The 57,671-nt window shown below is 46.0% G+C and carries 46 protein-coding genes, 5 tRNA genes, 3 rRNA genes, 1 pseudogene and 2 riboswitches (1 of these 57 running past the window's edge); of the genes and pseudogenes, 20 read left to right on the top strand and 35 right to left on the bottom strand.

Annotated features, from left to right (window positions below; translation table 11 throughout):
• Positions 1 to 190: 190 nt before the first annotated feature.
• The 6 genes from fre to trxA form a co-directional block, all read right to left on the bottom strand.
• Positions 191 to 904, bottom strand: coding sequence for an NAD(P)H-flavin reductase (gene fre, locus DUN60_RS13945; protein ID WP_017095446.1), 714 nt, complete (start codon positions 902 to 904; stop codon positions 191 to 193).
• A gap of 20 nt (positions 905 to 924) precedes the next feature.
• Complete coding sequence (locus tag DUN60_RS13950; protein ID WP_017093291.1) at positions 925 to 1,194, bottom strand: 2Fe-2S iron-sulfur cluster-binding protein; 270 nt, start codon at positions 1,192 to 1,194, stop codon at positions 925 to 927.
• A complete protein-coding gene (ubiD, locus tag DUN60_RS13955; protein WP_114634120.1) occupies positions 1,191 to 3,032 on the bottom strand; it encodes a 4-hydroxy-3-polyprenylbenzoate decarboxylase in 1,842 nt (613 codons plus the stop codon). Before ubiD ends, DUN60_RS13950 begins: the two co-directional genes overlap by 4 nt.
• 98 nt (positions 3,033 to 3,130) lie before the next feature.
• Positions 3,131 to 4,126, bottom strand: coding sequence for a hypothetical protein (locus DUN60_RS13960; protein ID WP_004736631.1), 996 nt, complete (start codon positions 4,124 to 4,126; stop codon positions 3,131 to 3,133).
• A gap of 110 nt (positions 4,127 to 4,236) precedes the next feature.
• Positions 4,237 to 5,496, bottom strand: a complete 1,260-nt coding sequence (rho, locus tag DUN60_RS13965) for a transcription termination factor Rho (protein ID WP_029222011.1) — start codon at positions 5,494 to 5,496, stop codon at positions 4,237 to 4,239.
• Between the two features lie 200 nt (positions 5,497 to 5,696).
• The gene (trxA, locus tag DUN60_RS13970; protein WP_004736635.1) at positions 5,697 to 6,023 is read right to left on the bottom strand and encodes a thioredoxin TrxA; all 327 of its coding nucleotides are present in this window, start codon (positions 6,021 to 6,023) and stop codon (positions 5,697 to 5,699) included.
• 111 nt (positions 6,024 to 6,134) lie between these two features.
• On the opposite strand from trxA, the gene rhlB reads away from it, so the two are divergent.
• Both rhlB and gppA read left to right on the top strand, forming a co-directional pair.
• Positions 6,135 to 7,445, top strand: a complete 1,311-nt coding sequence (gene rhlB / locus DUN60_RS13975; RefSeq protein ID WP_004736636.1) for an ATP-dependent RNA helicase RhlB — start codon at positions 6,135 to 6,137, stop codon at positions 7,443 to 7,445.
• Between the two features lie 6 nt (positions 7,446 to 7,451).
• Positions 7,452 to 8,945 (top strand): guanosine-5'-triphosphate,3'-diphosphate diphosphatase, encoded by a 1,494-nt coding sequence (gppA, locus tag DUN60_RS13980; protein ID WP_017095448.1) that lies wholly within the window; start codon positions 7,452 to 7,454, stop codon positions 8,943 to 8,945.
• A 101-nt stretch (positions 8,946 to 9,046) separates the two neighbouring features.
• Here the strand turns inward: gppA and DUN60_RS13985 are convergent, their stop codons facing one another.
• From DUN60_RS13985 to recQ, 3 genes are all read right to left on the bottom strand, one after another.
• A complete protein-coding gene (locus DUN60_RS13985) occupies positions 9,047 to 9,718 on the bottom strand; it encodes a 7-cyano-7-deazaguanine/7-aminomethyl-7-deazaguanine transporter (protein ID WP_004736638.1) in 672 nt (223 codons plus the stop codon).
• 249 nt (positions 9,719 to 9,967) lie between these two features.
• Complete coding sequence (locus tag DUN60_RS13990) at positions 9,968 to 10,279, bottom strand: DUF3630 family protein (protein WP_009848192.1); 312 nt, start codon at positions 10,277 to 10,279, stop codon at positions 9,968 to 9,970.
• 72 nt (positions 10,280 to 10,351) lie between these two features.
• Complete coding sequence (gene recQ, locus DUN60_RS13995; protein WP_065606632.1) at positions 10,352 to 12,190, bottom strand: ATP-dependent DNA helicase RecQ; 1,839 nt, start codon at positions 12,188 to 12,190, stop codon at positions 10,352 to 10,354.
• A gap of 179 nt (positions 12,191 to 12,369) precedes the next feature.
• On the opposite strand from recQ, the gene rarD reads away from it, so the two are divergent.
• From rarD to tpx, 5 genes are all read left to right on the top strand, one after another.
• On the top strand, positions 12,370 to 13,278 hold the full coding sequence (rarD, locus tag DUN60_RS14000; protein WP_009848190.1) for an EamA family transporter RarD: 909 nt from the start codon (positions 12,370 to 12,372) through the stop codon (positions 13,276 to 13,278).
• A gap of 86 nt (positions 13,279 to 13,364) precedes the next feature.
• Positions 13,365 to 14,159 carry a helix-turn-helix transcriptional regulator gene (locus DUN60_RS14005; protein WP_114634121.1) on the top strand — a complete coding sequence of 265 codons (795 nt, stop codon included), beginning with the start codon at positions 13,365 to 13,367 and terminating at the stop codon, positions 14,157 to 14,159.
• Positions 14,160 to 14,258: 99 nt separating this feature from the next.
• On the top strand, positions 14,259 to 14,921 hold the full coding sequence (locus DUN60_RS14010; RefSeq protein ID WP_114634122.1) for a LysE family translocator: 663 nt from the start codon (positions 14,259 to 14,261) through the stop codon (positions 14,919 to 14,921).
• A gap of 91 nt (positions 14,922 to 15,012) precedes the next feature.
• Complete coding sequence (gene ggt, locus DUN60_RS14015) at positions 15,013 to 16,770, top strand: gamma-glutamyltransferase (protein ID WP_114634123.1); 1,758 nt, start codon at positions 15,013 to 15,015, stop codon at positions 16,768 to 16,770.
• 784 nt (positions 16,771 to 17,554) lie between these two features.
• Positions 17,555 to 18,052, top strand: coding sequence for a thiol peroxidase (tpx, locus tag DUN60_RS14025; protein WP_050635162.1), 498 nt, complete (start codon positions 17,555 to 17,557; stop codon positions 18,050 to 18,052).
• A 168-nt stretch (positions 18,053 to 18,220) separates the two neighbouring features.
• Here tpx and uvrD read toward each other — a convergent pair whose 3' ends face one another.
• On the bottom strand, positions 18,221 to 20,395 hold the full coding sequence (gene uvrD, locus DUN60_RS14030) for a DNA helicase II (RefSeq protein WP_017077758.1): 2,175 nt from the start codon (positions 20,393 to 20,395) through the stop codon (positions 18,221 to 18,223).
• Between the two features lie 264 nt (positions 20,396 to 20,659).
• Between uvrD and DUN60_RS14035 the strand changes: the two genes are divergently transcribed.
• The 4 genes from DUN60_RS14035 (at position 20,660) to DUN60_RS14050 (ending at position 23,069) form a co-directional block, all read left to right on the top strand.
• Positions 20,660 to 20,920 (top strand): BufA1 family periplasmic bufferin-type metallophore, encoded by a 261-nt coding sequence (locus tag DUN60_RS14035; RefSeq protein ID WP_004736650.1) that lies wholly within the window; start codon positions 20,660 to 20,662, stop codon positions 20,918 to 20,920.
• A gap of 64 nt (positions 20,921 to 20,984) precedes the next feature.
• Positions 20,985 to 21,845 carry an MNIO family bufferin maturase gene (gene bufB / locus DUN60_RS14040; protein ID WP_114634124.1) on the top strand — a complete coding sequence of 287 codons (861 nt, stop codon included), beginning with the start codon at positions 20,985 to 20,987 and terminating at the stop codon, positions 21,843 to 21,845.
• A complete protein-coding gene (locus DUN60_RS14045; protein ID WP_054548408.1) occupies positions 21,842 to 22,609 on the top strand; it encodes an HvfC/BufC N-terminal domain-containing protein in 768 nt (255 codons plus the stop codon). The genes bufB and DUN60_RS14045 overlap by 4 nt, the downstream gene beginning before the upstream one ends.
• Position 22,610: 1 nt before the next feature.
• Positions 22,611 to 23,069 carry a DoxX family protein gene (locus DUN60_RS14050; RefSeq protein ID WP_017085662.1) on the top strand — a complete coding sequence of 153 codons (459 nt, stop codon included), beginning with the start codon at positions 22,611 to 22,613 and terminating at the stop codon, positions 23,067 to 23,069.
• Positions 23,070 to 23,155: 86 nt separating this feature from the next.
• Here the strand turns inward: DUN60_RS14050 and tsrA are convergent, their stop codons facing one another.
• Positions 23,156 to 23,437 (bottom strand): H-NS-like global regulator TsrA, encoded by a 282-nt coding sequence (gene tsrA / locus DUN60_RS14055; protein ID WP_004736654.1) that lies wholly within the window; start codon positions 23,435 to 23,437, stop codon positions 23,156 to 23,158.
• A 102-nt stretch (positions 23,438 to 23,539) separates the two neighbouring features.
• Positions 23,540 to 24,739 carry a multidrug effflux MFS transporter gene (locus DUN60_RS14060; protein WP_208638345.1) on the bottom strand — a complete coding sequence of 400 codons (1,200 nt, stop codon included), beginning with the start codon at positions 24,737 to 24,739 and terminating at the stop codon, positions 23,540 to 23,542.
• Positions 24,740 to 24,840: 101 nt separating this feature from the next.
• On the opposite strand from DUN60_RS14060, the gene DUN60_RS14065 reads away from it, so the two are divergent.
• Positions 24,841 to 25,782, top strand: a complete 942-nt coding sequence (locus DUN60_RS14065) for a LysR family transcriptional regulator (protein WP_012605070.1) — start codon at positions 24,841 to 24,843, stop codon at positions 25,780 to 25,782.
• 122 nt (positions 25,783 to 25,904) lie between these two features.
• Entirely contained in the window at positions 25,905 to 27,695 is a 1,791-nt protein-coding gene (locus DUN60_RS14070; protein WP_114634126.1) for an aminopeptidase P family protein, read from the top strand.
• Between the two features lie 135 nt (positions 27,696 to 27,830).
• Here DUN60_RS14070 and thiH read toward each other — a convergent pair whose 3' ends face one another.
• The 19 genes from thiH to DUN60_RS14165 form a co-directional block, all read right to left on the bottom strand.
• Positions 27,831 to 28,958: a 2-iminoacetate synthase ThiH gene (gene thiH, locus DUN60_RS14075; protein ID WP_016789614.1), complete on the bottom strand. Its 1,128-nt coding sequence runs from the start codon at positions 28,956 to 28,958 to the stop codon at positions 27,831 to 27,833.
• 7 nt (positions 28,959 to 28,965) lie between these two features.
• Entirely contained in the window at positions 28,966 to 29,730 is a 765-nt protein-coding gene (locus DUN60_RS14080) for a thiazole synthase (protein WP_114634127.1), read from the bottom strand.
• 2 nt (positions 29,731 to 29,732) lie between these two features.
• Entirely contained in the window at positions 29,733 to 29,942 is a 210-nt protein-coding gene (gene thiS, locus DUN60_RS14085) for a sulfur carrier protein ThiS (RefSeq protein WP_114634128.1), read from the bottom strand.
• Positions 29,939 to 30,721 carry a HesA/MoeB/ThiF family protein gene (locus DUN60_RS14090; protein ID WP_114634129.1) on the bottom strand — a complete coding sequence of 261 codons (783 nt, stop codon included), beginning with the start codon at positions 30,719 to 30,721 and terminating at the stop codon, positions 29,939 to 29,941. Before DUN60_RS14090 ends, thiS begins: the two co-directional genes overlap by 4 nt.
• Entirely contained in the window at positions 30,711 to 32,003 is a 1,293-nt protein-coding gene (locus tag DUN60_RS14095; RefSeq protein WP_114634130.1) for a thiamine phosphate synthase, read from the bottom strand. Before DUN60_RS14095 ends, DUN60_RS14090 begins: the two co-directional genes overlap by 11 nt.
• A complete protein-coding gene (gene thiC / locus DUN60_RS14100) occupies positions 32,003 to 33,952 on the bottom strand; it encodes a phosphomethylpyrimidine synthase ThiC (RefSeq protein WP_114634131.1) in 1,950 nt (649 codons plus the stop codon). The genes DUN60_RS14095 and thiC overlap by 1 nt, the downstream gene beginning before the upstream one ends.
• Positions 33,953 to 34,081: 129 nt before the next feature.
• Positions 34,082 to 34,180, bottom strand: a riboswitch (TPP riboswitch).
• 62 nt (positions 34,181 to 34,242) lie between these two features.
• Positions 34,243 to 34,626: a fluoride efflux transporter CrcB gene (crcB, locus tag DUN60_RS14105; protein ID WP_004736665.1), complete on the bottom strand. Its 384-nt coding sequence runs from the start codon at positions 34,624 to 34,626 to the stop codon at positions 34,243 to 34,245.
• Between the two features lie 101 nt (positions 34,627 to 34,727).
• On the bottom strand, positions 34,728 to 36,110 hold the full coding sequence (locus tag DUN60_RS14110) for a multicopper oxidase family protein (protein ID WP_114634132.1): 1,383 nt from the start codon (positions 36,108 to 36,110) through the stop codon (positions 34,728 to 34,730).
• Between the two features lie 347 nt (positions 36,111 to 36,457).
• Positions 36,458 to 36,534, bottom strand: a tRNA-Trp gene (locus DUN60_RS14115).
• 60 nt (positions 36,535 to 36,594) lie between these two features.
• Positions 36,595 to 36,671: transfer RNA gene (locus DUN60_RS14120), tRNA-Asp, on the bottom strand.
• A gap of 67 nt (positions 36,672 to 36,738) precedes the next feature.
• Positions 36,739 to 36,854, bottom strand: a 5S ribosomal RNA gene (rrf, locus tag DUN60_RS14125).
• A 95-nt stretch (positions 36,855 to 36,949) separates the two neighbouring features.
• Positions 36,950 to 39,842 (bottom strand): 23S ribosomal RNA (locus DUN60_RS14130).
• A 370-nt stretch (positions 39,843 to 40,212) separates the two neighbouring features.
• A tRNA-Val gene (locus tag DUN60_RS14135) sits at positions 40,213 to 40,288 on the bottom strand.
• Positions 40,289 to 40,320: 32 nt separating this feature from the next.
• Positions 40,321 to 40,396: transfer RNA gene (locus DUN60_RS14140), tRNA-Lys, on the bottom strand.
• 2 nt (positions 40,397 to 40,398) lie between these two features.
• Positions 40,399 to 40,474, bottom strand: a tRNA-Glu gene (locus DUN60_RS14145).
• A gap of 90 nt (positions 40,475 to 40,564) precedes the next feature.
• Positions 40,565 to 42,119 (bottom strand): 16S ribosomal RNA (locus DUN60_RS14150).
• Together the 16S, 23S and 5S rRNA genes with 5 tRNA genes alongside form the textbook arrangement of a ribosomal RNA operon.
• A 528-nt stretch (positions 42,120 to 42,647) precedes the next feature.
• Positions 42,648 to 43,175: a menaquinone-dependent protoporphyrinogen IX dehydrogenase gene (gene hemG / locus DUN60_RS14155; protein WP_050649805.1), complete on the bottom strand. Its 528-nt coding sequence runs from the start codon at positions 43,173 to 43,175 to the stop codon at positions 42,648 to 42,650.
• 9 nt (positions 43,176 to 43,184) lie between these two features.
• Entirely contained in the window at positions 43,185 to 44,642 is a 1,458-nt protein-coding gene (locus DUN60_RS14160; protein WP_017077285.1) for a TrkH family potassium uptake protein, read from the bottom strand.
• Between the two features lie 34 nt (positions 44,643 to 44,676).
• Positions 44,677 to 45,300 carry a YigZ family protein gene (locus tag DUN60_RS14165; protein WP_114634133.1) on the bottom strand — a complete coding sequence of 208 codons (624 nt, stop codon included), beginning with the start codon at positions 45,298 to 45,300 and terminating at the stop codon, positions 44,677 to 44,679.
• 227 nt (positions 45,301 to 45,527) lie between these two features.
• Between DUN60_RS14165 and fadB the strand changes: the two genes are divergently transcribed.
• From fadB to acuI, 3 genes are all read left to right on the top strand, one after another.
• The gene (gene fadB, locus DUN60_RS14170; protein WP_017073802.1) at positions 45,528 to 47,699 is read left to right on the top strand and encodes a fatty acid oxidation complex subunit alpha FadB; all 2,172 of its coding nucleotides are present in this window, start codon (positions 45,528 to 45,530) and stop codon (positions 47,697 to 47,699) included.
• A gap of 26 nt (positions 47,700 to 47,725) precedes the next feature.
• Positions 47,726 to 48,889, top strand: coding sequence for an acetyl-CoA C-acyltransferase FadA (fadA, locus tag DUN60_RS14175; RefSeq protein WP_016784138.1), 1,164 nt, complete (start codon positions 47,726 to 47,728; stop codon positions 48,887 to 48,889).
• Positions 48,890 to 49,131: 242 nt separating this feature from the next.
• Positions 49,132 to 50,112: an acrylyl-CoA reductase (NADPH) gene (acuI, locus tag DUN60_RS14180; RefSeq protein ID WP_114634134.1), complete on the top strand. Its 981-nt coding sequence runs from the start codon at positions 49,132 to 49,134 to the stop codon at positions 50,110 to 50,112.
• Positions 50,113 to 50,247: 135 nt separating this feature from the next.
• Here the strand turns inward: acuI and DUN60_RS14185 are convergent, their stop codons facing one another.
• The gene (locus DUN60_RS14185; protein WP_102442617.1) at positions 50,248 to 51,189 is read right to left on the bottom strand and encodes a LysR family transcriptional regulator; all 942 of its coding nucleotides are present in this window, start codon (positions 51,187 to 51,189) and stop codon (positions 50,248 to 50,250) included.
• 156 nt (positions 51,190 to 51,345) lie between these two features.
• Positions 51,346 to 51,531 carry a hypothetical protein gene (locus tag DUN60_RS14190; RefSeq protein WP_004736674.1) on the bottom strand — a complete coding sequence of 62 codons (186 nt, stop codon included), beginning with the start codon at positions 51,529 to 51,531 and terminating at the stop codon, positions 51,346 to 51,348.
• A gap of 149 nt (positions 51,532 to 51,680) precedes the next feature.
• On the opposite strand from DUN60_RS14190, the gene tusA reads away from it, so the two are divergent.
• On the top strand, positions 51,681 to 51,932 hold the full coding sequence (gene tusA, locus DUN60_RS14195; protein ID WP_004736675.1) for a sulfurtransferase TusA: 252 nt from the start codon (positions 51,681 to 51,683) through the stop codon (positions 51,930 to 51,932).
• Between the two features lie 83 nt (positions 51,933 to 52,015).
• Here tusA and DUN60_RS14200 read toward each other — a convergent pair whose 3' ends face one another.
• Together DUN60_RS14200 and DUN60_RS14205 are read right to left on the bottom strand one after the other, a co-directional pair.
• A complete protein-coding gene (locus DUN60_RS14200; RefSeq protein ID WP_083994945.1) occupies positions 52,016 to 52,270 on the bottom strand; it encodes a hypothetical protein in 255 nt (84 codons plus the stop codon).
• Positions 52,271 to 52,421: 151 nt separating this feature from the next.
• Positions 52,422 to 52,976 (bottom strand): TMEM165/GDT1 family protein, encoded by a 555-nt coding sequence (locus DUN60_RS14205; RefSeq protein WP_017077289.1) that lies wholly within the window; start codon positions 52,974 to 52,976, stop codon positions 52,422 to 52,424.
• A gap of 92 nt (positions 52,977 to 53,068) precedes the next feature.
• Positions 53,069 to 53,186, bottom strand: a riboswitch (yybP-ykoY riboswitch).
• A 210-nt stretch (positions 53,187 to 53,396) separates the two neighbouring features.
• Between DUN60_RS14205 and glyQ the strand changes: the two genes are divergently transcribed.
• The 3 genes and pseudogenes from glyQ to DUN60_RS14220 form a co-directional block, all read left to right on the top strand.
• Positions 53,397 to 54,326, top strand: coding sequence for a glycine--tRNA ligase subunit alpha (glyQ, locus tag DUN60_RS14210; protein WP_004736678.1), 930 nt, complete (start codon positions 53,397 to 53,399; stop codon positions 54,324 to 54,326).
• Positions 54,327 to 54,328: 2 nt separating this feature from the next.
• Positions 54,329 to 56,395 carry a glycine--tRNA ligase subunit beta gene (gene glyS, locus DUN60_RS14215; protein ID WP_114634135.1) on the top strand — a complete coding sequence of 689 codons (2,067 nt, stop codon included), beginning with the start codon at positions 54,329 to 54,331 and terminating at the stop codon, positions 56,393 to 56,395.
• Between the two features lie 202 nt (positions 56,396 to 56,597).
• Positions 56,598 to 57,671: pseudogene (locus DUN60_RS14220) on the top strand (alpha-amylase); it runs 1,013 nt beyond the window's last position.

The following is a 57,671-nucleotide window of genomic DNA, read 5'->3' on the forward strand; positions in this document are numbered from 1 at the left end:
CTAACTGATTGTTGCTGAAGCCTTGTGGCGTCTGCCGTCTCAGTGGTGTCGCATTATAGGGAACCCACTCAGCTTAGCAACTACTTTTTCATAAAAAATGAATAAATAGGGGTTAACTGCCTAATAGTTCACCTAAACAGAAAAAAGAGAACATTTCTGCTCTCTTTTCGCTCAAAACCCAAAAGAATTCTTAGATAAATGCGTAAGCATCTGCGTACATATGGTCACGTTTTGCTTCTTTATTCTGAGTAAACATGTCTCTTGCAGCGCCTGCCATTTCGAAACGACCCGCAATGTAGATATCGAAATCAGCTAATGATTCGAAACTTTGCGTGATTGCTTCTAATACATTACCCGTTTGGCCATGCCAAACTTCAGGTGCTTCTTCTACTACTGGTACAAAATGTACATTGCTGTGTTTTGCTGCAATGTCGACAAGCTCTTCTTTCGCATACAGCTGACACTCATCTTTTGCACCCCAGTATAGATGAATCTCTTTTTTACTGTTCTGCGCGATGCAGTGATCGAGAATAGAGCGCACGTAGCTAAAGCCAGTACCACCAGCAATTAGTAACAGAGGACGATCGCTTTCTTCTTTAACCCACGCATCACCGTGCGGAGCATCAATAGCTATATCGCCATCTTCAGCTTGTGCTTTCTTCATTGCCTCAACGACTTCTGAAGCGTAAGCATTGTGCTCAGCTGCACCAATGTGTAACTCAAGCTCGCCTTCATGGCGACAAGGGCTACTTGCAATCGAAAATGGACGCTTATCTTTCTCGCCCATTTCAACCATCAGATATTGGCCCGCTTTAAAAGCGACCGGTGTTTCTGGGTGAAGTAGGATTTGGTAAGTATTACAAGCCAAAGGCTCGATAGACTTCACTTTACATTTAATAGTCATGTTCTTCCTCTTACTAACCCTTAATCGGCAAAGGTTAGAACTAAATTACTTTCTGCAAATGCTTGGCAAGCAAAAATCCAACCTTGTTGCTGCTCTTTCTCTGTAAGCATGGGTTCAAGATGGTAACTCACTTGCCCTTCTAATTTTCTGCACATACACATCGCGCATGCGCCGACTTGGCAACGGTTTGGGAAATAGATATCGCTGTTGAGCGCAGCATCCAAGACCGTTTGCCCTTTTTCTACGGTAAAACTGATGCTTTCTGGGTATAAGACTACTTGGTAGCTCATGAAATTCCTAGCTGTTCCCAGATGCTATCAATCTTTTTAACGACATCAGGATCTTTTGTGATTGGAACACCCCACTCACGCAGGCATTCGCCTTCCCACTTATTGGTCGCATCTAGACCCATTTTTGAGTGTCCTGTTTCATTCTGTAGGAACAACGTATCTCTGGCCGGATCCATTCTTGTGGTCACCGCCCAAATAATGTCATTCCAATCACTCACGTTGACATCGCCGTCACACACGATAACAAACTTGTTCTCATCAAATTGAGACCAAACCGCTTCCATGATTTTCTTACCATTACCTGCAGCTTGCTTATCAATAGACACCACAACCATGTTGGCATTATCGTTTTGCAGGTGAATATCAATAATTTCAGGTTGAGTCTTGGTTAACTCAGCTAAGCTGCCCTCTATATGCTCACTATTTACAGGTGCTGATTCGATATCTGGCGATAGTGCTAACTCGGCATCCCACTTCTTAGTGATGTCTAAGCCCATCTTAGAGCCTAACCCAACCACGGGTGATGCAAAATCCAATGAATCGATCGGCGTGTTCTCTATCATCAGGCTATCGCGTGACGGATCCATATGTTCACACATAGCAGCGGTCACTTGAGACCAGTCTCGTGCATTCACATCTTCATCGCACACCAATACAAACTTGGTGTACATGAATTGGCGTAAGAAAGACCATACACCCATCATCACTCGCTTGGCGTGACCTGGGTATTGCTTCTTCATGGTCACTACTGCCATTCGGTATGAACAACCTTCAGGCGGTAGATAGAAGTCTTCAATCTCTGGGAACTGCTTTTGAAGAATAGGAACAAACACTTCATTTAACGCAACACCCAATACCGCAGGCTCATCAGGTGGACGGCCAGTATAGGTGCTGTGATAGATAGGGTTTTCGCGCATGGTTACATGAGTAATAGTGAACACATGGTGCTTTTCTTTCTCGTTGTAGTAACCAGTATGATCTCCGTAAGGCCCTTCGTCCGCGAACTCATTCGGGTCGATGTAACCTTCCATCACGATTTCCGCACTTGCAGGAACGTCCAAGTCATTGCTGATTGATTTAACAACCTCAGTTTTACTACCGCGTAGTAAGCCTGCAAACGCGTATTCCGATAAAGTATCCGGCACTGGCGTAACCGCACCAAGAATGGTGGCAGGATCTGCTCCAAACGCTACAGAGACTGGGAATGGTTTGCCTGGGTTTGTTTCCATCCAATCACGCAGATCAAGCGCTCCACCACGGTGGGCTAACCAACGCATAATGACTTTATTCTTGCCGATCTTTTGCTGGCGATAGATGCCTAAGTTTTGGCGTTTCTTATTAGGACCGCGAGTAACCGTTAATCCCCATGTTAGCAATGGCGCGACATCGTCGGCCCAACAGCTCATCACGGGGATTTTATCTAGGTCGACGTCATCACCCTGCCATATCACTTGTTGGCATGCCGCTTTACGAAGACGTTTAGCTGGCATATTTAAGACTTGCTTAAACACCGGCAGTTTATCGAGAGCGTCTTTAAAGCCTTTTGGTGGCTCAGGTTCCTTCAGGTAAGCTAACAACTTACCCACTTCACGCAGTTCTTTCACTTCCTGACGACCCATACCAATAGCCACACGATTAGGTGTGCCAAATAGATTGGTTAAAACAGGCATGTCATAGCCTATTGGATTTTCAAATAAAAGAGCCGGGCCACCAGCACGTAGAGTACGGTCGCTAATCTCGGTCATTTCATAGTCTGGATCGACTGGGTGAGAAATGCGTTTCAACTGACCAATACTTTCAAGATGGTCGATAAAATCACGTAAATCTTTAAAACTCATAGGACTTCTACATGCTGATTATTCTGCGCTCAGTATATCAAAAAGGGTGACGCTGAGATCCCCCTTTTTAGTGTGGTTATTGAGAGGCAAAATCCACTTTACGGTAATGCTTGCTCGATCAAAGAGCTCTTCACCTGAGGGTTATCATTTACAAGATCTTGCAACCATCGCGTATGACCTTGTTTGGCTAATTCACGGGCGACTAATGGCGCTTCATCGGCAATCGCCATCCTAGAGACAAGAAACTCCTTCACCTCTTCTGATAGCGGGTTAACCTTGGTAAGCAAAGTAATCGCTTCATCTTTCAAACGAGGGTTCTTAGTCGCAGCCATTACTTGTTCAAGTGCGAACGCTTGTTTGGTTTCAGCAAGGCGGACTAGCTCAGCTTGGCTATGATAATCGGCCTTCATTCGCCATAGAATCTTGTAGACCTCTGGGTCTTCGCTCACTTGCGCTAATCGAACCACCACCTCAGTAGAAGGTAGCCAGCTAACAATCGAGGAGGCCGTGAGTTGCTTAGTCAGATAATCAACCGCTTCAGGAGACAAACTGTCTAGCTCTCTGATTAACAATGCTTCTCGTGTTTGAACTTGATGCTCAGATCCAGATAACCACTCTTTTAGGTCGAGTTCTTGTTTCTCTGCATCTAACACAAACACCAGCGTCTTCTGGTCTTGGCGCCACTGTTTGATGAGCCGGTTGGCAATCGAAGGGTAATTAAAGGCAGGTACCGTAAACTCATAACCATCTCCACGCTCTAAAACTTGGTAAGTTGGCGTGATAGCGAGTTGCTGCTCAATGAAGATAGACATCTTGGGGGTGAGGACAATTTTTTGCTGTTCGAGCTTCTTCAAGAGTTGGTAACGAGCCACTTCTTGTTGGGGAAATGTCAGACGCTCAAGCGCGAAGCGCAGCGAATTAACTTCGTCACGTACGACAAATTCGAGTAATTCAGCAGTTTTCAGTTTTACTTGATCATTCTCAAGCCAAGACTCTACTGTAATTGGAGACATCTCGGTGGCATAGCTCATACCGACCGGGGAAAGTAACAGTGAAGTAGACAGGAGTAATGATGACAACAGTCCATGTTGCATTTTAACTTCCTTTTAACACTTTTGCTCATTCTGCAAGCTGTCGCTATAAAATGCAAATAAAAAGCGCCACCCGAAGGCAGCGCTTTTTAATAACTATCAGCTAATCAAGACTACTGACGACGCATTGCGTCAAAGAACTCATCGTTCGTTTTAGTCATTGCTAACTTATCGATAAGGAATTCCATTGCATCAGTTTCGCCCATAGGGTGAACAATCTTACGCAGGATCCACATCTTCTGTAGTTCATCGCTCTTAGTAAGAAGCTCTTCACGACGAGTACCAGAGCGGTTGAAATCAATCGCTGGGAATACGCGCTTTTCAGCAATCTTACGGTTAAGGTGCAGTTCCATGTTACCTGTACCTTTGAATTCTTCGTAGATTACTTCATCCATCTTAGAACCAGTATCAACCAGTGCTGTTGCGATGATAGTTAAGCTACCGCCTTCTTCTACGTTACGTGCCGCACCGAAGAAACGCTTTGGACGATGTAGAGCATTCGCATCAACACCACCAGTAAGAACTTTACCTGATGAAGGAATAACAGTGTTGTAAGCACGAGCTAGACGAGTGATTGAGTCCAGTAGGATAACCACGTCTTTTTTGTGTTCAACAAGACGCTTCGCCTTCTCAATTACCATTTCTGCAACTTGCACGTGGCGAGATGCTGGCTCATCGAAAGTCGATGCGATTACTTCGCCTTTAACTAGGCGCTGCATTTCTGTTACTTCTTCTGGACGCTCATCGATAAGTAGAACCATTAGTTCACACTCAGGATGGTTGCGTGCAATGCTTTGTGCAATATTTTGCAGAAGCATTGTTTTACCTGCTTTAGGCGGAGCAACAATCAGACCACGCTGGCCTTTACCTATAGGTGAAGCAAGGTCAAGAATTCGAGCTGTGATATCTTCAGTCGCACCATTACCCGCTTCCATCACCATACGTTCGTTGGCGTGAAGAGGAGTCAGGTTTTCAAAAAGGATTTTGTTACGAGCGTTGTCTGGCTTGTCGTAGTTAACCGTGTTTACTTTAAGCAGTGCAAAGTAACGTTCGCCATCTTTAGGTGGACGGATTTTACCGCCAATCGAGTCACCGGTGCGAAGGTTAAAACGACGAATCTGGCTTGGTGATACGTAAATATCATCTGGCCCAGCAAGGTACGAACTGTCGCCGCTACGCAGGAAACCAAAACCGTCTTGAAGAATTTCTAGAACACCATCACCAAAGATGTCTTCACCACTTTTTGCATGCGCTTTAAGGATGGAGAAGATAATGTCTTGTTTTCTTAGGCGAGCTTGATTTTCAAGACCTAGGCTTTCGCTAAGTTTAACAAGTTCAGACACAGGTCTGTTCTTCAGTTCAGTAAGATTCATAGTGGTGGAAGTTTGTTTAGTCAAAATAGGATCTGTTTTCTTAAGTTAAGAAGGAGTTGGTCACAGGATCGACCAAGAAGAGAAATTCGTTCAATTAACGTGCGATAAATTAGCACTAAAACTAAGAGTAGTCCATAGCTTAGAAAAAACAAAACCGCGCATTTGTTAACTGCGCGGTTTCTTTTCAAAGGCTCACCTAATTAAAGGTTAGCGTCTAGGAACTCTTTAAGTTGAGTTTTAGACAATGCACCAACTTTAGTTGCTGCTACGCCGCCATCTTTGAAAAGAAGCAGCGTTGGAATGCCACGAATACCAAATTTTGGTGGAGTTCCAGCATTTTGGTCGATATTTAATTTACCGATTGTGAGCTTGCCTTCGTACTCGTTTGCGATTTCATCAAGAATCGGCGCAATCATTTTACATGGACCACACCATTCTGCCCAAAAATCAACAAGAACAGGGCCTGCAGCATTGATTACATCGTTATCAAAACCGTCATCAGTTAGCTGCAAAATCTTATCACTCATCTTCCACTCCAATGTATTTTTTAGAACTGGTTGGATGATAACCAGTAAATAGATGCCCTATTGGAATGTATTTACTTTCGTATTGCAAGCTTAAGCTGATATTCTATAGCAATGAAAAAGACGCATATCACAGAGCAAAAGTTCGCCGACTTGGATTTACTTCCTCAAGTCATTGAAGGATTGGAGAAAAAAGGGTTCGATTATTGTACCCCTATCCAAGCCTTGGCGCTCCCGGTACTGCTCACCGGCCAAGACATTGCAGGCCAGGCCCAAACGGGTACTGGTAAAACGCTTGCGTTTCTAACTGCTACTTTTAACCACCTGCTAAAAACACCTGAGCATGAAGGGCGTAAGCCTAACCAGCCACGTGCAATTATTATGGCACCAACGCGTGAACTCGCGATTCAGATCTACAACGATGCTGACTCTCTGGTTGAAAGCACGGGTATCAAAGCAGCACTCGCTTACGGTGGCGAAAGCTACGACAAGCAGCTAGGTAAGATCGAAGAAGGCGCAGATATCTTAATTGGTACGACTGGCCGTATCATCGATTTCTACAAGCAAAAGGTATTTAACCTTAACCACATTCAAGCTGTTGTGCTTGATGAAGCCGATCGTATGTTTGATCTGGGCTTTATTAAAGACATTCGCTTCTTGTTCCGCCGTATGCCTGAGCCAAAAGATCGCCTGAACATGCTGTTCTCTGCGACGCTGTCTTACCGCGTACAAGAGCTAGCGTTCGAGCACATGCACAACCCAGAGCACGTGGTTGTTGAGCCTGAGCGTAAAACAGGTCACCGCATTCAAGAAGAGCTGTTCTACCCTTCTAACGAACATAAGATGGCTCTTCTACAAACGTTAATCGAAGAAGAATGGCCAGATCGCGCAATCATCTTCGCTAACACGAAGCACAAATGTGAATCAGTTTGGGGCCACTTGGCTGCCGATGGTCACCGTGTAGGCCTGCTAACGGGTGATGTTCCTCAGAAGAAACGTGAAAAGATTCTTGAGCAGTTCACCAAAGGTGATGTTGACCTTCTTGTCGCAACGGATGTTGCAGCTCGTGGCCTACACATTCCTCAAGTAACACACGTATTCAACTTCGACCTACCTGATGATTGCGAAGATTACGTTCACCGTATCGGTCGTACAGGTCGTGCTGGTGAAAGCGGTCACTCGATCAGCTTTGCTTGTGAAGATTACGCAATCAACTTGCCACCAATCGAAGAATACATTGAGCATGCTATCCCAATGTCTGACTACGATGCTTCTGCACTACTAGAAGATCTGCCAGCACCGATGCGCTTACGTACACGTAACCCGCAACAACGCCGCTCAAACAACAATGGCCCACGCAACGGTAACCGTAAACCAAACCAGAACCGTCGCCCACGCCAACCGCGTCATAACAAGGAAGCTTAGTCGCTTATGAGTCAAACAGTGTCACCCCCGCTTTATGCTGCAATCGACCTCGGGTCGAACAGTTTTCATATGCTCGTTGTGCGTCACATCGATGGCAGCGTACAAACCATGGCTAAGATTAAGCGTAAAGTGCGTTTAGCAGCAGGCTTAAATGAAAATAATGCGCTTAGTACAGAAGCTATGCAGCGCGGTTGGGACTGTTTGAGTCTCTTTGCAGAGCGACTGCAAGATATTCCAAAAGAAAATATCCGCATTGTGGGTACAGCGACCCTACGTACCGCTATCAATGTGGATATATTTCTAGAGAAAGCGAACCAGATCCTTGGTTACGACATCAATGTTATCTCTGGTGAAGAAGAAGCTGCGACTATCTATAAAGGCGTAGCACACACTTCTGGTGGCAGCGGCCGCCGACTAGTGGTTGATATTGGTGGCGCAAGCACCGAAATGATCATAGGTGAAGGCTTCTCAGCGAAAGCACTAACTAGCCTGAAGATGGGCTGTGTTACCTGGCTTGAGCGCCACTTTAAAGATCGCCAATTAACCGCAACCAACTTTAACAATGCCATTGAAGCGGCTAAGTCTACGTTGGCTCCTATTCTAGATAGCTACACGGATATTGGATGGGATGTGTGTGTTGGTGCCAGTGGTACCGTTCAAGCACTGCAAGAAATCATGTTGGCGCAAGGCATGGATGAAGTCATTACTCATGCCAAGCTTAAGCGTCTACAGAAACAAGCCATGATTACCGAGCGCTTGGAAGAGCTAGAAATAGAAGGATTGACCCTAGAGCGTGCACTCGTGTTCCCAAGTGGCCTTTCTATTCTTATCGCTATTTTTGAGCTACTTGAAATTGATTCAATGACACTCGCAGGCGGTGCACTCCGTGAAGGCCTAGCCTACGAGATGGTGGATGAACTTCGCCAAGAAGATATTCGAGCGCGTACCGTCAAGAGCGTGCAATCACGCTATCAAATGGACGTAAGCTACGGTGAACAAGTTGCTGTAGTCGCACAAACTCTGTTAGAGCAAGCGGGCGCCGAAGAGTGGGTTTCAGAGCCTCAAGCTGGCGTGCTATTGCAAACCGCAGCTAAGCTTCATGAGATTGGTTTAACCATCGATTTCAAAAAAGGCGGCGAGCACAGCGCTTACCTACTGCAGAACTTAGACCTGCCAGGCTTTACTCGAGCGCAAAAGCACTACTTGGGTGAGTTAACTCGCCGCTACCGTGAACAGTTAACCTCATTGCCTGAGCAACATGCAATCTCAGGCACCAGCAGCAAGCGTATTTTACGAATTCTACGCTTAGCTATTTTGCTGACTCACCGTCGTAATCCAGCGCTAGAGCCTGAGTTTAAGCTTGCAACCGATGGTAACAACCTGACCTTGACGCTTTCTAAGCAATGGCTAGCAGACAATCCGCTGACAGCTGCTGAGCTAGAGATCGAATCGAACCGCCAAACCGATATTGGCTGGCCATTGAATATTGAATGCCTCTGATATTAGTATCTGACGCTAGAAATTAAAAAAGCCCAAGTTAGTAGACTAACTTGGGCTTTTTCTTATCGCAGCATTAATGCTTTGCGTTACAAATCTCAAACTTAAGCGTTAACACCTGTCGCTTTAAAATCAGGGTTCACTGCGGTTAACTTCTTAACCACGTAATTAAGAAGCACACCGTACATAGGCACGAACAAACCTAAGCTAATGATGAGTTTGAATCCGTAATCAACCAACGCAATCTCAGTCCAGTGCTCAGCCATGAATGGATCTGGGCTTTGGTAGAAGGCAATCGCAAAGAACGCGATGGTATCAATGGCATTACCAAAAAGTGTCGAACACGTTGGCGCAACCCACCATTGCTTCATTTGGCGTAAGCGGTTGAACACATGCACATCCAAGATCTGACCGAGCAAATAAGCCATGAAGCTTGCCGCTGCGATGCGTGCAACAAACAGGTTGAACTCGCCTAGTTGGCTAAAGCCTTGGAATGAACCTTCAAAGAAAACCACAGACAATAAATAAGAAACGGCCAGTGCAGGCAACATCACTAAGAAAATGATTTTACGAGCAAGCTGCGCGCCAAAAATGCGTACTGTGAGATCGGTCGCTAGGAAGATAAACGGGAAAGTGAAAGCACCCCAAGTGGTGTGCATACCGAAGACGGTAAAAGGTAGCTGAACCAAATAGTTGCTTGACGCAATAATGACCAAATGGAACAAAACTAATAGTGCTAGGGCTTTGCGCTGTTGCGCAGGGGTAAAGTTACTCATGCTGTACCTTTTTAGTTTGGTTTGGGGGTGAGGGAACCCAAATCGAGTCATTTCTTCGAATAATCCAAGAAAGCTCTTACCAATAATGTGAATTAAAAATGTTTCTATAATTTGCTCTATTGAGCGGCGGGCGATTATACATTAATCAATATTGGCTGCAATGGTGAGAACAAACGCAAACGTTTATCCTCACTTTTATTGATGAATGACGTTAGAAACCATGCTTGAAGTTAGAAGCCGTGCTAAAAGTTAGAAGCCGCGCTTGAAAAGCGTCGCGAGATAATCGAACTCTTCTCGGCTTTCTTCAGCGTTTAACGACTCAAACCAAATTGATTCGCTGTAATGCTCAGACTTTAAAAACATTCGACAATCTTCAAAATCAATCAACCAAGAGTGCATATCGGCGTCCCATTGTTTTTCAACAACAGACGCTGACAGTAACGCCACCAGCTTTTCACCTAACACTTCGTAAGAATCAAAATCAAAACTTGGAGACGTAATCAATAAACGCCCTTCCTCAGCCAAATACTCTCTTAAGCCAAATTCTGTTGGTGTTGTCATGTCCCTATCAACCTTATTCTTTTTCTATGAGCTAATCGTTTTTATAAGCTAAACACTTCTGAAAACTAGCAATTAGCCGTGTGTAGTGATGTGTTCTTGAATCAAATCTAAGAATGGATCAGCGTACTTATCGAGTTTGCGTTGACCGACACCATTCACTGCCAGCATCTCGCCATAAGATGTGGGTAGGATTTCAGCCATATCAATCAGCGTCGCGTCACTGAATACCACATAAGGTGGTAAGCCATCTTCATCTGCAATCGACTTACGCAGCTTTCGCAGTTTCGCAAACAGCTTCTTATCGTAGTTCTTACTGCTCAGTTTATCGGACTTCGCATTACGCACCGCGGTATCTAAACGAGGTACAGCCAACTCCAAAGACATCTCACCACGCAGTAACGGACGTGCTTCTTCGGTTAACTGTAACGTCGAGTTACGAGTGATGTTCTGGAACAACAAGCCTTTGTGAATTAACTGACGGAAGATACTGATCCAGTAATCATGACTGTGGTCACGGCCAATACCGTAGGTAGACAGCTTATCGTGGCCATTATCGCGCACACGGATATTCTGCATGCCACGCATCACTTCAACCACATAGCCCATACCAAACGACTGATTCACACGGTACACACAAGACAACGCCTTCTGCGCTTCTTGGGTCGCATCAAAATGCTTAGGTGGGTCGAGACAGATATCGCAGTTGCCACATTGCTTCTCACGATATTCACCAAAGTAGTTAAGCAGAACCTGACGGCGACAGGTTTGTGCTTCAGCAAAGGCACTCATCGCGTTCAGCTTGTGCATCTCAACTTGTTTTTGCGGGCCTTCTTCTTTCTCATCCAACATACGACGCAGCCAACCCATATCAGCAGGGTCAAACAGCATCATGGCTTCAGCAGGCAAGCCATCACGACCCGCACGGCCAGTCTCTTGATAGTAAGACTCAATGTTGCGTGGAATATCAAAGTGCACTACAAAGCGAACGTTGGGTTTATTGATACCCATACCAAATGCCACGGTCGCCACAACGATCTGAATATCATCACGTTGGAAAGCTTCTTGAACGTAAGCACGTTCATCGGTGTCCATGCCAGCATGGTAACCCGCGGCGCGAATACCGTTATTGCACAGCTTCTCGGTCACCATTTCCACTTTCTTACGGCTACCACAATAGATGATGCCGCAATTGCCTTTCTGTGTTTCTAGGTAGCGAACCACCTGAGACACGGGCTTGTGCTTCTCAACCAAGTTATAGCGAATATTAGGGCGATCGAAGCTGCCTAAATGCGTATGCGGATCCACCAACTGCAAACGCGAGATAATATCTTTACGCGTCGCATCATCGGCAGTTGCCGTTAGCGCCATGTAAGGTACATGTGGGAAATACTGTTTAAGCTGACCTAATGATGCATATTCAGGGCGGAAATCGTGTCCCCACTGAGAGATACAGTGCGCTTCATCGACCGCAATCATCGAAAGCGGTAAGCCTTGTAGACGCTCGATAAAGTCACGCATCAACACGCGCTCTGGCGAGACATACACCATTTTCAGCTGACCTGAGTTCATACGATTAAAGACCGAGATCAGATTCTCACGCGGCATTGACGAGTTAATGCACTCTGCCGCGACACCGTTAGCTTTCAGCTGATCAACCTGGTCTTTCATCAACGAAATCAGCGGTGAGATAACCAGAGTCAGCCCTTCACGAACCAAAGCCGGGATTTGGTAACACAGAGATTTACCGCCACCGGTTGGCATAATCACCAAGCTGTCTTTGCCCTCAACGGCCAAATCAATGACCTCTTGCTGACCATCGCGAAAGCTTTGATAGCCGAACACATCTTGCAAGATGGTTTGCGCATCATTCGCGGGAGTTGGTATTTGCTCAGCAATCAGAGTGGCGGTCATTATGGTTCCTAATCGAGGTATGAAATCAGCAAGCATCTTCGGCAAGCAAGTCGCACATTGTAGAGGGGAACGCTGGCGAATTAAACCGCAAATTGTTAGGTGAAAAGGGTTATCGCTCCTATACTGACCAACTCTCTTATAAATCTTATTAATAAGCACTCAGTGCTAGAGAAAGATGCATGACACAGGAAGAACAACAACGTACGCGCCAGGGAGTTTTGCTTGCCGTCGGCGCCTACACCATGTGGGGAATCGCCCCTATATATTTCAAATCTTTAAGTGACGTTTCCCCGTTAGAGATCCTTAGCCACCGTGTAGTATGGTCCTTTTTCCTACTCGCTTTCTTACTGCACATTGGCCGCAGCTGGCGTAAAGTCCGCGACACCTTGACCTCGAAACCAAAAATGCTCTATTTGGTGGCGACGTCTATTTTGGTGGGCGCTAACTGGCTTATTTTTATTTGGGCGGTGAATTCCAATCACATGCTTGATGCCAGCTTGGGGTATTACATCAACCCACTGATTAACGTGTTGCTCGGGATGCTCTTCCTCGGCGAACGCTTACGTAAGCTGCAATGGTTTGCAGTGGCTCTTGCTGCTATTGGCGTATTAATCCAATTAATTGCCTTCGGTTCAGTGCCGATCGTCGCCATTGCCCTAGCCTTTAGCTTCGGTTTTTATGGCTTACTGCGTAAAAAGGTGAGCTTAGAAGCGCAAACCGGTTTGTTCATTGAGACTCTGGTTATGTTGCCTCTCGCAGCAACGTACCTACTGTTTATTGCTGATAGCCCAACCTCAGACTTCTCAATGAACCCGATGCAACTCAATCTGTTACTGGTTGCTGCTGGTGTTATTACCACCATTCCACTGCTGTGCTTTACTGGCGCTGCAACACGCTTGAAGCTATCGACCCTCGGTTTCTTCCAGTACATTGGACCAAGCTTAATGTTCTTGTTAGCGGTGCTGATTTATGGCGAAGCGTTTACCAGTGACAAAGCGATTACCTTCGCCTTTATTTGGGGAGCGTTGGTGATATTCAGCTTTGACGGTCTGCGTAACAACAGAAAGAACAAACGCGCTAAGCAGTAACACTGATCGTTTTTTACAAGACAATCCCTTAATACGAAGATAAGCTTGGTTGAATTGATGACTATTTGACCAAGCTTTTTTGTACCATGGATAAAGTCCACTATTACTCCACCCCAACAGAAGATATCAGCCTGATCCAAGCTCAATACCAAGAGTTTGCCTTTCAGCGCCACTATCATTTGGACTTTCACATTGGTTTAATTACCCAAGGACAGCAGAAATTCGTCTATAAAGGGATGAGCCATAATGTTGGTGCTGGCCAAGTTGTTATCATGCCACCCGATGAGCTGCATGATGGGCACTCCAAACTCGATTCGGGTTATCAAGTCAGTGTGTTTGCCGTGTCTCCCCAATGGTTTCAAGATCTTGCCGATCCCAAGCAAAATGGTCACACATTAGGCTTTTCTGAGTTGATCCTCTCCGATCAAGCTGCATTTTCACAATTGCGCAACTTACACGGCCTATTAATCCATCAAAACATCAGCCAGCTCGCTCAAGATTGCTTACCTTTCGAAGGGTTCTCGACGATTGTCGATCGTTATGCGAAATTTGGATCGAAGAGTGACATCAAACTGGGTAATCAATCGATTGATACGCTAAAAGACTACTTGATGGCGAACTTGGATCAACCAGTGCGATTAGAACAATTGTCTGAGTTGTGTGGTTTAACCACGACTCAATTCCAACGCCATTTTAAAAACAGAATGGGCATTACGCCTTATGCATGGCTGAGCCGTTTACGTATGGAACAGAGCATGCGTCTGATTAAGTCTGGGATATGTGGTACCAAGGTCGCTCACCAAGTAGGCTTTTATGATCAAGCACACTTCTCTAAGGCTTTCAAAACCACGTTCGGCGTACCACCCTCACAAATCAACTAAGTGTTGATAATTTACAATTGCTCGATTTCAAATCACGGTAAGCTACGCTCAATACGATTACTTATTTAAAAATAGCGGCAACGTTATTGAGAACTGACGATGAACGAAGTCACCATACTGATCACCCTAGCCTCTATCCACTTCATCGCTTTGATGAGCCCCGGCCCTGATTTTGCGTTAGTCGTGCAAAATGCGACGCGTCACGGACGCCAGACAGGCTTGTACATTGCGCTTGGTTTATCTTGCGGGATCTTGCTGCACTCATTGCTGAGCCTGACGGGAATCAGTTACCTAGTCCACCAACAACCCACATTATTTGCCATTATCCAACTAGCCGGCGGTAGCTACTTGCTGTACTTAGGCTACGGTGCACTTAAAGCAACCTGGCAAATCATTCAGAACCACAATGATGATGCCGATATCGTCAATTCCAACGATCTGATTCTGACCAATAAACGTCAGGCATTTTCGAAAGGGTTTGCGACCAATATTCTCAACCCAAAGGCTTTGGTGTTCTTTATCAGCTTGATGTCGAGCCTAGTGCCTGCCGACATGTCTCTGTCAGGTAAAGGCTTTGCGCTTATCATCCTATTTGGTCTGTCTCTGTTTTGGTTCTCACTACTGGCGTGGATGCTTTCGACTAAGGCATTGCAAAAGAAACTCAGCGAAGCAACGGTATACATCGATGGCTTATGTGGCGTGGTATTCAGCCTTATTGGCGTGAGTATTCTTTGGCAGTCGCTGTCCGGTTTAATCGCTTAAATTCGAATCAAGATTACAATTCGTTAACAACACTCTGGCTATCTCATCTTTCCACTGCCAATCTAGCTCTGCATATTAAAAGGAGAAGATCATGCAGTGGAAAACAAAACTAACAACCCTCGCCACTTCTACCCTACTTTTTGCCTCTCACGTCAGTTGGGCAAATCAAGCTGCCGATTCCGTCGCACCCGAACAAAGTAGTGGTTTAGAAACCAAACAGCTCATTAAAGCCAACGATTGGATGGTGACCGCGGCCAACCCTCTTGCCACACAAGCCGGTGCTGATGTACTTGCTCGTGGTGGTAACGCGATAGACGCCATGGTTGCTGTGCAGCTTATGCTTGGCTTAGTGGAACCTCAGTCTTCAGGTATTGGTGGCGGCGCGTTCCTTGTTTATTTTGATGGCAAGGACAAGCAACTCAAAACCTACGATGGCCGTGAAACTGCACCACTTGATGCCACACCACGTCTATTCCAAGACGAAAACGGCCAACCGCTTAAATTCTATGATGCCGTGGTTGGCGGTCGTTCTGTTGGCACGCCAGGCACGGTGCAATTACTGTGGGACACTCACCAGAAGTACGGCAAGCTCGAATGGGCATCACTGATTAAGCCTATTGCTCAGCTGGCTGAAGAAGGTTTCACTATCAGCCCACGTTTAGCCACCTTGATTGAGAATGACCAAGAGCGACTAAGCCGCTTTACCACTACCAAAGCCTACTTCTTCAATGCCGATGGCAGCCCGAAAACAGCTGGCACGCAACTTAAGAACCCAGAGTACGCGGCAACGTTAAACGCTATTTCTAAGAACGGTGCTAAGGCCTTTTACCAAGGTGAGATCTCTGCCGACATTATCAATACCGTGCAAACCGCGAAAGGTAACCCGGGCGTATTAGCACAGAAAGACTTCGACGCTTATTCGATCAAGCAGCGCGAGCCGGTTTGTTCCGCTTATGAGAGCTACCAAGTGTGCGGAATGGGTCCACCAAGTTCAGGTGCATTAACGGTTGGGCAGATTTTAGCGATGACCGAGCAGTTTGACCTCAAATCATGGGGACCAAACGACGCGAAATCTTGGCAAGTGTTAGCAGATGCTTCTCGCCTAGCCTTTGCAGACCGTGGTATGTACATGGCGGATCAAGATTATGTGCCAATGCCTACCCAAGGGTTAGTGAATGCTGACTATTTGCAGGAACGCGCTCAGTTAATTACCGCAGGTAAGGCATTGGCAAGCGCACCTTCAGGCACACCGCCGTGGGATCACGCGATGCAGAGAAACCAAGATGTTTCTATTGAATTGCCGTCCACCAGCCACTTCAATATTGTCGATAGCGATGGCAATGTCGTTTCGATGACCACCACCATTGAGAATGCCTTTGGCTCACGCTTGATGGTTAGAGGTTTCCTACTCAACAACGAACTGACGGATTTCTCATTCAAGACCCATAACGATGGTAAGCCTATCGCCAACCGACTTGAACCGGGTAAACGTCCGCGCTCTTCAATGGCACCGACCATCATCATGCAAGACGATAAACCTTACATGGCAATTGGCTCTCCGGGAGGCAGCCGTATCATAGGTTATGTGGCACAAGCGATCATTGCTCATACCCAATGGGACATGGATATTCAGCAAGCCATCAATCAACCACACTTCCTAAACCGCTTCGGTACCTTAGATTTAGAAAAAGGAACATCAGCGGAAAACTTCAAACCTGAGCTAGAAAAGATGGGATTTGAGGTCAACGTTCGCGATCTTAACTCTGGTTTACACGCGATTCGCATCACAAAAGATGGTTTAGAAGGCGCTGCAGACCCTCGTCGTGAAGGTGCAGCCATTGGTCAGTAGGGAATAATCCTCCCTTTTTACTCGCTGCCTTGTGCGAGATCTCTCACAAGGTAGTGAGTAAATATCGATATTTGATGACGAAATTAGTCACCTAGATATCGTAACCAATTGAAATAAAACGATACGTACATTTATCATTCAAATAATTATATAGAAATTCGCTTATGCACCATTGCTGATAAATAAGGAATCGGTAATATGAATGGTGTCGGAAGGATGCTGACACGGAACAGGAAACGCCAAGGACTTGGTTATCTTCAGGATGAAGATTCGATTACTCAGGATGAATAATCGGCATGGATAGCGAAATGGACATTGAATGGACGCAATAGTAACTAGGATGGTTGCTACTAAGGAAAGACAATGGACACCTCTGGACGAGGAAAGGACTGAACATCAGGATGATGTAAAGGACACCGCTCAAGGAACAAGTGACGCGCGCTAACGAGGATTGTTGGCAGATCAGGATAAGATCAAGGACACCGCTAGGAAGGCGACGAAAGGAATACGCTGAAGGATAACAGCACACTATCATGGATTTGATGCATGGAGCACACTTAGTAGCCGGATTGCTGCGAGTAAGACTATAGACCCCGATGAGCGCAAGCTCTCGGGGTTTTTCTTTATCTGTCGTTTCACTTATTCCTCTCTCAAACAAATAAATCAAAGACCTTTAATTACAATTCTGACATTTAAAGCATTCACTTCTTAACCACTTCCGAGTAACGTAAGTCTTACTAGGATCAACTAGTTTCATAACCATAATTAAACTAAGGACAAATTCATGTCACACGTTACCTTCAAAGGCGCTGCTGTACCACTAACAGGCACATTCCCACAAACTGGCGAACAAGCACCAAGCTTTGCACTGACTGCAGGCGACCTTTCTGAACTGACTCTTGCTTCTCTTGAAGGCAAGAAAGTGGTTCTAAACATCTTCCCAAGCATCGACACAGCAACTTGTGCAACGAGCGTACGTACGTTCAACGCAAAAGCAGCAGAACTTGAGAACACGGTTGTTGTTTGTATTTCTGCTGACCTACCGTTTGCTGCGGGTCGCTTCTGCGAACTAGAAGGCATTGAAGGCGTTCAACACGCTTCAACTTTCCGTTCTCCTGCATTCGCATCAGACTACGGCGTAGCGATTGCTGAAGGCCCACTATCAGGCCTAACAACACGCGCAGTTGTCGTTGTTGATGAAAAAGGTGTGGTAACACACAGCGAGTTGGTTGCAGAGATCACTGAAGAACCAAACTACGAAGCGGCACTTGCAGCACTGTAAGTCTCCTTCCTAGGCAGAAATGCCTTAAGCTCGATTCAGCCTATTTAGGCTGAATCGAGCAATAAAAAGAGCAGCCATTGGCTGCTCTTTCTGTTTTTAATGCGGATTACTTTTCAATGCTGAATAGTTTCAGATATCGAACTGTTTTCTACATGCTGAAGTAGCAGATTACAACTGTTCTAAACGAGCATAAGCCGTTACTAACCACTTGATGCCTTCACCGTTAAACGCGACTTGAACTCGGCTCTGCGGGCCACTTCCCTCGAAGTTGATGATAGTGCCTTCACCAAACTTAGGGTGCTTAACGCGAGAACCCAAACTAAATCCTGTTTCGTTAAAGTTCTCTTTCACGGCGGTTTGGCTAAAGCGGCCACTGCTAGCAGGACGACTCACTTGCGCTTTCATACGAACCTCATCCAGACAGGTTTCTGGTAGTTCACGAATAAAGCGTGACGGTTTGTGGTACTTGTCTTGCCCGTACAAGCGACGCATCTCTGCGTAAGTGATGTAAAGCTTCTCCATCGCACGCGTCATGCCTACGTAACACAGGCGACGCTCTTCTTCTAAGCGCCCTGCTTCTTCTGCTGACATCTGGCTTGGGAACATACCTTCTTCCACACCCACCATGAAGACCATTGGGAACTCTAGGCCTTTGGCGCTGTGCAGAGTCATTAACTGAACCGCATCATCAAACTCATCAGCTTGGCCTTCGCCCGCTTCCAAAGCCGCATGAGTTAAGAATGCCGTTAGCATGCTCATTTCATCTGCTTCTTCTGGTTTTTCAAACTGACGCGTTGCCGTTACCAATTCTTCCAAGTTCTCAATACGAGCCTTAGACTTCTCGCCTTTCTCTTGCTCGTACATCGCAAACAAGCCCGACGATTTGATCACGTGGTCGGTTTGCTCATGAAGCCTCAGTTCTATGGTGTCATCTTCAAGCGCATTGATAAGCTCGATAAAGCGGCTCAATGCACCCGCAGCACGGCCTGGAAGCACTTGCTCTTCTATCAGAGCAATACTGGCTTGCCACATAGTTGCACCACGGTCACGCGCCGCAAGACGAATCGTTTCTAACGTTTTATCACCCAAACCACGAGTCGGCGTATTAACGACACGTTCGAATGCCGCATCATTGCTGCGGTTACTCATTAAACGCAGGTAGCTCAAAGCATCTCTGATTTCCTGACGCTCGAAGAATCGCATGCCACCGTAGATTCGGTAAGGCAGACCACCTTGGATAAGCGCTTCTTCAAGCACACGAGATTGGGCGTTATTACGATAAAGCATCGCGGTATCTTCTAACGCACCGCCTTTCTCTTGCCACTCTTTGATTTTGCTAACCGTGAAACGCGCTTCATCTAACTCGTTATAAGCTGAGTAAACTGAGATTGGCTCGCCATCGTTGCCATCAGTCCACAGCTCTTTACCCATACGCTCAGTGTTGTTCGAGATAAGCTCATTCGACGCCTGCAGAATGGTTTTGGTTGAACGGTAGTTTTGTTCAAGTCGAACCGTCGAAGCGCCTGGGAATTCATCCAAGAACTTCTGAATATTTTCGATCTTCGCACCACGCCAGCCATAGATAGATTGGTCATCATCGCCTACGATCATCACGCGACAATCCGGGCCAGCCATCATGCGCAGCCAAGCGTACTGGATGTTGTTGGTATCTTGAAATTCGTCGACAAGAATGTGCTTGAAGCGAGCTTGGTAGTGCTCTCGGATGTGCTTCTTATCGCGTAATAGTTCATGCGATCTCAACAAGATTTCCGCAAAGTCGACCAAGCCAGCACGATCACATGCTTCTTGGTAAGCAGAGTAAATTTTTAACCACGTTTGAGTTATTGGATCATGGTAGGCGTCGATGTGATTTGGGCGTAATCCCTCGTCTTTCTTGCCATTGATCCACCAAGAAGCTTGCTTAGCAGGCCACTGCTTTTCATCAAGGTTTTGCGCCTTGATTAAACGACGTAGCAAACGAATCTGATCATCTGAATCAATGATCTGGAAATCTTCTGGCAGTTTTGCATCGAGGTAGTGAGCACGAAGGATGCGGTGACAAATACCGTGGAAGGTGCCATTCCACATGCCCGACGAGCTACCCATCATCAACTCTTCAATACGACCACGCATCTCTGCTGCCGCTTTGTTGGTGAAGGTAACCGACATGATAGAGAACGGCGATGCTTGCTCTACGCTTTGTAACCAAGCGATACGATGCACCAACACTCGCGTTTTACCACTGCCAGCACCTGCCAGAATAAGTAGGTTTTCTAAAGGTGCTGCGACCGCCTCACGTTGTTTGTCGTTTAGGCCATCGAGTAAAAGCGAAGGATCTATCATTGGATATGCTCACTACTGGGTATTTATACATAAAAGTCGATTATAACCTAAACACTAGGCTGCGTTTAGGATAATAAGAAGAAAAAACAATCAAAAAATAACATCATATAATCAGTAACTTAATAGCTAACACATCATTAATATTGATATTTTTTATAATGCAGTGAAATTATTTCCTAGTTCTTCCTATCCTTTTTAGTAAGCAAGTTAACAACTTATTAACCTGCGATATAAAAATACTATTAAGTCCTAGAGGGAATGACTATGAAAAATTCTAATCTTGCTGTTACAGCTGCAATCACAAGTGTACTAGCGTTCGGCGGTGCAGTTCTTACATCAGCACCTGCGGAAGCAGCAGCAAAAGAGAAATGCTACGGTGTGGCAAAAGCTGGCCAAAATGATTGTGCAACCAAAACAAGTTCATGTGCGGGTACAGCCAAAGAAGACAACCAATCCGATGCATTCGTGGTCGTTCCTAAAGGACTGTGTGGCAAATTATCAGGTGGTAACACTCAATCATCATAATTGAGCTGCTTAGTATGGTGAGCTGACATTCAGCTCACCTCCACTTTCCATTAGGAGAATCGTTGTGACTCAAACTCTTCATCCCAACGCAGGGGTTGGCCTTAGAACACCGCACTTGGACTTCTTTAGCCAAAACCCAGCTTTAGTGAGTTGGTTAGAGGTGCACAGCGAGAACTACTTTTTAGCGAAATCACCGCAACGTCAACAACTGAGAGAGATTCGTCACGCACACAACATAAGTTGTCACGGCGTTGGGTTGTCATTAGGTTCTGTTGAGCGCATCAATCAACATCATCTGATGCAGTTAAAAGACCTGATTGATGATATCGAGCCCTTCTTGGTTTCTGATCATCTCAGCTGGAGTCAGACCGGCGGTCACTACTTCAATGACTTGTTACCGCTGCCTTATACCGAAGAGGCGTTAGAAGTCTTCTGCCGCAATGTCATCGAGGTGCAAGACGGCCTGCAACGCCCTATGCTGATTGAAAACCCATCGAGCTACCTTGCCTTCAAACATTCAACCATCCCAGAGTGGGAATTTTTAGCCGAGGTACAGAAGCGCACCGGGTGTCGACTATTACTCGATTTCAATAATATTTTTGTCTCATCTTTTAATCATGGCTTCAGCTGTGAAGAATACTTAAGTGGAATTCCTGCAGACAAAGTGGAAGAGATTCACTTGGCAGGTTTTACCAAAAAGAAACTCGAACAAGGTGAGATCTGGATAGACACCCATAGCAAGCCTGTCTGTGACGAAGTGTGGCAACTTTACACGCAATGGATAGCACAACATGGTTCGCGCCATACCTTGATAGAGTGGGATTTAGATATCCCAGAGCCACAAATTTTATTGGCTGAAGCGGCCAAAGCCAGTGATATTTTGTATCAACACGACAAGTTCAACCAAAGGAGTCGCGCATCATGAGCCACTCTTTAGCTAATGTGCAATCGGAGTTTGCTAACGCCCTACGCTATCAAAACAATGGTGAGCACTGCGACATAGTGAGCGACCACTTTACCGATGAACAGCGCATACAGATCTACCGTAATAACTTTGTGATTAGCTTGAGCGAAGTACTGGCTGCCATGTATCCACTCACTGAAATGCTGGTTGGTGAAGAATGCTTCCAACAGATGGCTCGTCGACATGTCTTAAGTTATCCATCAACCTCTGGTGATGTCAGTGGTTACGGTGAACACTTTGAACAAACTATCCAAGCCTTTCCTGCTGTTATCGAGGCTGCACCTTATCTCGGTGAAGTGGCTTTGTATGAATGGCAAAAAGATAGCTTGGTGAGATGCGTTTCAGAATCACATGTCGACCAACATCCTCTTTCTCGTTTAGCTGATGTACCGCAAGAACAACAGGGCGCTTTAGTCTTTCATCTCAAAGATTCAATAACGCTCATTAATTCTAGCTATACGATCATCGTGCTTGAGCAAGCTATCTACCAGCAACAACTCGATGGGTTAGACATCAACCAACCTGAATTTGGGGTGTTAATCCGCGCCGAGAATTCACAGGTTGAGAGCCATTGTGTGACAGAAGAATGCCACCAACTATTAACTGAATTGCAATCGGGTCAAACGCTCTCAGCGATAGACCCTTTACTACTACAACATCTGAATACTGTCATGGCACTTAACGTCATCTCAGGCTTTTCAATCAATGCCGAATTGGAGACATAATATGGATAACAACACAGTCACGAACATGATGGCTCAATACGACAGTTTGATTGAGAAATCACAGGCACTTTTTGTTCCCGTACTACTTCTGTTTTGTCGCCTATGGGTGGCGTGGGTCTTCTTTAATTCAGGACTCACCAAGATAGCCACTTGGGATAGCACCCTTTACTTGTTTGAATTGGAATACCAAGTGCCTCTTTTGCCTTGGGAATTGGCCGCTTACATGGGTACCGCAGCTGAATTGATTCTGCCGGTATTCTTAGCGCTTGGCTTGTTAACCCGACCAATGGCTGCAGTGCTGTTCGTTTTCAATATCATGGCCGTCGTGTCATACCCTGTATTGTGGGCACAAGGCTTCTATGATCATCAGCTTTGGGGATTAATGATTCTTATCGTCGTGGTATGGGGAGCAGGACCATTTTCATTGGATAGAATCTTAAAAGCGCAGTTCAAAAGCTAAACCTCTTTTCCATGGTCTTTAAATTTACATAGGTCCAAAACGCAAAAAACCACTCAATTGAGTGGTTTCTTTTTATCTGGAATAAACTACTTGTTTAGAAAAGCTTGTAGCTCTTCAGCAGAGATACCTTGCTCGGCTAGCTCTTTTGCTAGTAGCTGAACTTGTTCACCTTTACGAGATTCAACCACGCGTTGAAATTGGTAAATGATATCTCGCAAAGTATCAATTGGAACTTGTTTTGCCGCACTGCGAATACGCTCTTCACTTTGGTTTCCTAGCTCTTTAAGCAATTTACCAAACATGACCTTTTCAGGTGCATCTTCCATTTGTTCTAAGATGCGCGCCATTTCGTAGGTTGTTAATGACATTACAGTATTTTCCGTTGGGGACTAACGTTTCAATGAGTGACAAATATACCATGTTTTAACGTTTCGCAAACCGCCATTTGTATATTTTGTCACCCTTGAGACTTATGCCTTAGCAAACGTCATGTGCCATGACTTACCCGCTTTGCTCGCAAGCACTAACAATGCAGGAACAATAAGGAACATTTGCAGCGCAATCATCACTTGAGACGTTAAATCAAGACGTTGCATCGTACCAACAAGCAGTCCAGAACCGCTCATTTGGAACAAGCCAAGCAACGCAGCTGCGGTACCCGCACGGTCACCAAAAGGTTCAAGTGCCTTACCGGCTGCGGCACCAAGAATCCAAGCGAAGCCAACTGAAGATAGGAAAATCGGCAGCATAAATGCGATCGCGCTAGCATGCTCAGCAAGCACCAGCATAACCACACCCGCTAAGCCAAGCGTTGAAATACCAACAACCAATGCTTTGTAAGTACCAAAACGGTCCATGAACTTAGGCGCTGTGAATGCAGCCGTGATATTGATAACCGCGTTAATACCAAACCAGAAGGTAAATTCGTTCATCGTCAAACCTAGGTTTTCCATCAACACAACAGGTGCAGAGGTAACGTAAGCAAGAATTACTGCCATCGCCATTAAGCATAAGGTTGCGTGGAAGATGAACGATGGTGTTTTCAATACCGACCAGTAACGCTCTAATTTGAACACCGCGACCTTCTCTGTCGCTGGATTAGACTCTTTCATTTGGAAAAACAAAATGGTGCCAACCACGACAGCGAACACAGCCATAAAGCTGAAGTTCGAGCGCCAGCCAAACTGTTGAGTCAACCAAGCACCAAGAATCGGTGCCAGTGCAGGAATAAAGCAAATTGCACCATTGAGGTAACTGATCATGCGGCCACTTTTTTCAGGGCCAAATAGATCGCGAACCGTCGCAAAGGCTGCTACAGAAGTCGCACAAGCTCCTAAGCCTTGTAGCAGCCGAGCTATTAGCATCATATCAATCGATTGAGCTGCCCACGCCAAGCAAGCACTCAATGCATAGATACTAACACCTCCCAATGCAACGGTTCGACGTCCTAACTTATCAGCCAAAGGGCCTGCAAATAATTGCCCGACACCCATGGCGAATAAAAACCAAGTAATCGTATCTTGTGCTAATGCGTGTTCCACGTGAAACGCTGTTGAAATTTGTGGCAGAGCTGGAAGATAAATATCTATAGCCAGAGGGCTAAATAGAACCAGCATTGCCAATAAAGCAACCTGCAGTTTACTAGGGGTTGGAAGCGCGTTAGAAGGCACAAGATTCTCCGAATGAGTTAATTTAGGTGCATAATAACCAACTAAAGATATGAACAAAAATGGCATATACTCATTAGCATTATTCCAAATAGGAAACTCACATGAATATCGAGAAACTATCACGCCTCGACCTCAATCTATTGGTTTGCTTGCAGGTGCTGATGGAAGAGCTGAGTGTCACTCGCACTGCACATCGATTATGCTTGAGCCAGTCAGCGGTGAGTAAGTCGCTAGCCAAGCTTCGTGAACAATTTAATGACCCCCTTTTTACACGAAGTGCTCATGGCCTACGACCAACACCGAAAGCTGTTTTCCTTAAGCCTCGGTTAGAAACGTTGATCAACCAACTTGATGTTCTCACTCAGCCTGAGACATTCATACCCAACAATAGCGACCACAGCTTTCACATTGCTGCCGTTGAGAGTGTTTATCCTCTGATTCTTCCGCACTTCTTACCGGCGATATTTCGACAAGCGCCTAAGGTTAATATCAACACCCATGCGTGGACGGAGCAAACCTTTAAGAAGCTGCAGCTTGGTGAGTTAGATATCGGACTCACCGGCAAAGACATCGACATCAACGATGCGCGTTTAACCATGCTGCCGCCAGACGACATCTGCGAACAAGAGATCTACCGTGATGCACAGATGTGTGTGTTAAGACGCAACCACCCTGCTCTGAGCGGTAAATGGGATCTGGAAACCTACCTTGCGCAGCGTCATGTACAAGTAAGATGTGATGGTAACGACCGCTGGCTGCTCGACTACAAACTGGCTGATCTTGGTCATCAGCGAGATATCGCTATTTCTGTTCCAGACTTCAATAGCGCCGCAAGCCTATGTACCTACACCGACTTTGTGTTTACCGCACCAAGCCATTTTACTTACCTCGTCGCCAAGCAACTCGACTTAGTGGTTGTTCCTTTACCTATGGAATTCCCACCGATGGCATACACTCTGTTTTGGCACCGTGACAGAGAAAATGACCCAGCGTTAACTTGGCTGCGAGATATCATCAAAGAAAAAACTCTGCACCTTAGATAAAAATGGCGTACAGCGTTTGCAGCAAACGAACAAAAGCGCTAGCTTATTGACCTAATAAGTCCCCTCGCATATATATCGACTGTGAGTGTTAACAAGGACCCTAACAATAAGGATAAACACAGATGCACAATATCACTGCTGAACGCGTTGATGCGGTTCGAGCTTGGCTTGAAACAAACAACCTAGATGCCGTTATCATTCCACACGAAGACGAATATCTAGGTGAATACGTTCCAGCTCATAACGAGCGACTTCACTGGTTAACAGGTTTCACAGGCTCTGCAGGTGCCGCTGTTATTACTCGTGAAACTGCTGCTATTTTTGTTGATGGTCGCTATACCGTTCAGGTTCGTAAGCAGGTGCCAGCAGAGTTATTTGAGTATCGCCACCTTATTGAAGAACCAGCTTTAGATTGGATCGTCAATTCATTACCACAAGGCAGTAAGGTTGCATTCGACCCACGCATGCACACTGCCGCTTGGTTGAAAGGCGCACAAGCAAAACTAGCAGAGAGAGTTGAGCTCACAACGCTATCAGCAAACCCGATTGATGAGCTTTGGTCTGATCGTCCTGAGCCTGTCGTGTCTGATGTGCGCCTAATGGCAACAAACGCCGTTGGTCAATCAAGCGAGAGTAAGCGCGCTGAGATTGCTGGCTTGTTAAAAGCAAAAGGTGCAGACGCCGCTATCCTTACCGAGCTAGACTCAATCTGTTGGTTGCTTAACATTCGTGGCTTGGACGTATCTCGCCTACCTGTTGTGCTGTCTAATGCAATCATTCACGCTGATGAAAGCGTCGATTTCTTCCTAGACCCAGCACGCATCCCAGCAGGCTTTGAAGCACACGTTGGTAATGGTATTCGAGTTTCTCACCCATCAGAGCTTGAAGCGCGCCTTCAGTCTTTAGAAAACAAAAATGTGTCTGTCGATTCAGGTACAAGCAATGCTTGGTATACGCTTGTTCTTCAAAACGCTGGCGCTCATATTATTGAAGCAGCAGACCCATGTCTCATGCCAAAAGCCGCTAAAAACGAAACTGAAATTGCCGGCATGAAAGCGTGTCACATTCGTGATGGTGTGGCGATGGCGAAATTCCTATCTTGGATTGATGCAGAAGTCACACAAGGTAACCTGCACAACGAAGCGGTATTGGCTGACAAAGTACAGTCGTTCCGTGAGCAGGACCCAACGCTGATGGACCTAAGTTTTGACACGATTTCAGCAGCAGGCGGAAACGCAGCTATGTGTCACTACAACCATGAGAACCAACCTGAACCAGGTCAGTTAGAACTGAATACTTTGTACCTAGTCGATTCAGGCGGCCAGTACTTAGATGGTACAACCGACATCACTCGTACTATCGCGATTGGCCAACCAAGCGACGAAATGATTCAGCAGTTCACTCTCGCACTAAAAGGTCACATCGGCATTGCACGTGCACGTTTCCCTCAAGGTACTCGTGGTTTCCAACTGGATATCCTAGCGCGTCAGCACTTATGGGCAGAAGGCTTCGACTACGACCACGGTACTGGCCACGGTGTTGGTCATTTCCTAAGTGTTCATGAAGGACCGCAAAGCATCTCTAAGAAGTTGATCGACGTGCCTCTAGTTGAAGGTATGGTGTTATCAAACGAACCGGGTTACTACCGTGCTGATGAATTTGGTATCCGCATCGAGAACCTAGAACTGGTTGTTGAGCTGCCAACTCAGGGTGACTTCTCTGTACTGACGTTTGAATCACTAACTCGTTGCCCTATCGATAAGCGCAACATCAATGTTGATTTGCTAACACGACCTGAACTGGCATGGCTGAACGACTACCATCAGAAAGTATGGAACGACGTTAGTCCACTAGTTGAAGGTGATACGTTGGAATGGCTACGCCAATCAACGACACCATTAGCTCACGCTTAATGCTTCGCTAAGCTGTTAACTGAACCAAAACGAACTTGCTAAGTTAAATAGAAAAACGGCTACCTAAAGGTAGCCGTTTTTGTTTGTCGATAGAACCTCGTCGATGTTTCACGTGGAACATCAACCAAACATTGATTAACCAGAATAGGCACTGTGCCAATCACGCCACACCGGGTCGAAACCACGTTGGCGAATCATCGACTCAACATCGGCTGCACTTCTCTCATCGCTAATCTCAAACTGTTCGAGTTCTTCCTCACCCGAAGCATAACCACCAGGTTGGGTTTTAGAAGCCGCCGACATACTCGTGATCCCTAATGGCAGCACGTTATCGCGGAAGGTTGCCGACTCACGAGTAGATAGAGATAACTCGACCTCAGGATTCAAGAGTCGATATGCGCAGATAAGCTGAACCAGCTGTTTATCGTTCATGACCGACTTAGGCTGTAAGCCTCCACTAGACTCCCCACCTTCACACGGGCGAAGACGTGGGAATGAAATCGAGTAACGTGTCTGCCAATAAGTACGCTCCAGATAATCTAAATGAGCAGCAACAAAGAAGCAGTCGGTTCGCCAATCTTCCAAACCAATCAAAGCACCAATACCTATCTTATCAATACCCGCCTTTGCCAAGCGATCGGGAGTTTCAAGACGATATTCAAAATCCATTTTATTGCCACGTAGATGATGCTCAGCGTAGGTCCTTGGTTGATAGGTCTCTTGATAAACCATCACCGCATCTAAACCGAGAGTTTTAAGTTCGGCGTAATCTTGTTGATCAAGTGGCTGCACTTCCATCGCAAGGTAGTTGAATTGCTTTTTGATATTCGGCAACACCTGTCGAAAGTAATTCATCCCGACCTTAGTTTCATGCTCACCAGTGACCAACAAAACGCTATCAAACTTCATCTTTTTGATAGCCGCACTTTCGGCATCGATTTCATCCAAAGTAAGCGTGCGGCGCTTGATACGGTTCTCCATTGAAAAACCACAATACGTACACGCGTTAGCGCACAGGTTAGATAGGTACAAAGGAATATAAAGCGACATCGTATTGCCAAACCGCTTGCGAGTTAGCGCCAACGATTGTTGTGCCATCTGCTCTAAGTAAGGTTCTGCCGCCGGAGAGATCAGAGCCTTAAAGTCTTCTAGATCGCGTTTGGGTTTACTCAGAGCACGTTCAACATCCGCTGCCGTTTTACTGAAGATAGACATACCAATGTCATCCCAGTTGAGCTGTTTAAATCGATCAACAAACGTCATGGCAATATTACTCGTCTAGAAATGAAGTTAACGGACTGGAAGCAACCGCGTGAGATACCTGACCAGCGAGACCAGCAAGGTAAGCCATACGACCTGCTTCAACTGCCAGCTTAAAGGCAATCGCCATATCGACGGGTTGTTGAGAAGCCGCAATCGCAGTATTCACTAACACAGCGTCTGCGCCCATTTCCATTGCACGAGCAGCATGCGATGGCGCGCCAATCCCCGCATCAACAATCACAGGGACATTCGCTTGGTCGATAATGATCTCTAGGAAGTCGGCTGACGCGATTCCCTTATTAGAACCAATCGGTGCACCGAGTGGCATCACAGCAGCACAACCTACCTCTTCTAAGCGCTTACACAAGACAGGGTCGGCGTGGCAATAAGGCAACACAACAAATCCATCTTTCACTAGTTGCTCAGCAGCGTTAAGTGTCTCGATTGGGTCTGGCATCAAGTACTTTGGATCCGGATGAATCTCAAGTTTTAACCAGTTAGTACCTAGTGCTTCACGAGCCAAGTGTGCGGCAAAAATCGCATCCTTCGCGTTCTTCGCGCCAGAGGTATTCGGAAGTAGATTAACGCCAGCATCAATAATTGGCTGTAAAATATCATCTTGCTCAGAACGAATATCGACTCTCTTTAGCGCCATGGTTGCCAGCTGAGAACCGGAAGCCTCGATAGCACTCGCCATCAAATACTTGTTTGCGAACTTGCCTGTTCCAGTGAACAGACGTGATTGAAACGTTTTATCTGCGATGGTTAACATGGTTAGCCCCCTGCAATAGCTTGGAAAAGAGAGATAGAATCGCCTTCGTGGACGATGGTTTGTTGCCATTGGCTGCGTGGTACAACCGCATTATTGATAGCAAACACACACCCTAAATCAGGTAGCGACAGTGCTTGGATGATGTCTGAGAGAGACGACGATTGCGCGACCTGCTCTGGTTGCTCGTTTATTGAAATAGTTATGTGGCTCATTGTGCTTCTTCTTCTGGGTGTTGGATCGCAGTTGTGTTGCAAACCGGACATTCGCTATCTTGCGTGACCATTAGGTTTTGCCAGTTCATGGTCTGGCCATCGAACAGTTTGAGCTGATGCGTTGCGACTTTAAACTCGCCACTGCTAATACGCTGAATAGCAGCAAGAGCTTGAAGGTTACCTATCGTTCCAACCACTGGACCAATAATGCCGCTATCACTACAACGCGTTGTTTGTGGATGATGCTCAAACGGGAAAAGGCAGTGATAACACCCTTGCTGGTTCTGATAATCAAAGACAATAAATTGACCTTTCCAGCCGATTGCAGAACCCGATATCAAAGGTGTATTAGCTTTAAAACAAGCTCGGTTAACCTGCTGGCGTGACGCGAAGTTGTCAGTACAATCCAACACGAGATCAGCCAACATGACTTCTAATTCAAGTTGGCTTTCACTCATTCGCTGATTGATGGTTCTTACTTGGCTGCGACTATTGAGCTCGCTCAGTTGTTGCTTCAAAGCTTCGACTTTAGGCGAACCTAACTGAATTTCTTTGAACGCGACCTGTCGTTGCAGGTTAGATGAATCCACACAGTCATCATCAACCAACACGATCTTTCCAACACCAGAAGCTGCAAGGTAAAGAGCCGCAGCATTACCTAAGCCACCACAACCAATCACTAACACATGGCTATTTAATAGGTTTCGTTGCCCTTGTTCACCGACTTCAGGTAACGCAATTTGTCGTTGATAACGAATAAATTCAAAGTCACTCAGCATAGCTAGGCTCCTGCATAACCTCTTCTTTGAGAGCTGGAGGTTTAGACGCCATCAGTTTTTCGAAAAATTCGATCACCTTTTTAGGGTCTTCCGCTAATGTAATCGCACGAACAACCGCCAAACTCGACACCCTACAATCCCACACCTGCTCAGCTGTCGATTGGTCAATACCACCAATAGCAACCGTCGGATAACCAATGAGTTCTTTTGTGTATGGGATAGTACCAATCAGCTGTTGATACAGAGATAAACGAACTAAACCCTGAGGCTTTGATGGCATCTGCTTAGTTGTTGTTGGGAAGATGTGGCCCAGCGCAATATAGCTTGGGTTAATTTGAACAATGCGCAGTAACTCGTAATAGCCGTGAGTCGATAAACCAATCTTTATACCCGCTTGGCTCAACTGTGAGAGGTTTGATTCTTCAATATCCTCTTGCCCCAGATGAACACCAAAAGCGTCATGCTTGAGTGCAAGCTGCCAGTAATCATTGATAAAAACTTGAGCGTTATGCTCTCGACCAAGCTCGATAGATCGTGTGATTTGTTGTTCTAAGTCCGCTTGCAGCGGGTTCTTAATACGTAGTTGGACAGTGTTGATTCCAAGCTTGAGCAATCTTTCGATCCACTCAACATCATCAACTACTGGGTATAAACCGAGGCTACTCTTACTCAACTCAGGAAAAGAAAGTGATGTCCCTTGGTTAACCCAACCTACGCTTATGTCCAATCGTTGATCTTCAAGAACAGGGATAGGAAAGTTTTGGTAATGTGCAGGCCATGTTCCACGTGAAACATTGGACGCTGCGCGAGCTAAAACTAGTGCGTCTTCTAATGGGAATTCCAGCGCCAACAAAGTAAGTAACCAAGCAAAGTGGCCGCGATTATCTAACTCCTGATGAGCTGTAGTGTCACTCTTGATAGCACGGCTAGCATCCAGGTGTGACCAAATATCCAGTACAGCTGAATCATCTGAGACACCAATATAGATGGTATCCGGAGTTTGTGTAAAGGCATCACAAACGTCAGTTAACGCGACTGAATTACTGTAATCAACAACATGGTTCAGTTCCGCTAACTTACACTCTGCCAATGAATCAAGATCATGAGCGAAGCCAATAGATAACGCCTGCTGAGAATCAACGATAGAGAAGTATTGAGTTGGGCTTACACCCAACTCAACCGCATCGGTTGCTAAGCCTTGTCGCTTAGCAACCAATAGACAGTTCTGCACCTCTCCCGTTAACTCAATATTTTGAGATGGGATGAGAATCTTCACTGTCATTATTCCTCTAGTTGAGCTTCTTTTGCGCCGACTGCAGGGTGGTAAAGTTCAGAACCAGTATCACGGAACTCTTGTGATTTTTGACGCATCCCTTCCAACGGGTTATCTAGCATCTTAATCTCGATAGCCTGATCCGCGGCTACTTGTTCGGTGTCTTTCGCATACTCTCGAACTTCTTGAGAAATCTTCATCGAGCAGAATTTAGGTCCACACATTGAGCAGAAGTGAGCAACCTTGCCCGACTCTTGTGGCAGAGTTTCATCATGGAAAGAACGCGCGGTTTCAGGATCTAAAGCTAGATTGAATTGGTCTTCCCAACGGAATTCAAAACGTGCCTTTGATAATGCATTATCTCGGATTTGTGCGCCCGGATGTCCTTTAGCGAGGTCCGCTGCGTGTGCTGCTAGCTTGTAAGTAATCAAGCCAGTCTTCACATCTTCTTTATTTGGTAAGCCTAGGTGCTCTTTAGGGGTGACATAACAGAGCATCGCACAGCCGTACCAACCAATCATGGCCGCGCCAATACCAGAGGTAATATGGTCGTAACCAGGGGCAATATCTGTCGTCAATGGGCCTAAAGTATAGAAAGGCGCTTCATGGCAGTGCTCTAACTGCTCGTCCATATTCTCTTTAATCAGGTGCATTGGTACATGTCCAGGGCCTTCAATGATCACCTGAACATCATATTCCCAAGCCACTTTAGTCAACTCACCTAGAGTACGTAACTCCGAGAATTGAGCCTCATCATTGGCATCTGCAATAGAACCAGGACGTAGGCCATCACCCAAGGACAGTGCAACATCGTACTTCGCACAGATCTCACAGATCTCTCGGAAGTGGGTATAAAGGAAACTTTCTTGGTGATGAGCAAGACACCATTTCGCGATAATAGAACCACCACGAGAAACAATACCGGTCACACGTTTAGCCGTCATCGGAACGTAGCGAAGCAACAAACCAGCATGGATAGTGAAGTAGTCAACACCTTGCTCTGCTTGTTCAATCAAGGTATCGCGCATCACTTCCCAGTTAAGGTCTTCGGCTACGCCATTCACTTTTTCAAGCGCCTGATACATAGGAACCGTACCAATCGGCACTGGACTGTTACGTAGAATCCACTCGCGAGTCTCGTGGATATTACGGCCAGTTGAGAGATCCATTACGGTATCGCCCCCCCAACGAGTTGACCATACTAGCTTCTCAACTTCTTCTTCAATCGAAGAGCTTACTGAAGAGTTACCGATATTGGCGTTCACTTTCACTAAGAAGTTTCGGCCAATAATCATAGGTTCTGATTCTGGGTGGTTGATGTTTGAAGGGATAATAGCTCGACCTTCTGCAACCTCTTTACGCACGAACTCAGGAGTAATTTCTTTCGGCAGGTTTGCGCCAAAGTTATGGCCAGGGTGTTGATGGTTAAGCTGCTCATCAGCGAACTTCTGACGTCCCATGTTCTCACGTATGGCAATGTACTCCATCTCAGGCGTGATAATGCCCTGACGAGCATAATGCAATTGGGTAACACATTGGTTGTCTGTAGCACGGCGAATTCTAGGTAGGTTGCCGTAGCGAAGGTCGTCTAGGGTTTCGTCTTCTAAACGTTCTTTGGTGTAAACAGAGCTTACATCGTCTAACAGTTCCGTATCACCACGCTCTTCAATCCATTGCTCTCGCAACTTAGGAAGACCGCTATACAGGTCTATTTCGTGTGTAGGGTCTGTATAAACACCGGAGGTATCGTAAACTTGAATAGGTACATTAGGTTCGAATACAGGCTCTTTTTTGGTACCACCAACAAGGCTATCAGCGAGTGATATTTCTCGGACAGGGACTTGAATGTCCTCTCGAGATCCTTGGATGTAAGCTTTTTTTGAGTTTGGATAGGGTTGTACGGATAAAGAATCAATGAAATTCTTCGCTTCCAGTCTTGCTTGTTTACGAGTCGACATAGCATTTTTCCTTGGCTTTTAGCCATTATTTATAGGGATAAAAATGCTTGACGGATTAGATGCTACAAGAGGGATCACGGTAAGAAATACAGTTGTGATCTGGAGATAGATCTCTAGAAGGATTCTAGTTAGATATCTACTCTTGTTCCCTTCGCAGGTATTAGCCTGATCAGGTTCAACGGATCCCGAGTTAACGGTCTCAGCCATATGGCACTCCGACAAGTTCGATCGAGTATATAAAAACGGCTTGGATAAACCAAGCCGAGTTGTTAACAAATCGTAAGAAAGTTTTAAGACTTTATCAAAAGTTGGAAGCCGATCCATGCGGCTGAAATACTGAGTACCACGTTGAGTAGCACATTGAGTCCCATCTTAAAGAAAGCGCCCTGCTGCATAAGAAGTACGTTATCCATAGAAAACGTAGAAAATGTAGTCAGTGCTCCTAGGAAACCAAGACCGATGATTTGTCTCCACGGTTCCGTCGCGACCATCTCGTTTTCAAACGCGGCGATGAGCAATCCCATAATCAAAGAGCCAATCACGTTAACAGTCAACGTACCGTAAGGAAAACCACGTCCTAACATCACAACGCATAACTCTGAAATCAAGTAACGTGAACAAGCACCAAACGCGCCACCGATGGCGATAAAACCTAGAATAGATAACTGACCCATTGAATCCTCCCAAACAATAATCCCTATATTCTAGCTTTAACGCCGATAAAAGCGAGGGTAGAAACTAAGAATGCATGCGCAAATATTAAACGTTACAGGTGTCACTTAACTTCAATGTATCCCATTAAACCCGTTTTCATGTGTTCTATAACATGACAGTGGTACATCCAGCGGCCAGGGTTATCTGCAACAAATGCAGCTTTAGCTCGGCCGTTTTTTCCAAGTAACACTGTATCGGTATGGAAAGGCTCTTCAACTTTCTTCCCATCAAGTTCCAATACAGTGAATGTATGACCGTGAATATGGATCGGGTGATGGTATTGGGTGACGTTCTTTAGATCGAATATGTAAGTCTTACCTAACTCTAAAGTCGTCAACGGCTCAGGAATATTGTCTTTGCTCATCCCTTCCCATGCTCTTTTATTAGTAAGCCAAAACTTAGGCATCGATTTCCCATCTTTAGAAACTGGTGATACCGCACCTTCCCACTCGAACACAAAATCGATCTCTTCAGCATTAGCAAGATCTAGATTAGGTACCGGGTTAAGAGGTAACAATGGCAATAAACGCCCTTCAGTAAGGGGGGAATCTACTACCTCGAACTCACATAAAGAGAAAGGAAAGCGGCCCTTCATTTGAAGAACATTAACTCGCTCGCCTACTTTGGGCGCTATCAGTCCAATATCCACGCGCATCCCTGGGCCGATTTTATGTTGAGTCAGTTTATATGGCGTCTTTACAGGATTACCATCAATGGCAATCACCCATGCCTCAGCCCCTTCGACAGCAATAGGATAAGTGATCGTATTATCGACATTCGCGATACGCAGTCGAGTCGTTGCATGCTGCTTTAATTGGTATACAGGTTCATGAACACCATTGACGCTACTCCACTCTCCTGGAGTACCCATACGAGCACTTAGTCGTGGAATCATTAAGTCTTTCCATTGACCCTGTTTATCGATGTGCCAATGCTTAAGCATCAGTGCGTGTTCTTCATCAAACTGTACTGGGATGCTCTCCTCAACGATAATTAGACCAACCAAGCCCATACCAAGCTGCTTGACACTATTCATATGTGGGTGATACCAAAATGTGCCAGCATCTGGCGGCGTAAACTCATAAATGAATGTTTCACCTGGCATGATCGGTGGCTGACTTAAGAAGGGAACCCCATCCATTTCGATAGGAATTCTTAAACCATGCCAATGAATAGTCGTCGGCTCTGATAGCTTATTCGTAAAGCGGATCGTGACCTTTTCACCCTGCCGACATCGAATCGTCGGAGCAGGGATCTGTCCATTAAAGGCTAAAACATTGGTATTAAATCCCGTCACCAACTCAGCTGTTGAAGGTTCTGCAGTTAAGTCATAAACATACTTTCCTTGCTCATCAACTGACCGGTTAATTGAGCAAGCGGGTAGAACAGTGAGTGCTGATATAGCGAGAGATGATTGAATAAACTTACGACGGGAGATATCCATATTCGTTGCCTTTTAGTAATAACGACCAAAATGTAACAAAATATTGAGAATAATTCTCATAAAGAAGTGGGGATTGTGCTGTTGATTGTTTATAAAAGAGGCTGGGATAAGTAAGCACTTACACTTTTAAGGCTAGGTTTTATTAAAAGCAGGAACTATCGACTAAAAATCGAACAAATATAAAGTAAAAAACAGAACTTCTGCTGAGGCATTGATATGGCAGGGTGGAGGTTTCTACTCCCAACACGCGCTATTTTGGTAAATCGGAGAATCCGCTGCTTTGCTAATGGCGTATATTAGATTCAGAAAGCAAAAAGGCTCTAGCATTTCTGCTAGAGCCTTAAATATGGCAGGGGTGGAGAGATTCGAACTCCCAACACGCGGATTTGGAATCCGCTGCTCTGCCAATTGGAGCTACACCCCTAAAACTTTTTATTACTTCAGATTCGAAAAAACCTCGCACTAGGCGAGGTTATCGAATAAGTGGCGGAGTGGACGGGACTCGAACCCGCGACCCCCGGCGTGACAGGCCGGTATTCTAACCAACTGAACTACCACTCCGCAGTGGTCAACTCACTAAGTGAGCGTCCATATCTCCAGGTCGGTCAACCTAAAGATTTAATTTAAAGCCTGGCGATGTCCTACTCTCACATGGGGAAACCCCACACTACCATCGGCGCTATTGTGTTTCACTTCTGAGTTCGGCATGGAATCAGGTGGGTCCACAATGCTATGGTCGCCAAGCAAATTTTAAAATTCGGAAAGCTTATCTAAAAGTTATTTCTCTTCAAACGCATTCAAGGTCTGTCTTTGAGTCCACAAAACCCCTTGGGTGTTGTATGGTTAAGCCTCACGGGCAATTAGTACAGGTTAGCTCAATGCCTCGCAGCACTTACACACCCTGCCTATCAACGTCGTAGTCTACGACAACCCTTTAGGACACTTATAGTGCCAGGGAAAACTCATCTCAAGGCTCGCTTCCCGCTTAGATGCTTTCAGCGGTTATCGATTCCGAACTTAGCTACCGGGCAATGCCATTGGCATGACAACCCGAACACCAGAGGTTCGTCCACTCCGGTCCTCTCGTACTAGGAGCAGCCCCTTTCAATTTTCCAACGCCCACGGCAGATAGGGACCGAACTGTCTCACGACGTTCTAAACCCAGCTCGCGTACCACTTTAAATGGCGAACAGCCATACCCTTGGGACCGACTTCAGCCCCAGGATGTGATGAGCCGACATCGAGGTGCCAAACACCGCCGTCGATATGAACTCTTGGGCGGTATCAGCCTGTTATCCCCGGAGTACCTTTTATCCGTTGAGCGATGGCCCTTCCATTCAGAACCACCGGATCACTATGACCTGCTTTCGCACCTGCTCGAATTGTCATTCTCGCAGTCAAGCGGGCTTATGCCATTGCACTAACCACACGATGTCCAACCGTGTTTAGCCCACCTTCGTGCTCCTCCGTTACTCTTTGGGAGGAGACCGCCCCAGTCAAACTACCCACCAGGCACTGTCCGTAATCCCGATTCAGGGACCAACGTTAGAACATCAAAACTACAAGGGTGGTATTTCAAGGACGACTCCATCACATCTAGCGACGCAATTTCATAGTCTCCCACCTATCCTACACATGTAGGTTCAATGTTCAGTGCCAAGCTGTAGTAAAGGTTCACGGGGTCTTTCCGTCTAGCCGCGGGTACACTGCATCTTCACAGCGATTTCAATTTCACTGAGTCTCGGGTGGAGACAGCGTGGCCATCATTACGCCATTCGTGCAGGTCGGAACTTACCCGACAAGGAATTTCGCTACCTTAGGACCGTTATAGTTACGGCCGCCGTTTACCGGGGCTTCGATCAAGAGCTTCGACCGAAGTCTAACCCCATCAATTAACCTTCCGGCACCGGGCAGGCGTCACACCGTATACGTCATCTTACGATTTTGCACAGTGCTGTGTTTTTAATAAACAGTTGCAGCCACCTGGTATCTGCGACTCTCGTCTGCTCCATCCGCAAGGGACTTCACTGATAAGAGCGTACCTTCTCCCGAAGTTACGGTACCATTTTGCCTAGTTCCTTCACCCGAGTTCTCTCAAGCGCCTTGGTATTCTCTACCCGACCACCTGTGTCGGTTTGGGGTACGATTCCTTACAATCTGAAGCTTAGAGGCTTTTCCTGGAAGCATGGCATCAATGACTTCACTACCGTAGTAGCTCGACATCGTATCTCAGCGTTAAGAAAGTCCGGATTTACCTAAACTTTCCGCCTACATACTTGAACCTGGACAACCGTCGCCAGGCCCACCTAGCCTTCTCCGTCCCCCCATCGCAATTGTAAGAAGTACGGGAATATTAACCCGTTTCCCATCGACTACGCCTTTCGGCCTCGCCTTAGGAGTCGACTTACCCTGCCCCGATTAACGTTGGACAGGAACCCTTGGTCTTCCGGCGAGGGAGTTTTTCACTCCCTTTATCGTTACTCATGTCAGCATTCGCACTTCTGATACCTCCAGCATGCCTTACAGCACACCTTCAACGGCTTACAGAACGCTCCCCTACCCCACATACCCTAAGGTACGTAGCCGCAGCTTCGGTGTATAGCTTAGCCCCGTTACATCTTCCGCGCAGGCCGACTCGACCAGTGAGCTATTACGCTTTCTTTAAATGATGGCTGCTTCTAAGCCAACATCCTGGCTGTCTGAGCCTTCCCACATCGTTTCCCACTTAGCTATACTTTGGGACCTTAGCTGGCGGTCTGGGTTGTTTCCCTCTCCACGACGGACGTTAGCACCCGCCGTGTGTCTCCCGGATAGTACTTACTGGTATTCGGAGTTTGCAAAGGGTTGGTAAGTCGGGATGACCCCCTAGCCTTAACAGTGCTCTACCCCCAGTAGTATTCGTCCGAGGCGCTACCTAAATAGCTTTCGGGGAGAACCAGCTATCTCCAGGTTTGATTGGCCTTTCACCCCTAGCCACAAGTCATCCGCTAATTTTTCAACATTAGTCGGTTCGGTCCTCCAGTTGATGTTACTCAACCTTCAACCTGCCCATGGCTAGATCACCTGGTTTCGGGTCTAATCCTAGCAACTGTACGCCCAGTTAAGACTCGGTTTCCCTACGGCTCCCCTAAACGGTTAACCTTGCTACTAAAATTAAGTCGCTGACCCATTATACAAAAGGTACGCAGTCACACCACGAAGGTGCTCCTACTGCTTGTACGTACACGGTTTCAGGTTCTATTTCACTCCCCTCACAGGGGTTCTTTTCGCCTTTCCCTCACGGTACTGGTTCACTATCGGTCAGTCAGTAGTATTTAGCCTTGGAGGATGGTCCCCCCATATTCAGACAGGATATCACGTGTCCCGCCCTACTCGTTTTCACTGATTATGAGATGTCGACTACGGGGCTATCACCCTTTACTGCGGCACTTTCCAGAGCCTTCGTCTGTCTCATTAAAAGCTTAAGGGCTAATCCAATTTCGCTCGCCGCTACTTTCGGAATCTCGGTTGATTTCTCTTCCTCGGGGTACTTAGATGTTTCAGTTCCCCCGGTTTGCCTCCTGTTGCTATGTATTCACAACAGGATACTTGCTTATGCAAGTGGGTTTCCCCATTCAGGAATCCCAGACTCAAAAGGTTATTACTACCTAATCTGGGCTTATCGCAAGTTATTACGCCTTTCATCGCCTCTGACTGCCAAGGCATCCACCGTGTACGCTTAGTCACTTAACCATACAACCCGAAAGGGTCTTAGTGTATGGCAACTAACCAAGGTTTTTGGTTGTCATCAAGAAGGGTTAATTCTCAATGACTGTTTGCCGGACTCAATTGTGAATCAATGTAAACATTGATTCGAATACAAGACACTTGAATGTGTTTGTTGTGTTTATCTAATGAAAGATAAACATTGAGAACTTTTAAATTTGATTGAATTACTCGTAAGTAATCAAATCAGTCAGCTTTCCAAATTGTTAAAGAGCATGAGACTTTAAGAACCAGTGTTCTAAAATTCACATTTTCTAAAGACTCTCAGGGTCAAACATACCAACCAGCGACAAAAGAAGTGGTTTGGACATTTTAATAACCAAGAATATTTAGAGAATGGTGGGCGATACCGGGCTCGAACCAGTGACCCCCTGCTTGTAAGGCAGGTGCTCTCCCAACTGAGCTAATCGCCCACGATAGTTTTAATTCCTTCGCGGAGAAAGAATGGTGGGTCGTGCAGGATTCGAACCTGCGACCAATTGATTAAAAGTCAACTGCTCTACCAACTGAGCTAACGACCCAATGGTATCCCGTAGGGGAGTCGAACCCCTGTTACCGCCGTGAAAGGGCGGTGTCCTAGGCCTCTAGACGAACGGGACACTGGATATTGAAGAACTTGGGAGTTCTTCGTCTCTTTACTTTTCTAAACCTAATCAATCTGTGTGGACACTCATCGTGGTATCTTCGTATAAGGAGGTGATCCAGCCCCAGGTTCCCCTAGGGCTACCTTGTTACGACTTCACCCCAGTCATGAACCACAAAGTGGTGAGCGTCCTCCCCGAAAGGTTAAACTACCCACTTCTTTTGCAGCCCACTCCCATGGTGTGACGGGCGGTGTGTACAAGGCCCGGGAACGTATTCACCGTGACATTCTGATTCACGATTACTAGCGATTCCGACTTCATGGAGTCGAGTTGCAGACTCCAATCCGGACTACGACGCACTTTTTGGGATTCGCTCACTATCGCTAGCTTGCTGCCCTCTGTATGCGCCATTGTAGCACGTGTGTAGCCCTACTCGTAAGGGCCATGATGACTTGACGTCGTCCCCACCTTCCTCCGGTTTATCACCGGCAGTCTCCCTGGAGTTCCCGACATTACTCGCTGGCAAACAAGGATAAGGGTTGCGCTCGTTGCGGGACTTAACCCAACATTTCACAACACGAGCTGACGACAGCCATGCAGCACCTGTCTCAGAGCTCCCGAAGGCACACCTGCGTCTCCGCTGGCTTCTCTGGATGTCAAGAGTAGGTAAGGTTCTTCGCGTTGCATCGAATTAAACCACATGCTCCACCGCTTGTGCGGGCCCCCGTCAATTCATTTGAGTTTTAATCTTGCGACCGTACTCCCCAGGCGGTCTACTTAACGCGTTAGCTCCGAAAGCCACGGCTCAAGGCCACAACCTCCAAGTAGACATCGTTTACGGCGTGGACTACCAGGGTATCTAATCCTGTTTGCTCCCCACGCTTTCGCATCTGAGTGTCAGTGTCTGTCCAGGGGGCCGCCTTCGCCACTGGTATTCCTTCAGATCTCTACGCATTTCACCGCTACACCTGAAATTCTACCCCCCTCTACAGCACTCTAGTTCACCAGTTTCAAATGCAGTTCCGAGGTTGAGCCCCGGGCTTTCACATCTGACTTAATGAACCACCTGCATGCGCTTTACGCCCAGTAATTCCGATTAACGCTCGCACCCTCCGTATTACCGCGGCTGCTGGCACGGAGTTAGCCGGTGCTTCTTCTGTTGCTAACGTCAAGATATGCAGCTATTAACTACACACCCTTCCTCACAACTGAAAGTACTTTACAACCCGAAGGCCTTCTTCATACACGCGGCATGGCTGCATCAGGCTTTCGCCCATTGTGCAATATTCCCCACTGCTGCCTCCCGTAGGAGTCTGGACCGTGTCTCAGTTCCAGTGTGGCTGATCATCCTCTCAGACCAGCTAGGGATCGTCGCCTTGGTGAGCCATTACCTCACCAACTAGCTAATCCCACCTAGGCATATCTTGACGCGAGAGGCCCGAAGGTCCCCCTCTTTGGCCCGTAGGCATTATGCGGTATTAGCCATCGTTTCCAATGGTTATCCCCCACATCAAGGCAATTTCCTAGGCATTACTCACCCGTCCGCCGCTCGACGCCCATTAACGCACCCGAAGGATTGTTAGTGTCGTTTCCGCTCGACTTGCATGTGTTAGGCCTGCCGCCAGCGTTCAATCTGAGCCATGATCAAACTCTTCAATTTAAGATTTTGTGACTCAACGAATACTGACTTCAAAACTAATATTCATGTAAACATGAACATGTAATTCTAAAGCTATTACCATTCCAACAGAATGATAATGAATTGACTGTGCCAAATAACCGAAGTTATTCGTATTGGTCACTCAGTTCATTGAAATCAATTTTGTTACCGAAGTAACTGTTACTACCTAAGTAATAACGTTTTGATATTCATCAACGAGTGCCCACACAGATTGATAGGTTTAAATTGTTAAAGAGCTTTTCCTTTTTGAGCTTCGCTCAAATCGGACGGTCATTTTAGCGATTTAAGTTTTAGTGTCAACCACTATTTTCAAAACTTTTTTCAAGCGCTTAGCTTGGCTAATTTGACCTGCTGATTCGTTTTGGTTTCTTACAAAGCCTTCCCGTTTCAACGAGGTCGCATTATAGAGATTTCGATCACACTGGCAAGCCCTTTTTGAAGTTTTTCTCGTTTTTTTATTCGTTCGATTAAAAAGAGCACAAAACGCCTCAAAAGTAGGCTTTTCTCTTACATCTCTTGCAATTTCTTAGAGAATAAAGAGACTTTTTCCCAGTTCGTGTACTCAACTTCCTTGGTTGTATCCGTTTCTCCACCTGTCATATTCATAATGAAGCGAATCATAGTTTTATCAAACCAGTTATAACGTGGGTAATAGAGGGCACCCGCGAATACACCGATCAAAGTCGGCTGCCACGGTGACTTGAGAAGAAACTTCTTAATATAAGCACTACCTTCTGGGGTATCTTTACCTTGGTCTTCTTTACGAGCCGTTAAGTTAACGCAGAAGAAAGCAACCTTGTTTGATTGCAACTGAGCAAGATTGGCATCAATAAACTGGTATAGCTTCTTATTAAGGTGGCCGTAACGAATAGATGCACCAATCAACACTCTGTCGTACTGAGCAAAGTCGACATTATTAACAGTGTGCAGATCTTGAAGCTCACATTCGAACTCATTCATTTCTTCTTTTATATAGTTCAAGATTTTCTTGGTCTGCCCTTCACGGCTTGAATACAAAAATAGAGCTTTTGCCACAATATGTCCTTAGCTACGCCAAAACGTAGGGGTCAATAAGATTAATAAGGTGAATATTTCTAAACGGCCAAACAACATAGACACGATCAATACCCACTTGGCTTTGTCATTAACGTCGCCAAAGTGCATCGCCACTTCACCTAAGCCCGGGCCAAGGTTATTCAATGTTGCCGCTACGGCAGAGAAAGCACTCAGCTCATCCATCCCCGTAGCAATAAGAGCCAACATACAAACCACAAAAACCAATGCGTATGCAGAGAAGAAGCCCCAAACCGCATCCACGACACGTTGTGGTAGTGCCGAACCACCAACCTTGATGGTATAGACAGCACGCGGGTGAACAAGACGCTTCATTTCACGAGCACCTTGCAAGGTAAGCAGCAATATTCGAATGACTTTCATACCGCCACCCGTTGAACCTGCACACCCACCTATAAAAGAAGAGAACAGAAGCAGCACAGGTAAGAACAACGGCCACTCGGAGAAACCGGTAGTGGTGAAGCCTGCTGTCGTAGATATAGATACCGTTTGGAACAAGGCTTGATCGAAGGCATCGTAATACGAGTCATAAGAGTGGTGATTAAGCAGTAATAAGAAACAAACTAAGAACAAAACCGCTTGAATAAAGATAAAGGCGCGAAACTCAGGATCTTTCCAATAATACTTAGGATGCACACCACCTGAAGCAAATGCCGCAAAGTGAAGTGAATAGTTACATGCTGATATAAGGAGGAACACGACCGTAATCATGTTGATAGCAGGACTGTTGAAATAGCCCATGCTCGCATCGTGAGTCGAGAAGCCACCAATCGCAATCGTAGAGAAGCTATGACTGATAGCATCAAAGAAGCTCATGCCTGCAAGCCAAAACGCCACGGCACAAGCAATCGTTAGACTCAGGTAGATATACCAAAGTGCTTTCGCAGTTTCAGCAATACGCGGAGTCATCTTACTGTCTTTGACTGGGCCTGGGATTTCAGCTCGATATAACTGCATACCACCGATACCGAGAACAGGAAGGATGGCGACCGCCAATACGATGATACCCATACCACCGAACCATTGCAGGAACTGGCGGTAAAATAGAATTGCCTTAGGTAGGTCATCGAGGCCAACAATAACTGTTGCACCTGTAGTTGTTAATGCAGAAAACGATTCGAAGAAAGCATCGGTAACCGAAACGTTCGGGTTATCGGCGATCAAAAACGGCAATGCGCCCGCACTGCCGATTACCGTCCAAAACAACACAACAATAAGAAAGCCATCACGCGCTTTCAACTCATGTTTATATCGTCGGTTGGGAAACCAACAAGTTGCCCCACAGAATAATAGAACGAAAAAAGTCGTCACAAATGGCACACCCGCACCATCTCTATAGATAAGTGCGACGAGCGCAGGTGCGAGCATTGATACACTAAAAAGTGCTAATAATAATCCGACGATTCGAATAATTGAGCGAAATTGCATGAGCTATTGAACGAAGCGAAATGCTTCAAACTTCCTAGTTATCTTTAACTTTCGTTACCAGTGCCTTGGCACCGCTTTTATTGATCATGGTCTGGGTAAACGAATCTACCTGCAGGAGCTCTATCTCAATGATAAGCTCAACTTGAACACCATAATCCGCTTGGACCTCAACAGCCTGATGCTGAGCCATAATAGATTGTGCAATTGGCACGAAGCTATAGTCTAACTCTAGCCGTAATTTTGTGGTTATTTTTTTCTCGATAGTTTGAAGCAGCTTGAGAGCTTGTTGTACTCCTCCACCGTAAGCCTTAACCAAACCACCCGTTCCGAGCTTGATTCCGCCAGAATAACGAGTCACAACAGCCGTTAATTCACCAACACCTGAACCCGATAACTGCGCCAAGATAGGCTTACCAGCGGTACCGGAAGGTTCGCCATCATCACTAAAACCCCATTTCATAGAGTCTTCCGGTCGCCCTGCCACAAACCCCCAACAATTATGTCGCGCTGAAGAATGCTCTTTTTTTACCTGCTCTACGAACTGTTTAGCAACTTCTACACTTGGTGTATGAGCAAGCTGAGTAATGAATACGCTCTTTTTAATCTCTTCTTCAAACAGAGCCGATACTGACGGTATTAAATAGGGCTGTTCATTCATATCGTTGACTTAATTATTAAGAGCGGCGAAGTGTATCACGCGTGAATAATAACGGTTAGAGGATCTGTGCTATCGCACAATGTTAAACAATTGTTTAAAAAATGTATTGAAATTAATCAGGCAGAGGTACAGACTAAGATAACTGGTCTTACCAGGTATTCTACAATAATAGAAAGATAACAAGATTCTCTCAAACAATCGTGGATTGTATGTCATGGAGATAGACAATGATTTACCAAGCTAACACCCTACAGGTAAAGGAATTACAAGATGGTATCGCTGAACTAAGCTTCTGCGCGCCGGCATCTGTAAACAAACTCGACCTCGCTACTTTAGAATCACTAGACAAAGCGTTAGATGCTCTTAATGCTCACGCTGGATTACGTGGTTTAATCTTAACTTCAAACAAAGACGCGTTCATTGTAGGCGCAGACATCACTGAATTTCTTGGCCTATTTGCTAAGCCAGAAGCAGAACTTGATGAATGGTTAAGATTCGCTAATTCAATCTTTAGTAAGCTCGAAGATCTTCCTGTACCAACTCTTTCAATGATGCGTGGCCATGCTCTTGGCGGTGGCTGTGAATGCGTACTCGCAACGGACTTCCGTATTGGTGACAAAACCACCAGCATAGGTCTACCAGAAACAAAACTGGGTATCATGCCTGGCTTTGGCGGTTGTGTGCGCCTACCTCGTGTTATCGGTGCAGACAGCGCAATGGAAATTATCACGCAAGGCAAAGCATGCCGCGCAGATGAAGCGCTTAAGATTGGCTTGTTAGATGCGATTGTTGATACAGACAAACTATTAGAGTCAGCGATTAATACTGTTTCACTGGCTGCAAATGAAAAAATCGATTGGCAGCTACGTCGTAAACAAAAAACATCAGCGCTATCACTGAGTAAGTTAGAAGCAATGATGAGCTTTACCATGGCTAAAGGCCTTGTAGCTCAAAAAGCAGGCCCTCATTACCCAGCGCCAATTACTTCAGTTATTGCTATTGAAGAAGCAGCACGTAGCGATCGCGATGCGGCATTAGACATCGAACGTAAACATTTCGTTAAACTAGCGAAATCAGAAGAAGCAAAAGCTCTTGTTGGCTTATTCCTTAATGACCAATACATTAAAGGCTTAGCAAAACAGGCTGGTAAATCTGCAAATAAAGCAACTGAGCGTGCTGCCGTACTCGGTGCTGGCATCATGGGTGGCGGTATTGCTTACCAATCTGCGCTGAAAGGCGTGCCAGTAATGATGAAAGACATCGCACAGGCGTCTCTTGATCTTGGTATGAACGAAGCATCTAAGCTATTGAATAAACGTTTATCACGCGGTCGCCTAGATGGATTCAAGATGGCAGGTATTCTGTCTTCTATTACTCCAAGCTTGCATTATGCTGGTGTTGAACAATCTGATGTGATTGTGGAAGCGGTTGTAGAAAACCCGAAAGTAAAAGCAGCAGTACTGAGTGAAGTTGAAGGCCTAGTTGGTGAAGACACGGTTCTAACATCAAATACCTCAACGATTCCGATCAACCTGCTGGCGAAATCTTTAAAGCGCCCAGAAAACTTCTGTGGCATGCACTTCTTTAACCCAGTACACCGCATGCCTTTGGTTGAGATCATCCGTGGCGAGCATACTTCAGAAGAAACCATTAATCGCGTAGTTGCTTACGCAGCGAAAATGGGCAAATCCCCAATCGTTGTTAATGACTGCCCTGGCTTCTTCGTAAACCGTGTACTTTTCCCTTACTTTGGCGGTTTCAGCATGTTGCTACGCGACGGTGCTGATTTCACTAAAATAGATAAAGTAATGGAACGTAAGTTCGGTTGGCCAATGGGCCCTGCGTACCTGCTCGACGTTGTTGGTTTAGACACTGCACACCATGCACAAGCAGTAATGGCACAAGGTTTCCCTGAGCGTATGGGTAAAGAAGGCCGTGATGCAATTGACGCACTTTACATCGCTGAAAAATACGGTCAGAAGAACGGTAGTGGTTTCTACACATACAGCGTAGACAAACGCGGTCGTCCTAAGAAAACTTTCTCAGAAGACATTCTTCCTATCCTGGCTGATGTATGCCAACAGCCACAAGACTTTGATGACCAGACCATTATCCAGCGTGTGATGATTCCAATGATCAACGAAGTGGTACTTTGTTTAGAAGAGGGCATCATTGCTACACCGCAAGAAGCGGATATGGCATTGGTTTACGGTTTAGGCTTCCCTCCATTCAGAGGCGGCGTATTCCGCTACTTAGACAGTGTGGGTATTGGTAACTTCGTTGAAATGGCGAAGAACTACCAAGACTTAGGTGCAATGTACCAAGTTCCTCAACTATTGCTTGATATGGCAGCGAAAGGCGAAAGCTTTTACGACGGTCAACAAGCCAGTTCTCTGTAACCCACTCTTGGAAAAGGAATAGCAAAATGAATAATGTAGTTGTTGTTGATTGCCTTCGCACCCCAATGGGACGTTCCAAAGGTGGAGCTTTCCGTCACACTCGTGCTGAAGATTTGTCAGCACATTTGATGAAAGGCATTTTAGAGCGCAACCCAGAAGTAAACCCTGTCGAAATTGAAGACATTTACTGGGGTTGTGTACAACAAACGCTAGAGCAAGGCTTCAACGTTGCACGTAACGCTGCTTTGCTTGCTGGTCTCCCGATTGAGATTGGTGCGGTGACGGTCAACCGTTTATGTGGTTCATCTATGCAAGCTCTGCATGATGCAACCCGCTCTATCATGGTTGGCGATGCTGAAATCTGCCTAATCGGTGGTGTCGAACACATGGGTCATGTACCAATGAACCACGGTGTTGATTTTCACCCAGGCATGTCTAAACACGTAGCAAAAGCTGCCGGTATGATGGGTCTAACCGCTGAAATGCTAGGTAAAATGCACGGTATTAGCCGTGAAGACCAAGATGCATTCGCAGCACGTTCACATGCTAGAGCTCAAGCAGCAACAGTTGAAGGTCGTTTCAAAAACGAAATCCTGCCAACAGAAGCTCACGCAGCAGACGGTTCACTGTTCACTCTGGATTACGATGAAGTCATTCGCCCAGAAACGACAGTTGAAGGTCTATCTCAGCTTCGCCCGGTATTTGACCCAGCAAACGGTACCGTAACAGCAGGTACTTCATCAGCACTGTCTGATGGTGCATCGGCAATGCTTATCATGAGCGAAGAGAAAGCCAACGCACTTGGCCTGAAGATTCGCGCTCGCGTGAAGTCGATGGCTATCGCTGGCTGCGATCCTTCAATCATGGGTTACGGCCCAGTACCAGCAACCAAGAAAGCACTGAAACGTGCAGGCTTAACAATTGAAGATATGGGTGTTATTGAGTTGAATGAAGCATTCGCTGCTCAATCTCTTCCATGTGCGAAAGATCTAGGTCTACTGGATGTGGTTGACGAGAAAGTAAACCTTAACGGTGGTGCCATTGCACTGGGTCACCCACTAGGCTGTTCTGGCTCTCGTATCTCAACAACCCTGATTAACCTAATGGAAGCGCAAGACGTGAAATACGGCTTAGCAACCATGTGTATTGGTTTAGGCCAAGGTATTGCAACGGTATTTGAACGCCCATAGCGCTCGTTGATTGTAATACTTGTAGGGTAATAATTTGTGCAGCTATATTTATATAGCTGCACTTTTTATTGCTCGGCGTCCAATAATGTATCGATTCGTTCAGCGAACTTAGCAAGAGAAAAAGCGCCACTCACATCTATGCACAAAATGCATAGACTCAATGTTGATGTTTCATTATTTTTTCTTCGATGATTCAACTAAAGTTACTTCAGTTTCCTAATATTCCTCCCACGGAGCAGATCATGTTTAAAGCACTTGTACTAAACCAAGAAGATAAAAAAACTATCGCATCAGTATCTCAAATTGATGAATCTCAATTACCAGAAGGTAACGTGAAGGTTAATGTGAGCTACTCTTCTTTGAACTACAAAGATGGTTTGGCGATTACAGGTAAAGGGCGCATTGTTCGTAACTTCCCTATGGTTCCTGGTATCGACCTTTCAGGTGTGGTTTCACAATCTGATGACCCGCGCTACAAAGCAGGCGACGAAGTTGTTCTAACGGGTTGGGGTGTTGGTGAAGGTCACTGGGGTGGAATGGCTGAGAAAGCGAGCCTAAACGGTGATTGGTTAGTGCCAATGCCAGCGGGTCTAGACGCTAAGAAAGTCATGGCGATCGGTACAGCAGGTTTCACAGCAATGCTTTGTGTGCAAGCTATCGTAGATGCAGGCATCAAACCAGAAGACGGTGAGATCCTAGTAACAGGCGCAAGTGGTGGCGTAGGCAGCGTGTCTATTACGCTACTTAACCAGCTGGGTTACAAAGTGGCTGCGGTGACTGGTCGTGCTTCTGCAAACGGTGAACTACTTAAATCACTAGGCGCGACACGCATTGTAGAGCGTGCTGAACTAGAAGAACCTGCTAAGCCACTAGAAAAACAACTGTGGGCTGGCGCTATCGATACAGTAGGTAGCAAAGTACTTGCGAAAGTATTGGCACAAATTGATTACAACGGCGCGGTTGCGATGTGTGGTCTAGCGGGCGGTTTTGACCTACCAACCACGGTAATGCCATTCATTCTGCGTAACGTTCGCCTACAAGGTGTGGACTCGGTAATGTGCCCTCGTGAAAAACGTATTAAAGCTTGGGAACAACTGGCTGAGCTATTACCAGAATCTTTCTACACTCAAGCAACCAAAGAGGTGTCTTTAGACGGTGCAATTCAAGCAGCGGAAGACATCACTAACGGTCAAATCACTGGTCGCGTAGTCATTAAACTATAGATTCTCAAACATAAAGTTATCAAACCTTAAGCAACAACTTTAGGCTTGGATGACCTAAAACAACAAAGGGCTGATTTTTATCAGCCCTTTTGCATTTTGGTCATTTGGTTCGAGTAAACCAAAACTAGATCTAAGTTAACCCAAACCTACATCCGCAATACGCTTCTGAATCAACTCACCACACTCTTCTTTTACTACTCTTCTTAACCATTGTTGCGAGGCAGAAGAATCGCAGCGCGAGTGCCAGATCAGCGAGTAATCAAACGGCATAAACTCAAATGGTAATGGCTTAACAACCAAGTCATAGCGCTCTGCCACCAAATAAGCCAGATCGGCTGGTACAGTGATCACCAACGGCATTCTATCGACAATCGCTAATGCGGCTTCAAGGTGATAAGCACGCAGCACCATTTTACGTGGGTTTTGATTGGCTAAAGCATTATCTAATAACGCTTTAACACCATCACTAATCGCAATCATCGCATGCGGGAGTAAAACATAGTCTTCAAGGCTTAAAGGCTGATCCGCCAATGGGTGGTTTTTAGATAACAGACACGACACACCGACCGGCCCCAAGACCTCTTGATGAAGTGGTGCAACGCTGCCACTCGGTCGACAGATCGCCATATCAACACGTTCGGTGCTGAGTTGCTTAAACAAATGCTCATGCTGCAGCGGTGCAAACTCCAAAGATATGTTCGGCGCTTGTTCATAAATCTTAGGCAATGCATAAGGCAAGATGGTTTGCATCGCGTAGTCAGTAGTCGCAATCAGAAAGCGTTCGCTGCAATAGTAAGGATCGAAATCACTCGGGCTCAGCAGTTGGCGGAATGACTCTAAAGGCTGATCAATACGCTGACTGATTTCGAGTGCTTTTTTGGTGGGAATAAGGTGCTGACCTTGGCGTGTAAACAGCGGATCGTTAAGTAGTTCTCTTAAGCGCCCTAACACTCGACTGGTTGCCGATTGACTTAAGTTAAGACGAAGCGCAGCCTGGCTAACACTACCCTCTTCAATCAATACTTTTAAGGCGACCAATAAATTAAGGTCTCTACGATAGATGTCTTCTAATTCCACGCCACTTACCTAGTTGTATACAACTGTCATTAGTTACTAAGTTGTTTATAGCATGCTTTAGATAAAAAAAATCCCGCAATTATACGGGGAAGCCCAAGAAAATCTGGGGATAGTGTCGGAATGTTGTCGTATCGGAATTTGCTTGTTGTATTCGGGTTAGTGCTCTTGCTCTTCGGCTATACCTTGCCAACGGCGCATCTCTACCCAAATACCAATAATCGTTGCTACTATGCCAAAGATAGGCATCAGTGAGGTCTCTGTCGATGAGCGCAAAACTAACGCACAGAAAGAAATAAAACAGAGAACTGAATAAATTGTTAATCTATCTAATCCTGTCAACATCGCCACTCCTTAGCTAGTTGCCTTTGCTTCAAGTTGTTATCAACTTGTTAACTAAGTTATAGGAAATGATTCTGTTTGCCAAGCACTTATTGCATATTTTTTCTGCAGACGTATTATTCACTCGTTAGATAGAAATAGAGATACAAACCATGACATTCAAACCTGAACTGGCAACCCATACTTTAGAAGCTGAAGGCCTACGTTGCCCGGAACCAGTAATGATGGTCAGGAAGACAATTAGAAACATGCAGGATGGCGATGTGTTACTGGTAAAAGCTGACGATCCTTCGACAACTCGAGATATCCCGAGCTTTTGTCGATTCATGGATCACCAGTTGGTAGGTCAAGCGACAGAAACGTTGCCTTACCAGTATTTGATCAGAAAGGGATTGGAGGCATAACGCCCCACCGAGTATCAAGCATCAAAAAAGCCGCTCGTACCTTATGTTCTTCAACAGAACTCAGAGTACGAGCGGCTTTTTATTTATTCGTTTCTAGGCTTGTTTTGCAGATGCTCAAGCTGATGCTGAATTTCTCGGATATCTTTGCGCATAGGAATAATATGCGCCACTCGAATCCAGGCCTCTACCGCAAGCCCAGTCATGATCATCGAACCAGCCACCATTGGTAGCCACATGTCCGTCAACACCATGCCTAATAGTGTAAGTGCAAGACCAAAGGTAAATAGATAACTTTGGCTTTGTGGAGTAATACCCATATAACGCGTCAACATAATCATGCCCTCGTGTTCTTAACTCACAAGATTAAAATATCATGACAAGTATGACAGTTATATGTCCATTCGCTCGATAAACCCGACAATACTGTAAGAGTATGACCTACAACACATTACTCTACTGGTTGAGTATAATAAGACTCAATACCACCGCTTAATAGAAAGCCGCTGCGATAGCCAAACCCACGAATAACAAAGCCGTGATCTTGCGAATCAGGTCAAGAGGCATCTTATCTGCCGATAACTTACCAATGATCACCACTGGCACATTCGCCAGCAACATACCAATGGTAGTGCCGAGAATCACCCACGTTAATGCATCCGAATATTGAGCCCCTAGAATGGAGGTCGCAATCTGAGTCTTATCGCCAATCTCAGCAATAAAGAAAGCGATAAAGCTGGCGACAAATGGGCCTCGATTCGAGATCTGCTCATCGTCATCCAATTTATCCGGAATAAGAATCCAGCCCGCCATAGCGATAAAACTGACCACCAGCACCCATTTTAAGATTTCAGGAGATAAGTAATCTGCGATAACGACACCGAGCCATGCAGCAAGAGCATGATTGGCAATGGTGGCAAAGAAGATAGCCGCGATAATAGGTATCGGCTTGCGATATCGACTGGCTAATAAAAGGGATAGCAACTGAGTCTTATCACCGATCTCGGCTAAGGCGACAGTTGTAATTGAAATTGCTAAAACGCTCACGACATGCTCATTTGGGACGGAGATTATTATATTTAACCAAAGACAAACCTCGCGCCCCATCCCGGTTCACGATGCTTGTCTAAGGTCTTGCTAAGCACCACCAAGGTGGTGGTTGCCTCGAACGCCATGATGATTTTGCATCAATTATGTTGACGGACGAACTCATTCAATAGGATATGAATAAGTAAGCTACTCCCCAAAGACCGCGAGATTTTAATCACCCACGCTTTCAAACACAAGTGTCAAAGTTATCAAAATATCCACTTGTGCCGAAAAACAAACATTAAAGGCAAAAAAATCCACTAAACGACATTTTAGACCACTAATTAAACAAGATTACCCCTACTCGCTTTACCAATATCTCGGTATACTCAGAGGTTATTTTTCTCATTCATTTAAAAGAATCGCGCGAACCTGACTATGCAAAAATACGATATCAAAACCTTCCAGGGAATGATCCTCGCGCTGCAGGATTACTGGGCACAAAACGGTTGTACCATTGTTCAACCACTAGATATGGAAGTAGGTGCTGGCACCTCTCACCCAATGACATGTCTACGTGCACTTGGCCCAGAGCCAATGTCTACGGCATACGTTCAACCTTCTCGTCGTCCGACCGATGGTCGTTACGGTGAAAACCCGAACCGCCTGCAGCACTACTATCAATTCCAAGTAGCTCTAAAACCTTCTCCAGATAACATCCAGGAGTTGTACTTAGGCTCTCTTGAAGTTCTTGGTGTCGACCCGCTTGTTCACGATATTCGCTTCGTAGAAGACAACTGGGAAAACCCAACGCTAGGCGCATGGGGTCTTGGTTGGGAAGTATGGCTAAACGGTATGGAAGTGACTCAATTCACTTACTTCCAACAAGTTGGCGGCCTTGAGTGTAAGCCTGTAACTGGCGAGATCACTTACGGTATCGAGCGTCTAGCAATGTACATCCAGGAAGTAGACTCTGTTTACGACCTTGTATGGAACGTAGCACCAGACGGTTCTAACGTGACTTACGGTGACATCTTCCACCAAAACGAAGTTGAGCAATCAACATACAACTTCGAGCACGCAGACGTAGATTTCCTATTCACTTTCTTCGACCAGTGCGAAAAAGAGTGTAAAGAGCTACTTGAGCTTGAGAAGCCACTGCCGCTTCCAGCTTATGAGCGCATTCTAAAAGCAGGTCACGCATTCAACATCCTTGATGCGCGCAAAGCTATCTCTGTAACAGAGCGTCAACGTTACATCCTTCGTATCCGCAACCTGACTAAAGCTGTTGCAGAAGCGTACTACGCGTCACGTGAAGCACTTGGCTTCCCAATGTGCCGATCTGTAGAAGAAAAGGAAGGTAAATAATCATGGCGAAGAATTTTCTAATTGAACTGGGTACGGAAGAGCTTCCACCAACGGCACTTCGTTCTCTAGCAGAAGCCTTTGCTTCTAACTTTGAAGCAGGTCTTAAAACGGCTGAGCTTTCTCACGAAGGCATCAAGTGGTACGCAGCACCTCGTCGTCTAGCACTTAAAGTGACCGCCCTGGCTGAAGGCCAAGCAGACAAAGTCGTTGAGAAGCGCGGCCCTGCAATTTCTGTAGCATTCGATGCTGAAGGCAACGCGACTAAAGCTGCACAAGGTTGGGCTCGTGGTAACGGTATTACTGTTGAGCAAGCTGACCGTCTGAAAACAGACAAAGGTGAGTGGCTTCTTTTCAAACAAGAAGTGGCTGGCAAACCAGTTCAAAAATTGGTAATGGACATCGCTGCGAAAGCACTGGCTGGCCTACCCATTCCTAAAGCAATGCGCTGGGGTAACTCAGACATCCAATTTATCCGTCCAGTGAAAACACTGACAGTACTACTAGGTGATGAGCTTGTTGAAGGCAAAATCCTAGGTGTAGCTTCTGCTCGTACTATCCGTGGCCACCGTTTCATGGGCGAACAAGAGTTCACTATCGACTCTGCTGACCAATACCCTGCGATCTTAGAAGAGCGCGGTAAAGTAATGGCAGATTACGATGCGCGTAAAGCGATCATTCTTGCTGATGCTAAAAAAGCAGCAGATGCGGTTGGCGGTATTGCTGACCTAGAAGATGACCTTGTTGAAGAAGTTACCTCTTTGGTTGAATGGCCAGTAGTGCTTACTGCTAAGTTTGAGCAAGAGTTCCTAAAAGTGCCTTCTGAAGCTTTGGTTTACACCATGAAAGGCGACCAGAAGTACTTCCCTGTATACGATTCAGAGAAAAACCTACTACCGAACTTTATCTTCGTTTCGAACATCGAGTCTAAAGAGCCTCGTCACGTTATCGAAGGTAACGAGAAAGTTGTACGTCCACGTCTTGCTGATGCTGAATTCTTCTTCAACACCGACCGTAAGCGCCCGCTTATCGACCGTCTTGCTGAACTAGATCAAGCTATCTTCCAGAAGCAACTGGGCACTATCAAAGACAAAACAGACCGCATCACAGAACTTGCAGGCTACATTGCTGAGCAAATCGATGCTGACGTTGAAAAGTCTAAGCGCGCAGGCCTACTGGCTAAGTGTGACCTAATGACATCAATGGTATTCGAATTTACGGATACTCAAGGTGTGATGGGCATGCACTACGCAACGCACGATGGTGAAGACGAGCAAGTAGCACTGGCACTTTACGAGCAGTACATGCCTCGTTTCGCAGGTGACACACTACCAAGCACTGGCATATCTTCTGCTGTAGCAATGGCAGACAAGCTAGACACTATCGTAGGTATCTTCGGTATTGGCCAAGCACCAAAAGGTTCTGACCCATTCGCTCTACGTCGTGCATCACTAGGTGTGCTACGTATCATCGTTGAAAACGGCTACAACCTAGACCTAACTGATCTAATCGGTAAAGCGAAAGAGCTACTAGGCGACAAGCTAACTAACGACAACGTAGAAGCTGACGTTATCGACTTTATGCTAGGTCGTTTCCGCGCATGGTACCAAGATGCTGGTTTCAGCGTTGATATCATCCAAGCGGTACTAGCACGTCGTCCAACCAAGCCAGCTGACTTTGACCAACGTGTTAAAGCGGTTTCTCACTTCCGTGAACTGGAAGCAGCAGAAGCACTAGCAGCAGCGAACAAGCGTGTAGGTAACATCCTTGCGAAATTCGATGGCGAACTACCAGCAGAAATCGATCTAGCTCTTCTTCAAGAAGACGCAGAGAAAGCGCTGGCTGAAAACGTTGAAGTAATGACGGAAGCACTGGAACCAGCATTCGCGACAGGCAACTACCAAGAAGCCCTAAGCAAGCTTGCTGACCTACGTGAACCCGTTGATGCATTCTTCGATAACGTAATGGTGATGGCTGATGACGAAGCGCTTAAGAAGAACCGTCTAACGCTACTGAACAACCTACGTAACCTGTTCCTACAGATTGCTGACATCTCTCTACTGCAAAAATAAGCACGAGTGAGATTGTTGCTCTAAGTCATACTCTGAGTAACTAACTGTAAACACCCAAAGGGAAGCGAAAGCTTCCCTTTTTGTTTTTGTGAACCAAGCATTTGTTTGTAGAGGTGTTATTGATTAACTGAATGAATCAGCACTCAGACTGTAGAGGGCATTGTTTGCTATAAATAACCTGTTTATTCAGGGGAAGGGAACAATGAAAAAAACAGTACTCGCGCTTTCAATACTCGCACTCAGCGCATGCAGCCAAACCAGTGATAACAGCTTATTGCTGACAATTGATAACAACACTGTCGTATTTGAATCAACAGGTAAAGGCACAGTTATTGCTGAACAGGAACTCGCTAAAGGTAGCTATACCTTCTCTATCAGCGATACTCAAAATACCTGTGGTACCAACTTTGCGCTGGCTGAAGAGAGCCGCATCAAATTCAATAAGCCCCTTCGCCTAGACGACTGCGCCGATAAATCTGAAATTGATATTAAGGTCTTTCGTGCTAACACCTACCAATTTACGCTCAACCCTCAGACTAATGAGCTGACGGTTCAAGTAAAGCCAAAGCAGCAACAAGTACAAAGCTTTGCTTGTCCGGTTCCTAGTGATCAGCCAACCACTATCGATGTTGCTCAAACCTTTGATGATGGCACCGTGGTAAGAGACGCTCTTTCAGGCAAACAAGTCACAGTAACTAATGGCAGCGTCACCATGCAGCCTGCAGAAAACAGCCAAGGTGTTCTGCTACTAGAGAAAGTAGAACCAGAAACCAAAGCTGATTTTAGTTGGGACAACGCCACGGTTTACTTCGTGATGACCGATCGCTTCCACAACGGTAACCCTGACAACGACAATAGCTATGGTCGCAGTCAAGATGGACAAGATGAAATCGGCACCTTCCACGGTGGTGACCTAGCAGGCTTAACCGAAAAGCTCGACTACATTGAATCGCTCGGGGCCAATGCTATCTGGATTACCTCTCCACTAGAGCAAATCCACGGCTGGGTTGGCGGTGGTGATCGCGGTGACTTCAAACATTATGGCTATCATGGCTACTACCATCAAGATTGGACTAAGCTCGATGACAACATGGGTACCGAAGACGAGCTGAAAACCTTCATCGATACCGCGCACAGCAAAGGCATTCGTGTCGTTTGGGATGTGGTAATGAACCACACTGGCTACGCCACGCTTGCCGACATGCAAGAGTTCGATTTTGGTAAACTCAACCTGACCGATGACCAAGCTAAACAAACGCTTGGTGAGAACTGGACC

The sequence above is a fragment of the Vibrio splendidus genome, assembly GCF_003345295.1.
GTDB classification, from domain to species: domain Bacteria; phylum Pseudomonadota; class Gammaproteobacteria; order Enterobacterales; family Vibrionaceae; genus Vibrio; species Vibrio splendidus_K.

What these genes read in the sequence shown, in the direction of transcription:
- ggt (WP_114634123.1), top strand. Translation starts at nt 15,013, where the DNA reads ATGCAGTGGAAAACAAAACTAACAACCCTCGCCACTTCTACCCTACTT.
- crcB (WP_004736665.1), bottom strand. Translation starts at nt 34,626, where the DNA reads ATGGGTCAGTTATCTATTCTAGGTTTTATCGCCATCGGTGGCGCGTTT.
- tpx (WP_050635162.1), top strand. Translation starts at nt 17,555, where the DNA reads ATGTCACACGTTACCTTCAAAGGCGCTGCTGTACCACTAACAGGCACA.
- DUN60_RS14080 (WP_114634127.1), bottom strand. Translation starts at nt 29,730, where the DNA reads ATGTTAACCATCGCAGATAAAACGTTTCAATCACGTCTGTTCACTGGA.
- rhlB (WP_004736636.1), top strand. Translation starts at nt 6,135, where the DNA reads ATGAAAAAGACGCATATCACAGAGCAAAAGTTCGCCGACTTGGATTTA.
- DUN60_RS14010 (WP_114634122.1), top strand. Translation starts at nt 14,259, where the DNA reads ATGAACGAAGTCACCATACTGATCACCCTAGCCTCTATCCACTTCATC.
- DUN60_RS14200 (WP_083994945.1), bottom strand. Translation starts at nt 52,270, where the DNA reads ATGATTATGTTGACGCGTTATATGGGTATTACTCCACAAAGCCAAAGT.
- trxA (WP_004736635.1), bottom strand. Translation starts at nt 6,023, where the DNA reads ATGAGTGATAAGATTTTGCAGCTAACTGATGACGGTTTTGATAACGAT.
- acuI (WP_114634134.1), top strand. Translation starts at nt 49,132, where the DNA reads ATGTTTAAAGCACTTGTACTAAACCAAGAAGATAAAAAAACTATCGCA.
- tusA (WP_004736675.1), top strand. Translation starts at nt 51,681, where the DNA reads ATGACATTCAAACCTGAACTGGCAACCCATACTTTAGAAGCTGAAGGC.
- DUN60_RS14190 (WP_004736674.1), bottom strand. Translation starts at nt 51,531, where the DNA reads ATGTTGACAGGATTAGATAGATTAACAATTTATTCAGTTCTCTGTTTT.
- DUN60_RS13950 (WP_017093291.1), bottom strand. Translation starts at nt 1,194, where the DNA reads ATGAGCTACCAAGTAGTCTTATACCCAGAAAGCATCAGTTTTACCGTA.
- rho (WP_029222011.1), bottom strand. Translation starts at nt 5,496, where the DNA reads ATGAATCTTACTGAACTGAAGAACAGACCTGTGTCTGAACTTGTTAAA.
- DUN60_RS13960 (WP_004736631.1), bottom strand. Translation starts at nt 4,126, where the DNA reads ATGCAACATGGACTGTTGTCATCATTACTCCTGTCTACTTCACTGTTA.
- ubiD (WP_114634120.1), bottom strand. Translation starts at nt 3,032, where the DNA reads ATGAGTTTTAAAGATTTACGTGATTTTATCGACCATCTTGAAAGTATT.
- fre (WP_017095446.1), bottom strand. Translation starts at nt 904, where the DNA reads ATGACTATTAAATGTAAAGTGAAGTCTATCGAGCCTTTGGCTTGTAAT.
- DUN60_RS14050 (WP_017085662.1), top strand. Translation starts at nt 22,611, where the DNA reads ATGGATAACAACACAGTCACGAACATGATGGCTCAATACGACAGTTTG.
- gppA (WP_017095448.1), top strand. Translation starts at nt 7,452, where the DNA reads ATGAGTCAAACAGTGTCACCCCCGCTTTATGCTGCAATCGACCTCGGG.
- tsrA (WP_004736654.1), bottom strand. Translation starts at nt 23,437, where the DNA reads ATGTCATTAACAACCTACGAAATGGCGCGCATCTTAGAACAAATGGAA.
- DUN60_RS13985 (WP_004736638.1), bottom strand. Translation starts at nt 9,718, where the DNA reads ATGAGTAACTTTACCCCTGCGCAACAGCGCAAAGCCCTAGCACTATTA.
- glyS (WP_114634135.1), top strand. Translation starts at nt 54,329, where the DNA reads ATGGCGAAGAATTTTCTAATTGAACTGGGTACGGAAGAGCTTCCACCA.
- DUN60_RS14070 (WP_114634126.1), top strand. Translation starts at nt 25,905, where the DNA reads ATGCACAATATCACTGCTGAACGCGTTGATGCGGTTCGAGCTTGGCTT.
- thiC (WP_114634131.1), bottom strand. Translation starts at nt 33,952, where the DNA reads ATGTCGACTCGTAAACAAGCAAGACTGGAAGCGAAGAATTTCATTGAT.
- uvrD (WP_017077758.1), bottom strand. Translation starts at nt 20,395, where the DNA reads ATGATAGATCCTTCGCTTTTACTCGATGGCCTAAACGACAAACAACGT.
- thiH (WP_016789614.1), bottom strand. Translation starts at nt 28,958, where the DNA reads ATGACGTTTGTTGATCGATTTAAACAGCTCAACTGGGATGACATTGGT.
- DUN60_RS14035 (WP_004736650.1), top strand. Translation starts at nt 20,660, where the DNA reads ATGAAAAATTCTAATCTTGCTGTTACAGCTGCAATCACAAGTGTACTA.
- DUN60_RS14005 (WP_114634121.1), top strand. Translation starts at nt 13,365, where the DNA reads ATGGATAAAGTCCACTATTACTCCACCCCAACAGAAGATATCAGCCTG.
- DUN60_RS14095 (WP_114634130.1), bottom strand. Translation starts at nt 32,003, where the DNA reads ATGACAGTGAAGATTCTCATCCCATCTCAAAATATTGAGTTAACGGGA.
- DUN60_RS14045 (WP_054548408.1), top strand. Translation starts at nt 21,842, where the DNA reads ATGAGCCACTCTTTAGCTAATGTGCAATCGGAGTTTGCTAACGCCCTA.
- DUN60_RS14065 (WP_012605070.1), top strand. Translation starts at nt 24,841, where the DNA reads ATGAATATCGAGAAACTATCACGCCTCGACCTCAATCTATTGGTTTGC.
- DUN60_RS13990 (WP_009848192.1), bottom strand. Translation starts at nt 10,279, where the DNA reads ATGACAACACCAACAGAATTTGGCTTAAGAGAGTATTTGGCTGAGGAA.
- thiS (WP_114634128.1), bottom strand. Translation starts at nt 29,942, where the DNA reads ATGAGCCACATAACTATTTCAATAAACGAGCAACCAGAGCAGGTCGCG.
- DUN60_RS14165 (WP_114634133.1), bottom strand. Translation starts at nt 45,300, where the DNA reads ATGAATGAACAGCCCTATTTAATACCGTCAGTATCGGCTCTGTTTGAA.
- recQ (WP_065606632.1), bottom strand. Translation starts at nt 12,190, where the DNA reads ATGACCGCCACTCTGATTGCTGAGCAAATACCAACTCCCGCGAATGAT.
- DUN60_RS14090 (WP_114634129.1), bottom strand. Translation starts at nt 30,721, where the DNA reads ATGCTGAGTGACTTTGAATTTATTCGTTATCAACGACAAATTGCGTTA.
- rarD (WP_009848190.1), top strand. Translation starts at nt 12,370, where the DNA reads ATGACACAGGAAGAACAACAACGTACGCGCCAGGGAGTTTTGCTTGCC.
- glyQ (WP_004736678.1), top strand. Translation starts at nt 53,397, where the DNA reads ATGCAAAAATACGATATCAAAACCTTCCAGGGAATGATCCTCGCGCTG.
- DUN60_RS14160 (WP_017077285.1), bottom strand. Translation starts at nt 44,642, where the DNA reads ATGCAATTTCGCTCAATTATTCGAATCGTCGGATTATTATTAGCACTT.
- fadB (WP_017073802.1), top strand. Translation starts at nt 45,528, where the DNA reads ATGATTTACCAAGCTAACACCCTACAGGTAAAGGAATTACAAGATGGT.
- fadA (WP_016784138.1), top strand. Translation starts at nt 47,726, where the DNA reads ATGAATAATGTAGTTGTTGTTGATTGCCTTCGCACCCCAATGGGACGT.
- DUN60_RS14110 (WP_114634132.1), bottom strand. Translation starts at nt 36,110, where the DNA reads ATGGATATCTCCCGTCGTAAGTTTATTCAATCATCTCTCGCTATATCA.